58 protein-coding genes (1 of these 58 running past the window's edge) are annotated in these 55981 nt (G+C 54.9%); 28 read left to right on the plus strand and 30 right to left on the minus strand.

The genetic code is table 11. The features are described from left to right. The 8 genes from VPK24_RS05940 to bioB form a co-directional block, all read right to left on the minus strand. Positions 1 to 311 carry the 5' portion of an ABC transporter permease gene (locus VPK24_RS05940; RefSeq protein WP_393011280.1) on the minus strand. It extends 952 nt beyond the left edge of the window, so the window shows 311 of its 1263 coding nt (coding positions 1–311); the start codon lies at positions 309 to 311; its stop codon lies off the left edge, out of view. A 91-nt stretch (positions 312 to 402) separates the two neighbouring features. Next, positions 403 to 1950, minus strand: a complete 1548-nt coding sequence (locus tag VPK24_RS05945) for an efflux RND transporter periplasmic adaptor subunit (protein ID WP_393011282.1) — start codon at positions 1948 to 1950, stop codon at positions 403 to 405. Positions 1951 to 2237: 287 nt separating this feature from the next. Further along, positions 2238 to 2924: a TetR/AcrR family transcriptional regulator gene (locus VPK24_RS05950; protein WP_393011284.1), complete on the minus strand. Its 687-nt coding sequence runs from the start codon at positions 2922 to 2924 to the stop codon at positions 2238 to 2240. A gap of 152 nt (positions 2925 to 3076) precedes the next feature. Next, positions 3077 to 4837, minus strand: a complete 1761-nt coding sequence (locus VPK24_RS05955; RefSeq protein ID WP_393011286.1) for an N-acetylmuramoyl-L-alanine amidase — start codon at positions 4835 to 4837, stop codon at positions 3077 to 3079. Beyond that, complete coding sequence (locus VPK24_RS05960; protein WP_393011288.1) at positions 4838 to 5656, minus strand: DsbA family protein; 819 nt, start codon at positions 5654 to 5656, stop codon at positions 4838 to 4840. It lies immediately after the preceding gene. Positions 5657 to 5822: 166 nt separating this feature from the next. Continuing rightward, positions 5823 to 6302 (minus strand): signal peptidase II, encoded by a 480-nt coding sequence (gene lspA / locus VPK24_RS05965; protein ID WP_190353670.1) that lies wholly within the window; start codon positions 6300 to 6302, stop codon positions 5823 to 5825. Between the two features lie 124 nt (positions 6303 to 6426). Continuing rightward, complete coding sequence (locus VPK24_RS05970; RefSeq protein WP_393011290.1) at positions 6427 to 6984, minus strand: biotin transporter BioY; 558 nt, start codon at positions 6982 to 6984, stop codon at positions 6427 to 6429. Positions 6985 to 7112: 128 nt separating this feature from the next. Next, entirely contained in the window at positions 7113 to 8228 is a 1116-nt protein-coding gene (gene bioB, locus VPK24_RS05975) for a biotin synthase BioB (RefSeq protein ID WP_393011292.1), read from the minus strand. Positions 8229 to 8578: 350 nt separating this feature from the next. Between bioB and psb27 the strand changes: the two genes are divergently transcribed. The 5 genes from psb27 to VPK24_RS06000 all read left to right on the plus strand — a co-directional run bounded on the left by psb27 (position 8579) and on the right by VPK24_RS06000 (position 13553). Further along, positions 8579 to 8983 carry a photosystem II protein Psb27 gene (gene psb27, locus VPK24_RS05980; protein ID WP_099532375.1) on the plus strand — a complete coding sequence of 135 codons (405 nt, stop codon included), beginning with the start codon at positions 8579 to 8581 and terminating at the stop codon, positions 8981 to 8983. 318 nt (positions 8984 to 9301) lie between these two features. Continuing rightward, positions 9302 to 10879, plus strand: a complete 1578-nt coding sequence (locus VPK24_RS05985; protein ID WP_393011294.1) for an ATP-dependent DNA helicase — start codon at positions 9302 to 9304, stop codon at positions 10877 to 10879. Between the two features lie 215 nt (positions 10880 to 11094). Then, positions 11095 to 11310, plus strand: a complete 216-nt coding sequence (locus VPK24_RS05990) for a DUF2839 domain-containing protein (RefSeq protein ID WP_099532373.1) — start codon at positions 11095 to 11097, stop codon at positions 11308 to 11310. An 817-nt stretch (positions 11311 to 12127) separates the two neighbouring features. Then, positions 12128 to 12520, plus strand: coding sequence for a DUF1815 family protein (locus VPK24_RS05995; protein ID WP_099532372.1), 393 nt, complete (start codon positions 12128 to 12130; stop codon positions 12518 to 12520). Between the two features lie 289 nt (positions 12521 to 12809). Beyond that, positions 12810 to 13553 carry an FHA domain-containing protein gene (locus tag VPK24_RS06000; protein ID WP_393011296.1) on the plus strand — a complete coding sequence of 248 codons (744 nt, stop codon included), beginning with the start codon at positions 12810 to 12812 and terminating at the stop codon, positions 13551 to 13553. Positions 13554 to 13610: 57 nt separating this feature from the next. Here the strand turns inward: VPK24_RS06000 and VPK24_RS06005 are convergent, their stop codons facing one another. Beyond that, positions 13611 to 15251, minus strand: coding sequence for a Ppx/GppA phosphatase family protein (locus tag VPK24_RS06005; RefSeq protein ID WP_393011390.1), 1641 nt, complete (start codon positions 15249 to 15251; stop codon positions 13611 to 13613). A 156-nt stretch (positions 15252 to 15407) separates the two neighbouring features. Here VPK24_RS06005 and VPK24_RS06010 point away from each other — a divergent pair, with 156 nt between their 5' ends. Continuing rightward, positions 15408 to 16988: an FAD-dependent oxidoreductase gene (locus VPK24_RS06010; protein ID WP_393011298.1), complete on the plus strand. Its 1581-nt coding sequence runs from the start codon at positions 15408 to 15410 to the stop codon at positions 16986 to 16988. Positions 16989 to 17000: 12 nt separating this feature from the next. Here VPK24_RS06010 and VPK24_RS06015 read toward each other — a convergent pair whose 3' ends face one another. From VPK24_RS06015 to VPK24_RS06025, 3 genes are all read right to left on the minus strand, one after another. After that, positions 17001 to 17603, minus strand: a complete 603-nt coding sequence (locus VPK24_RS06015) for an ExbD/TolR family protein (RefSeq protein WP_393011300.1) — start codon at positions 17601 to 17603, stop codon at positions 17001 to 17003. A 96-nt stretch (positions 17604 to 17699) separates the two neighbouring features. Further along, the gene (locus VPK24_RS06020) at positions 17700 to 18110 is read right to left on the minus strand and encodes an ExbD/TolR family protein (RefSeq protein ID WP_393011302.1); all 411 of its coding nucleotides are present in this window, start codon (positions 18108 to 18110) and stop codon (positions 17700 to 17702) included. A gap of 29 nt (positions 18111 to 18139) precedes the next feature. Next, the gene (locus VPK24_RS06025) at positions 18140 to 18886 is read right to left on the minus strand and encodes a MotA/TolQ/ExbB proton channel family protein (RefSeq protein WP_393011304.1); all 747 of its coding nucleotides are present in this window, start codon (positions 18884 to 18886) and stop codon (positions 18140 to 18142) included. 1269 nt (positions 18887 to 20155) lie between these two features. Here VPK24_RS06025 and VPK24_RS06030 point away from each other — a divergent pair. From VPK24_RS06030 to VPK24_RS06050, 5 genes are all read left to right on the plus strand, one after another. After that, positions 20156 to 21133 (plus strand): PstS family phosphate ABC transporter substrate-binding protein, encoded by a 978-nt coding sequence (locus VPK24_RS06030; RefSeq protein ID WP_393011306.1) that lies wholly within the window; start codon positions 20156 to 20158, stop codon positions 21131 to 21133. A 165-nt stretch (positions 21134 to 21298) separates the two neighbouring features. Continuing rightward, entirely contained in the window at positions 21299 to 22225 is a 927-nt protein-coding gene (pstC, locus tag VPK24_RS06035; protein WP_393011308.1) for a phosphate ABC transporter permease subunit PstC, read from the plus strand. Beyond that, a complete protein-coding gene (gene pstA, locus VPK24_RS06040; RefSeq protein WP_393011310.1) occupies positions 22225 to 23166 on the plus strand; it encodes a phosphate ABC transporter permease PstA in 942 nt (313 codons plus the stop codon). Before pstC ends, pstA begins: the two co-directional genes overlap by 1 nt. Positions 23167 to 23183: 17 nt before the next feature. Beyond that, positions 23184 to 23963, plus strand: coding sequence for a phosphate ABC transporter ATP-binding protein PstB (gene pstB, locus VPK24_RS06045; protein WP_393011312.1), 780 nt, complete (start codon positions 23184 to 23186; stop codon positions 23961 to 23963). A 202-nt stretch (positions 23964 to 24165) separates the two neighbouring features. Beyond that, positions 24166 to 25077, plus strand: a complete 912-nt coding sequence (locus VPK24_RS06050; protein WP_393011314.1) for a hypothetical protein — start codon at positions 24166 to 24168, stop codon at positions 25075 to 25077. A 53-nt stretch (positions 25078 to 25130) separates the two neighbouring features. Here VPK24_RS06050 and VPK24_RS06055 read toward each other — a convergent pair whose 3' ends face one another. The 6 genes from VPK24_RS06055 to VPK24_RS06080 all read right to left on the minus strand — a co-directional run bounded on the left by VPK24_RS06055 (position 25131) and on the right by VPK24_RS06080 (position 29107). Then, on the minus strand, positions 25131 to 26078 hold the full coding sequence (locus VPK24_RS06055) for a hypothetical protein (RefSeq protein WP_393011316.1): 948 nt from the start codon (positions 26076 to 26078) through the stop codon (positions 25131 to 25133). A 4-nt stretch (positions 26079 to 26082) separates the two neighbouring features. Further along, positions 26083 to 26718, minus strand: coding sequence for a sigma-70 family RNA polymerase sigma factor (locus VPK24_RS06060; protein ID WP_393011318.1), 636 nt, complete (start codon positions 26716 to 26718; stop codon positions 26083 to 26085). A gap of 323 nt (positions 26719 to 27041) precedes the next feature. Beyond that, on the minus strand, positions 27042 to 27758 hold the full coding sequence (locus VPK24_RS06065; RefSeq protein WP_393011320.1) for a CHRD domain-containing protein: 717 nt from the start codon (positions 27756 to 27758) through the stop codon (positions 27042 to 27044). A 358-nt stretch (positions 27759 to 28116) separates the two neighbouring features. Continuing rightward, on the minus strand, positions 28117 to 28524 hold the full coding sequence (locus VPK24_RS06070; protein WP_393011322.1) for a peptide chain release factor 1: 408 nt from the start codon (positions 28522 to 28524) through the stop codon (positions 28117 to 28119). A 21-nt stretch (positions 28525 to 28545) separates the two neighbouring features. Beyond that, positions 28546 to 28959, minus strand: coding sequence for a preQ(1) synthase (queF, locus tag VPK24_RS06075; protein WP_393011324.1), 414 nt, complete (start codon positions 28957 to 28959; stop codon positions 28546 to 28548). Continuing rightward, positions 28940 to 29107, minus strand: a complete 168-nt coding sequence (locus VPK24_RS06080; protein ID WP_393011326.1) for a hypothetical protein — start codon at positions 29105 to 29107, stop codon at positions 28940 to 28942. Before VPK24_RS06080 ends, queF begins: the two co-directional genes overlap by 20 nt. Before the next feature lie 88 nt (positions 29108 to 29195). Between VPK24_RS06080 and VPK24_RS06085 the strand changes: the two genes are divergently transcribed. Continuing rightward, the gene (locus VPK24_RS06085; RefSeq protein WP_393011328.1) at positions 29196 to 29891 is read left to right on the plus strand and encodes an FtsB family cell division protein; all 696 of its coding nucleotides are present in this window, start codon (positions 29196 to 29198) and stop codon (positions 29889 to 29891) included. A gap of 26 nt (positions 29892 to 29917) precedes the next feature. Here the strand turns inward: VPK24_RS06085 and ispF are convergent, their stop codons facing one another. Together ispF and VPK24_RS06095 are read right to left on the minus strand one after the other, a co-directional pair. Next, complete coding sequence (gene ispF, locus VPK24_RS06090; protein ID WP_190353495.1) at positions 29918 to 30400, minus strand: 2-C-methyl-D-erythritol 2,4-cyclodiphosphate synthase; 483 nt, start codon at positions 30398 to 30400, stop codon at positions 29918 to 29920. A gap of 94 nt (positions 30401 to 30494) precedes the next feature. Next, complete coding sequence (locus tag VPK24_RS06095; protein WP_393011330.1) at positions 30495 to 32153, minus strand: DUF2079 domain-containing protein; 1659 nt, start codon at positions 32151 to 32153, stop codon at positions 30495 to 30497. A 343-nt stretch (positions 32154 to 32496) separates the two neighbouring features. Here VPK24_RS06095 and psaK point away from each other — a divergent pair, with 343 nt between their 5' ends. After that, entirely contained in the window at positions 32497 to 32763 is a 267-nt protein-coding gene (gene psaK / locus VPK24_RS06100) for a photosystem I reaction center subunit PsaK (RefSeq protein ID WP_099534849.1), read from the plus strand. A 490-nt stretch (positions 32764 to 33253) separates the two neighbouring features. On the opposite strand, the gene VPK24_RS06105 is transcribed toward psaK, so the two are convergent. Beyond that, positions 33254 to 35065 carry a hypothetical protein gene (locus VPK24_RS06105; protein ID WP_393011332.1) on the minus strand — a complete coding sequence of 604 codons (1812 nt, stop codon included), beginning with the start codon at positions 35063 to 35065 and terminating at the stop codon, positions 33254 to 33256. Between the two features lie 442 nt (positions 35066 to 35507). On the opposite strand from VPK24_RS06105, the gene VPK24_RS06110 reads away from it, so the two are divergent. Then, entirely contained in the window at positions 35508 to 38084 is a 2577-nt protein-coding gene (locus VPK24_RS06110; protein WP_393011334.1) for an ATP-binding cassette domain-containing protein, read from the plus strand. Positions 38085 to 38167: 83 nt separating this feature from the next. Here the strand turns inward: VPK24_RS06110 and VPK24_RS06115 are convergent, their stop codons facing one another. From VPK24_RS06115 to VPK24_RS06125, 3 genes are all read right to left on the minus strand, one after another. After that, the gene (locus tag VPK24_RS06115; protein ID WP_393011336.1) at positions 38168 to 39124 is read right to left on the minus strand and encodes a glycosyltransferase family 2 protein; all 957 of its coding nucleotides are present in this window, start codon (positions 39122 to 39124) and stop codon (positions 38168 to 38170) included. A gap of 65 nt (positions 39125 to 39189) precedes the next feature. Further along, positions 39190 to 39651: a DUF29 domain-containing protein gene (locus VPK24_RS06120; protein WP_190526555.1), complete on the minus strand. Its 462-nt coding sequence runs from the start codon at positions 39649 to 39651 to the stop codon at positions 39190 to 39192. Between the two features lie 198 nt (positions 39652 to 39849). Further along, a complete protein-coding gene (locus VPK24_RS06125) occupies positions 39850 to 40035 on the minus strand; it encodes a hypothetical protein (RefSeq protein ID WP_143473161.1) in 186 nt (61 codons plus the stop codon). Positions 40036 to 40182: 147 nt separating this feature from the next. Between VPK24_RS06125 and ureE the strand changes: the two genes are divergently transcribed. The 5 genes from ureE to VPK24_RS06150 all read left to right on the plus strand — a co-directional run bounded on the left by ureE (position 40183) and on the right by VPK24_RS06150 (position 42915). After that, positions 40183 to 40779 (plus strand): urease accessory protein UreE, encoded by a 597-nt coding sequence (gene ureE / locus VPK24_RS06130; protein ID WP_393011339.1) that lies wholly within the window; start codon positions 40183 to 40185, stop codon positions 40777 to 40779. Next, a complete protein-coding gene (locus tag VPK24_RS06135; RefSeq protein ID WP_393011341.1) occupies positions 40706 to 41464 on the plus strand; it encodes an urease accessory protein UreF in 759 nt (252 codons plus the stop codon). The genes ureE and VPK24_RS06135 overlap by 74 nt, the downstream gene beginning before the upstream one ends. Positions 41465 to 41540: 76 nt before the next feature. Then, entirely contained in the window at positions 41541 to 42113 is a 573-nt protein-coding gene (locus tag VPK24_RS06140; RefSeq protein WP_393011343.1) for a Uma2 family endonuclease, read from the plus strand. A 105-nt stretch (positions 42114 to 42218) separates the two neighbouring features. Next, positions 42219 to 42578: a nucleotidyltransferase domain-containing protein gene (locus VPK24_RS06145; protein ID WP_393011345.1), complete on the plus strand. Its 360-nt coding sequence runs from the start codon at positions 42219 to 42221 to the stop codon at positions 42576 to 42578. Further along, positions 42541 to 42915: a HEPN domain-containing protein gene (locus tag VPK24_RS06150; protein ID WP_393011347.1), complete on the plus strand. Its 375-nt coding sequence runs from the start codon at positions 42541 to 42543 to the stop codon at positions 42913 to 42915. Before VPK24_RS06145 ends, VPK24_RS06150 begins: the two co-directional genes overlap by 38 nt. A gap of 102 nt (positions 42916 to 43017) precedes the next feature. On the opposite strand, the gene VPK24_RS06155 is transcribed toward VPK24_RS06150, so the two are convergent. Further along, complete coding sequence (locus tag VPK24_RS06155; RefSeq protein ID WP_393011349.1) at positions 43018 to 43212, minus strand: hypothetical protein; 195 nt, start codon at positions 43210 to 43212, stop codon at positions 43018 to 43020. A gap of 396 nt (positions 43213 to 43608) precedes the next feature. On the opposite strand from VPK24_RS06155, the gene VPK24_RS06160 reads away from it, so the two are divergent. Next, on the plus strand, positions 43609 to 44028 hold the full coding sequence (locus VPK24_RS06160) for a type II toxin-antitoxin system VapC family toxin (RefSeq protein WP_393011351.1): 420 nt from the start codon (positions 43609 to 43611) through the stop codon (positions 44026 to 44028). Positions 44029 to 44079: 51 nt separating this feature from the next. Here VPK24_RS06160 and VPK24_RS06165 read toward each other — a convergent pair whose 3' ends face one another. Next, a complete protein-coding gene (locus VPK24_RS06165; protein WP_393011353.1) occupies positions 44080 to 44259 on the minus strand; it encodes a hypothetical protein in 180 nt (59 codons plus the stop codon). Between VPK24_RS06165 and VPK24_RS06170 the strand changes: the two genes are divergently transcribed. Continuing rightward, the gene (locus VPK24_RS06170) at positions 44258 to 44674 is read left to right on the plus strand and encodes a hypothetical protein (protein WP_393011355.1); all 417 of its coding nucleotides are present in this window, start codon (positions 44258 to 44260) and stop codon (positions 44672 to 44674) included. The genes VPK24_RS06165 and VPK24_RS06170 overlap by 2 nt on opposite strands. Before the next feature lie 89 nt (positions 44675 to 44763). Here VPK24_RS06170 and VPK24_RS06175 read toward each other — a convergent pair whose 3' ends face one another. Both VPK24_RS06175 and VPK24_RS06180 read right to left on the minus strand, forming a co-directional pair. Continuing rightward, positions 44764 to 45177: a hypothetical protein gene (locus VPK24_RS06175; RefSeq protein ID WP_393011357.1), complete on the minus strand. Its 414-nt coding sequence runs from the start codon at positions 45175 to 45177 to the stop codon at positions 44764 to 44766. Between the two features lie 231 nt (positions 45178 to 45408). Continuing rightward, on the minus strand, positions 45409 to 46704 hold the full coding sequence (locus VPK24_RS06180) for a vWA domain-containing protein (protein ID WP_393011359.1): 1296 nt from the start codon (positions 46702 to 46704) through the stop codon (positions 45409 to 45411). A gap of 315 nt (positions 46705 to 47019) precedes the next feature. Here VPK24_RS06180 and VPK24_RS06185 point away from each other — a divergent pair, with 315 nt between their 5' ends. The 4 genes from VPK24_RS06185 to VPK24_RS06200 all read left to right on the plus strand — a co-directional run bounded on the left by VPK24_RS06185 (position 47020) and on the right by VPK24_RS06200 (position 51579). Beyond that, positions 47020 to 47568 (plus strand): hypothetical protein, encoded by a 549-nt coding sequence (locus VPK24_RS06185; protein WP_393011361.1) that lies wholly within the window; start codon positions 47020 to 47022, stop codon positions 47566 to 47568. A 225-nt stretch (positions 47569 to 47793) separates the two neighbouring features. After that, positions 47794 to 48627: a hypothetical protein gene (locus VPK24_RS06190; RefSeq protein WP_393011363.1), complete on the plus strand. Its 834-nt coding sequence runs from the start codon at positions 47794 to 47796 to the stop codon at positions 48625 to 48627. Between the two features lie 698 nt (positions 48628 to 49325). Beyond that, positions 49326 to 50492: an FIST signal transduction protein gene (locus VPK24_RS06195; RefSeq protein ID WP_393011365.1), complete on the plus strand. Its 1167-nt coding sequence runs from the start codon at positions 49326 to 49328 to the stop codon at positions 50490 to 50492. Positions 50493 to 50499: 7 nt separating this feature from the next. Continuing rightward, positions 50500 to 51579: a sensor histidine kinase gene (locus VPK24_RS06200; RefSeq protein WP_393011367.1), complete on the plus strand. Its 1080-nt coding sequence runs from the start codon at positions 50500 to 50502 to the stop codon at positions 51577 to 51579. 175 nt (positions 51580 to 51754) lie between these two features. Here the strand turns inward: VPK24_RS06200 and VPK24_RS06205 are convergent, their stop codons facing one another. Both VPK24_RS06205 and VPK24_RS06210 read right to left on the minus strand, forming a co-directional pair. Then, positions 51755 to 52735, minus strand: coding sequence for an arsenic resistance protein (locus tag VPK24_RS06205; RefSeq protein ID WP_190532960.1), 981 nt, complete (start codon positions 52733 to 52735; stop codon positions 51755 to 51757). Positions 52736 to 53007: 272 nt separating this feature from the next. After that, a complete protein-coding gene (locus VPK24_RS06210; RefSeq protein ID WP_393011369.1) occupies positions 53008 to 53448 on the minus strand; it encodes a DUF302 domain-containing protein in 441 nt (146 codons plus the stop codon). A 160-nt stretch (positions 53449 to 53608) separates the two neighbouring features. Here VPK24_RS06210 and VPK24_RS06215 point away from each other — a divergent pair, with 160 nt between their 5' ends. Genes VPK24_RS06215 through VPK24_RS06225 form a run of 3 tightly spaced genes read left to right on the plus strand, consistent with a single transcriptional unit; the run spans position 53609 to position 55879 of the window. Continuing rightward, entirely contained in the window at positions 53609 to 54931 is a 1323-nt protein-coding gene (locus VPK24_RS06215; RefSeq protein WP_393011371.1) for an NAD(P)/FAD-dependent oxidoreductase, read from the plus strand. Positions 54932 to 54956: 25 nt separating this feature from the next. Then, entirely contained in the window at positions 54957 to 55286 is a 330-nt protein-coding gene (locus VPK24_RS06220; RefSeq protein ID WP_393011373.1) for an ArsR/SmtB family transcription factor, read from the plus strand. Next, entirely contained in the window at positions 55271 to 55879 is a 609-nt protein-coding gene (locus VPK24_RS06225; protein ID WP_393011375.1) for a Tll0287-like domain-containing protein, read from the plus strand. Before VPK24_RS06220 ends, VPK24_RS06225 begins: the two co-directional genes overlap by 16 nt. Positions 55880 to 55981 lie beyond the last annotated feature (102 nt).

A 55981-nucleotide genomic window follows, 5' to 3' on the forward strand; every position in this document is an offset into this window, starting at 1 on the left:
TGTTTGGCGATCGCCTTGGCATCTTCCCAAGTGAGGGTGCTCACCGATCCCATGGCTTGCACCACGCCGCCACTTTTCGCCGAACCAGACATCACTTGCAACACATCGGTGCCGAGGCTGCGAATGCTGTCTTCCGTGGACTTTTGTACACCTTGCCCGATCGAGGTAATCGAAATCACTGATGAAATCCCAATAATCACCCCCAACATCGTCAAGGCGCTGCGGAGCTTGTTATTCCAGAGGGATTCGATCGCCATTTCCATAATGTCGATCGCCGAAATTGTTACGCGATTAGGCGTTGCTTGGGTCATGGCAACATTCACCCGCAATTGGATAGGATCAGTCGCTATCGGTTGGTTCAGACTGGCCGAATTTCAGCAGCCAAAATTACAGCCAAAGATCCTAGGGAGGCGGTGGCGCTTTGGGCAGAATACTGAAGCCTTTTGAGCCAGAATCTAAATTGCTGGGCGGGCTGACTAAAACTTGCTCATTGCCCTGTAACCCGGTCTTCACTTCAGTGGAGCCTTCGACCGTCAAACCCGTTTCAATCTTGCGAAAAACCGGATTACGATCGGCTCCTAAAATATAGACACCTTCACCCTCTGCGCGGCGCACCACAGCCGCATTGGGCACGAGCAACGCACTGGCAAGTTGCCCAATTTCAAACTCCGCTTCGACATTCATGCCTGCTTTTAACTGGTTCGATCGGGCATCATCGATCGCAATGTAAACTTCAAAGCTCGTCACATTTTGCGAAACCGTTGCCTTTGGTGCAATTCGGGCAACACGACCCCGAAATTGCCGATCGGGAAAGGCATCTACTCGAATGCTCACGGGCTGATTGAGGCGAATATTCCGAATTTGCGCCTCCGCTAAATTCACCACCACTTCTTGGCGATCGCTCGCCAAAATCAAAATTGAAGAAGAAGATGCCGATTCACTACCGCCCGCGACCGATGGGCTAACGAATGAACCCACATCGGCATATTTCTTAATCACAATTCCATCAAACGGAGCAGTGATTTTGGTGTCTTGCAGTTGGGTTTGAATCGATCGCAAATCGCCGCGCGCCGACTGCACTTGGGCCTTGGCTTGGGCAACATCCTCCACACGACTACCCGCTTTCAAAAGGGCCAGCGCTTCTTGCTGTTGACGCACACGGGCGATCGCCTGGGCGATATCCTCTTGGCGATTGCCGGCCTGCTGGAGCGCCAAGGCTTGGGCCGCCTCGATCGCCTGTCGTTGTGCCACCTCATAGTCGGTGCGTTTTTGGTCGAGGGTCTGAGCCGAAATTGCCCCGTCCTGAAAGAGTTCCTGATAGCGCTGGTAGTCCGACTCGCGTTGCTTGAGAGTGGCTTGGGCTTGCTGCGATCGCGCCACCGCCTGGGCAATTTCCTGGGGGCGATTCCCCGATCGCAACATTTGCAACTGAGCCTGGCGCTCTGCCAGTTGGGCCTCCGCTTGGGCAATGTCTTGGGGGCGATTGCCCGCCATCAACCGCGCCAAGTTCGCCTGCTGCTGGGCGAGCTGGCCCTGGCGCTGCATGAGCTGGCCTTGTAGATCTGCATCGTCCATGAAGGCGATCACTTGGCCCTGGCGCACCCGATCGCCCTCCTTCACGAGCAGCGCTTTGACAATGCCCGCCGTTTTGGGGCCGAGGTTAATCGATCGCTCCGCCGCGATCGTCCCATTGGCGGCGATCGTCACGGTCACGGTTTGTCGGCGCACCGGCTGCGTCAACATCACCGTGGTTGAGCGCGCACCCCCCGTCAGTTGAGCCGCCACATTCCCCCCACTAAACAGCAGCAGCGGCACGATCGGCAGCCCCCACTTGAGCCAGCGCCCGCGATCGGAGGGCCGAGGCGTGGCAGTGGACCGGTTGCCAAGGAGGTTGGCAGCGCCGGATAGCCGAGAAAGTCTAGAACGGAGATTGGATAAAACGTTTGACACAATCGGGTTCTCCAGATAAACGCTGGGGGACTGTCTGAGGGGCGGCCTCAATCACGGCCTTGAATTGTCAAAAAGTGGACGGAGCGATCGTGGCGGGATCCTTGAGCGATCGCCTTGCGATTAAGCGCGATCGCAAAGCGTTTTGAGCGGTTGGTCGGGGAATGAATTTCATCAAAAGTTAGTACTTACTTATTAATTGAGCAAAAAAAATTGCCTTGAAAATGCTCAATCCATTGCCCAAGGTTGGGTGACGATCGGGGGCTGCAAGTGCGATCGCTGTTCTGGGTTTAGTCCGCTGGTGGGTTCTCCGGTGCGATGCCCGCCCAAAGGATACTGATTAGACTGGCCACAAACTGCGATGGTTCAATCCAGCTTTCTGGTTTCACCTCGGGCTGTTGGGACTCGGGTTGGATCGCTTCGGGCCGTTGCGTGAACGGTGGCATCTGGGGCATCGACTGAGCCATCGGGGGTAGTTCATGGGCAATCACGTAATTGATGATGCTGCCCACGAGCAGGTGAGCCAGCGCCATCGAGTCGATCGCCCGCAACCAGCCCCCCGCCACAGCCCGTTCCAGAAACAGGGCCAACAAACGGCTATCGCGCACCGGAGGCGGCGGCAAGTGGGGGGAGTGCGGCGGATGGGACATTTTTTTTTGCGCCATCATCATGAACACCCGTGGCAACCCTTCTTGATAGAACGCCAACATTTCGCCACAGATGTCCGTCAACTCGGCTTTGATGTTGGCGGTGGGCTGGCGATCGTGCAGGCGCTTCACCCAGTCGGGCGTTTCCGTCACCCCCATGGCGGCTAAAAACAGGGCTTGCTTGGTAGGAAACCGCTTAAACACCGAGGCTTCCGAAATGCCAGCACGCCGGGCAATTTCCACCGTTGAAGCCTTGAGACCTTGCTCCAAAAACACCTGACGAGCGGCGGTCAAGATAGCTTCGTTGGTGATTTTCGGTGGACGGGGCATAAAAAGTAAGCACTTACTTACTCAACAGCTTGAACAATTCCCCAACCATCGTCAAGACCCCAAGGATGATCGCACCCGCCTAGCCTGTGGAGATAGATGACGGTGCGATCGCCCTGGACGATGGGCGGATGGATGACGAGTTGGTTGTTCGCTCAGTTCGGTGCGAGGCGATCGAACCAGGTTTCTAAGCTTGCGGCGATCGCCTCCGCCCACCGATCCTGCTCGGCCGGATTGGTGATCCACTCAGATTCGGTGGGGTGGCTCATAAAGCCCAACTCCATCAGGACGGAGGGGGCGATCGTGGGGCGAGCCAGGGCCAAGTTGCCCCAAAACACGCCATAGGACGGGCGATCGAGCCGTCGAGTCAGCTCGTCATGCAAAAACTGCGCCAGGTCTTGAGATTGGGCGTGATACCAAAACATGCCGATTCCCTGGGTGGTTTCAGCGTTGCCATCGTCGGGCAAGGCGTTGTAATGCACCGAGAGGGCGATCGTCGGTTCCAATTCGGCAATCTGGGCCAGGCGATCGGGAATGGGCAAGTCTTGATCGGTCGATCGGGTCAGCACCACCCGCGCCCCACGCCGCTCCAGGGCTGCTTGCAGTTTCAGGCTGGTTTGCAGGTTGGGGGTCTTTTCAGGAATGCCTGCTGCGTTGACGGCTCCTGGTTCCGCGCCGCCATGGCCCGGATCGAGCAGTACCGTCACGCCGGACAGGGGCAAGGGGCCCGATCGCACGGGCGGATGCTTAATTCGCCAATGGAGCACATTGCCTTCGTAGCGGAGAGTCCAGCCCCAGGCCTGGGCAGTGGCGAGCCGGGCCCGATATTCCAGCCGATTTCCCGGCAACACCTGCCAGGTGAGCTGACGGATCGCTGGATTACGCTGCAAAAAGACGGTATCGGTTTGGGCGATCGCCTGATGCAGCGTCAGCACCAAGTCCTGATTCTCTTGGCGCACTTCCACGGGCACCGGCTCGCTGAGGGGAAACTGCACTTCCACGGCCGTTCCCTGATTTTGGGCCCGAATCCCTTGCACCACCGCTTGCAGGGGGGTGGAGCTGGGTTCGATCGCCACTTCGCTGGCCTGGATCCAAGCCTCATAGCCAAGGCGCAACCAATCGCCCTGGCGGCCGGTGATGGTGGCTTGGCTGCCTTGGGGCAAGGGGGTGAGGCGGCTGTGGTTGGTGCTCGGGCCCGTGCGCGCCACCCCCCAAGGAACCGTCACCCGGGCCCGATCGCGTCGATCGCGCGGCCAAACGGTGATCCGACCGCGAGGGGTCATGGGCATTTCGCCGTCGATGTAAAACCGCACCTGACCCCAATCATCAGGGCGATCGGGCGTGAAGCAGCCCTCATAGGTGGTCAACGATGGCGGCGGGGGATCGCTACCCGTCAAGACGGAGGCGTTGGGCAAGGGCGATCCACCCGATCGGGGCAACATCGGAAACGTCCGTTCCGCCACCCGCGCATCAATGGTCAAGTTGGGCCGCCCCGTCACACGCAGGCAAATTGGCTCCCCGATCGGCCAGCCCCAATCGGCCGTCGGCTCCAGGGTGGCCAGGGGTGTGCTCAACAACGACTGATTGGAAATGCGGGTGATTGTGCGAATTTCCGTGCGATCGCCCCAGCGGATTTCAAACCGGTTGGGGCCCAGTTGCAGCGGAAAACTGGGGGCAAAATGCCCAAAGGCACTGCGATTCACCCCTTGGCCATTGATCGTGACCGAGCCAGAAGGCGGCGCAGTGCCTAGGAAAAAAATTCGATCACTCGCGGTTTGATGACCCTCCGGCGGATAAACCAACCGTAATTCCGAGGAACTAGGGGCCGGCTGGGCGATCGCCACCCCCGCCCACAGCAACGGCGCGATCGCCCCCACCATCAGCCGGGAAGCGCCCCCCAGTTCCCACGGCCTCATTTACTTGCTGGCCCGCTCAAAGGCGGCCTTGAACGCCTCAGGACTGGGCGCACCCTGCACCGGTTCACCGGCCATCAAAAAGGTGGGAGTACCTTCCAAACCCAAGCTTTCTGCCAACTCAGCATCGGCGGTCACGGCTTTTTTGGCCGCCTCGCTGTTGCGATCGCGCTCAAATCGGTTCAAATCCAATCCCAACTTCTTAGCCAATTCCCCATACAAGCCATCGGCCAAACGCGATTGGTTGGCAAACAGTTCATCGTGATATTCCCAGAACTTGCCCTGTTGCTGGGCAGCCCAAGCGGCCTGGGCGGCGGGAACCGCCTGGGGATGGATGCTGGTGAGGGGGAAATGCTTAAAGGTCAGAATCACCCGATCTTGATAGTCCTCCATGAACTGCTTCAGGGGAGCCAAGGCCCGACCGCAGTAGGGACATTGAAAATCGGAAAACTCCACTAACAGCACTCGTCCCTTGCCAAGGGTGGGAGAGTTACCAATCACCTTTTTCGGATCGGATTTGGCATCGCGGGCGAAGTTTTGCCGCAATTCCCGCTGCTTTTGGGACTGCTGTTGATTATAGTCCGCCACGGATTCCAAAATCACTTTCGGATTTTTGCGGATCACGTCCAGCACTTTGGCTTCAAAGTCCGCATCCACATTGCCCCCAGCGGACAGGGCGATCGGCTGGCAAGCCACCAAGAAGACGGTGGTGGACAGGGCTAAGGCTCCGACTCCGGCCCAAAAGCGCAGGGAGGATGCTCGAAACAACCAATGGGACAGGGTTTGAAAAAGGGTTTGGAGGGTCTGGAATGCCTTGAGCATGGGCCTGAGCCTAAATGAAAGATCCTGAGAGCGATTAAAAAACAGACCGAGGAACGGTCAGCGGCGCGGCGACGGGGCACGGTGACCCAATCAGCGGCCCAAGCGCCGCCCTGGGGCCATGATCTGTCCCCGCAAAGACTGATAGGGGAGGCCATTGGCCAGTTCCTTAGTCGGCGGTGTTGGGGCGATCGGGTCGTTGCAACATGGCAATCAACAGACAAATGATGCCCACATTGATCGACACATCCGCCAGGTTAAACACCGGGAACCGAATCAGCCGGAAATCCAGAAAATCAATCACATGGCCCAGGGCAAAGCGATCGATCCCGTTGCCCAACGCACCCCCCAGTACGAACCCATAGCCCCACTGTTCCCAGCGGTTCATGCGCGGGCTACCCAGGGCCAGGGCCATTAGGGCCGCACTGACCGCCAACGAGAGCCACCGCAGCCAGCCGCTGCCCTGGAACAGGCTGAAGGCCGCGCCGGAGTTGACCACGTAGGTGAAGTGAAACCAACCGGGGATCAGCGGGATGGTCTGGGGCGGAATCGTGAGGGCGAAGGTGCTGGCGACCCAGGCTTTGGTGATGCGATCGACCCCGACGCTGGCAACGGCCACCACCCAAAACCAGCCATTCTTGGAGACCAGGCGGCCACAGGATTTGGCCCAGGCGGGAATCGGTTTGGATCGAGACTCTGGCACCGGACTATCCACAAAATTCAACGGTGGCGGTTCTCTGGGGGTGATGGGATTCCCGCAGGATCGCCAACTTTCAGTAGAACACGAGATGTCGAAAAACTGAAGCGATCGTGGCGGCGGCGCAGGCGGCCACCAGTTGCCCCGGCAAGGCCGCTTGGGAGTAGGTGGTGGCGATCGCCTCAAATTCGTTGGCTCGCAAGGCCATGGCATACACCAGCCCCACCCCATGGAGCACCACCAACCCGATCGCACAGCCGATCGCCAACTGCTCCACCTTGGGCGGCCCCAAAAAGGCCCAGCGCCCGCAGAGCCAGCCGGCCGGCACAAAGCCCAAGAGATAGCCAAAGCTGGGTTCTTGGATATATTGCCAACCGCCGCCCCCTTCAAAGATGGGCAACCCCGCCAACCCCAACAGCAGGTAGGCAATTTGCGAGAGGGCCGCCGCCGTCCCTCCGCCCAAGCAGGCCACCAACAACAATGCCGCCACTTGGTAGCGCGTGCCCAAAGACACCACCCGCACCCCCTCTTGGAGCCAATCCCAAGGGGCCGTGGGCACAAAGACTTCCACAAAGGAGGCGGCGATCGAGAGTAAGACCCCGATGGCCGCCCACAGCAAGGTTTCTAGGCGCATGACGATCGCCCCATTAACGCCCCATTAACGCCCTATGAATGCCCCATGCATGCCCAAGGGAGCGCAACCACCGGGGTCACCATCCGGGCGATCGCACTCCCGATCGTTCACTTAACCCGATCGTTCATTTAAATTGTTGCGGCCGTTGCGCCAACGACGGGCGCTTCGCCACCCACCAGGCCCAATTCCGCCAACATTTCATGATCCTTCTCGGGGGGTTGGCCCATGGTGGTCAGGTAATGGCCAATCAACATGGCGTTTAACCCGGCTTTCAGACCCAGGGCTTGCAGCTCACCCATCACCACTTCTCGGCCACCCGCATAGCGCAGGATTCGATCGGGCAAAATCATCCGGAAAATGGCGATCGCCTTGGCCGCTTCGTAGGGATCCAGCTTGGGGCGATCGCCCATGGGCGTGCCAGCTCGGGGGTTCAACAGGTTTAGCGGAATCGATTCCACCTCCAAATCCCGCAGCGCCAGGGCCAAATCCACCCGGTCTGCCCAGGTTTCGCCCATGCCCAAAATGCCCCCGGTGCAGGCTTGGATGCCCGCCGCCTTCAGGGTTTTGATGGTGGCAACGCGGTCTTGCCAGCTATGGGTGGTGGCCACGTTCGGGAAAAAGGCCTCCGACGCTTCCAGGTTGTGGTTGTAGCGCGTCACGCCCGCTTCCTTGAGGGCTTGGGCCTGATCCGCATTCACTTCGCCCAAGGCGCAGCAGGGCTTGATGTTGGTTTCAGCAATAATTTGCCGCACCGTTTCCAAAATTTGTTCAAATTCGCTTTCTTGGCGACCGCCATACTTGGGGCCGCGCCCTTGGCTCACCAGACAAAAGCGCTTGGCTCCGGCGGCTTCGGCGGCCTTGGCTTGGGCCAAAATTTCCTCGGGAGTCCGCAAACCATAGATCGGGGAATCCTGACCGGGGTGGTGAGCCGACTGGGCACAGAAGGAGCAATTTTCCGAGCAGGAGCCGGATTTCACGTTGCCGATGCTGCACAGGTCAACCACGTTGCCGCAACGGGCTTGGCGCACGCGATCGGCGGCGGCACAAAGGGCCAAAATATCTGCCTGATCATCAAGTTGGGTCAGGATCAGGGCCGTGGCTCGATCGATCGCCTCGCCTGCGATGACTCGATCGGCCAATTGATCTAACCACTGGCCGAGCACCGCACCCGTGAGACCCTCAGACACAGCAGACGGCTGCCAAGGGGTGGCCGATCGAACCGAAGACGGAAGCGCTTGAACCACGGCTGACTCCTCCAACAAAGAAACCCAAAGAACCCCCAACAGCCCCATCCACCACCAGATCCATTGCGCCAGATCCATATTCGGAGTTGGTCATCAGCCCAGGACAGCCGATGTCCTTCCCGAGTGGCGGAAAACAGGCCACGGGTGACTCCAAATTGTACACGGTTGATTCGCTGCCCACCCTTGGCCCTCCGGGGCGATCACCTCGATGGGGCGATCGGGCTGGCCATCCAGCACGGTAGGATAGGGCTTAGTTTGTCAAGCGCTCGGTCTGTGGCAATGGCTACCATCGATTCAGCCCGTGGCTCAAAGTCTTGGCATTAAAAGCACTAGCAGGTTTTTAACGTTTTATGAAGCGATTTCTCTCTGGGCTACTGGCGCTGGTGATGGTGGTGTCAATCGGCCTGACGGGCTGTGCGGCGGGTGACTCGGCCAACGGCATCAGCGGCAACTACCAAGCTGATACCCTCGCCTTGGTCGGCAGCCTGCGGAATGCCATCACCATGGCCGATAGCGATCCCGCAAAACGAGCAGCCCAAGCCGATGCTCGCGCCAAAATCAATTCCTATGCCTCCCACTACCGCCGGGATACCCGCGTGGCTGGGCTAAATTCCTACACCACCATGCGCACGGCTTTGAATTCGCTGGCGGCCCACTATTCGGCCTATCCCAACCGCCCCGTGCCTGAAAAGTTACAAAAGCGTTTGGAAACTGAGTTCCGGCAAGTGGAAGCGGCCCTGAATCGAGGCGCTTAGGAAAGTTTCGATACACTCAATACACTGAGCATGGGGCGGTTCGATCGCCCCATTTTTGTCGCCTTCGTTGGCCTAGTAGCGTGACAGGTTTAATCGATTGGGTCAAAGTCGCGAAGTCAGTCGTAGTAACAAGGGGCTTAAGCCCCTTGCTGCCTAACAAGCTGGTGACGGCAACAGTCATTTGATTTGACCTATCAAAATAAGCTTGACGCACTACTAGCTCAATCAAAGGCCTAGCTCAATCAAATTCTGTGGATTACCCCCCTAGTTGCATCCTAGGGGGGTGAAGATGCCCGCCCTTGGTCGTGGGAGCTGAGAATGCTGGAAGTTGAAGTCCACCAACAGTTACGCGCGTTTTTGCGGGCCTGTGGCGATCGCCCCTGGCTTCATCACCTAACCCTGGCGCGGTTGGTGGCGCGGGTCTTGCGATCGGGCCGCAGTTCCCTGATCCAAGGGGGCACGGCCGTGGCCGCCGGCCGCCATCGCCTCAGCTATCTGGCTCCGGCCCTGCTCTGCGAGCAGGCGGTGGTGTTGGTGGTTCCCCCGGCGGTGCAACAGCGGCTTTTAGAAGTGGACTTGGCTCGGTTGCGGTTGTGGCTGGCCCAGAGCGATCGCCCCTTGCCTCCGGTGCATTGCCTGGTGGATCAACCCCCAGAAGCCGCGCAGGCCCTGGCAGCCGCCTTGCGGGCCGATCAACCGGGTCTCTGGATTTTGTCCCCCAGCCAATGGCTGACCGATCGCCTGGAACTGTCGGGCCAGCGATCGCGCTTGGCCGGTCTGCCCACCCTGATTGATGGGGCCGATGATCTGGAGCGCTGGACGCAAGAAACCCTGCGACTGGACATTAGCCCGGCCGATTGGCATCGGTGGCGTTTGGCCTGCCCCGATCGCGCCCAGGTCATCCATGACCTGGAAGTGGCGATCGCCCATGGACTGCTACAACATCCCCCCAATCCCTACGGCGCTTGGCTGTTGGATGAACCGGAAGCGGCGGCCTTGCTGCAAACGTTGCGATTATTGGCGGCCCAACTGCCGCCCCTGTGGCGAACGCTGCTGCACCGGGCCGGCGACCAGCAATGGCCGATCCTGGCTCAGCCCGATCGCCAAACGGGACAGTTTCGCCTGCAATGCCAACCGATCGATGTGGCCGAAATCTTGCGCCCCCTCTGGCAAGCTCAGCCGATCGCCCTGATTGGCAGCTTCCTGGATTTGGAAGTGGAAGCTCCCTTATATCAAGCGCGGTTGGGGCTGGACAACGGCGATGAGCAGCGGCTGACCTGCTTGAAATTCACGCCCGATCGACATCAAGAGGCGATCGGCTTCTATTTGCCCGAGCAGTTGCCCCTCCCCAACACCCCGCAATTTCAGGCCGCCCTCATTCAGCAGCTCTATGCCCTGTTGGCTTGGCAAGGGCCCACCGGCTTCACCGTGGTGTTGGTGGGAGACGTGCCCCTCAAGGGCCGGCTGGCGGCTCAACTGGCGGCGGAATTTGGCTCCCGCGTCCAACTGGAACGCACCGCCCCCGATGACAACGGCATTTTGGTCACCGGGTGGGACTTTTGGCGCAACCACAGCGATCGGCTGCCCGCTCCCCACCTGCTGGTGATTGCGGCCTTGCCCATTCCCTCCCTCGAAGATCCCCTGGTGGCCGCCCGGGTCAGCGCCTACAAGCGCCAGCGTCGGGACTGGTTTCGCTGGTATCTGTTGCCCTCGGCCCTTAGTGATCTGCAACGGTCGATCGCGCCGTTACGGGAGCGATCGACCCCTGATCCCAATGCGCCCCCGCTGTTAGCCCTGCTGGACACCCGGGTGGTGCGCCGCAGCTATGGCTCCCAGGTGTTGGCGGCCTTGGATCCCGTGGAGCGGATGAACGACCTCGAACCCCGTTGGCTTTAAATTTCCAGGGCAGCCCTGACGGGCTAGAAATCTGAATCCAAAGTTGAAGAATTCTTGCGAAATGTTCGTCTAAGCTCATTTCCCTCGGGGGCGATCGGGCGAATTTTTGATCGCTCTGCTCCCCAATCGAACTACCAGCCCAACCATTTCGCGATCGTTTCAGGGTTAATTAACAGATATCCTTTATCTACAAAAAAACTGGGTGGAGATGAACAATGGGTGAATCCAAACGCCGCAAATCCCTCCTTGGGGACGACTACGGCAAAGCTCAAGAAACGATTTTGCCCAACGTGCCAATTACCAAACAGCAAGCCGATCGGTTCGTGAAGATCACCAGTCGCGGGGCTTGGATTGGGATCGGTACGCTGTTGGCCGCTTGGCTCACCATTCGATTCGTGGGGCCGGCCTTTGGCTGGTGGCAGGTTAACTAAAATCAGTGGGGGCGATCGCCCAAGAATCGCGCCATCATCGCGCCATAATTGATACCCTTGGGAAGTCTTTGGAAAACGTCTGCTCCGCTCAATTGGGCAGCCGGCCCCCTGTGACCTGTTGCGATCGAATCCTAAGAATTCTCAACGGTTGTTCCTATCTCCCCGGATCCGAATCAAACCATGGGAAGATCGCAATAGTCCCCATCATGTCGGACTTTGAGCGCTTCCTTGGCTCAAAACATCCGTGCCAAGATCCGCGCCAATCCGTTGCGAAGGAACCCCCCATTAGTCCCGCATCAACCGCTATTCACCCCCTGACCTGCCATCCCCATAATCCATTTCCCGGGGACGGTCAATGTAACAATCCGAACAGCATAGACAAGAGTTTGGATCAGGGTTTTCAGGGGCACTTCCTAAGGGCCCAAGTTCCGGAATCCTCTGGAATTGATGAGCGTTTCTTCAGCAATTCTTCAGGAAAATCTGCTCAATGCTGGCCAAAGTTTGATCCCGAAACCGCTCGAAGCACTGTGTTCTTTCATACGGACTGGTGACACAGATTAGTGGGATCTTGCCAGCAGTTTACGGGTCACCGATGCTGCCCTTGCACTAGGGATAACCATCCCAAACCCAGCATTGGGCAGATTAGGGCCTTTGTCGCCTGCCATTGTTAAGGGGCAGCTCCGAGCGATCGCCCCAAGCACCACATCAATCGAATCAGCGAAACCAATCAATCCGTTGATTGCTTGCTGAAATTCTTAAGAGACTATAAAAATCGTAATCAGCCTCTACAATGAAACCAGAAGATCGAGGGTAAGCCGTGTTTCTCAGACTTGCCGAGCAGCATCGCCAGTTTGTCAGGGATCTCGTCATGAGCCTGCAAGCGTTGGCCAATGTTTTAGAACGCCGGGGCTATTTGGCCTCGTGCTATACCTGTGGCGATCGCATGAACAGCGCATCGTTTATGGTTAGTCTCGGCGATAATCACCTGATCCGGTTCCTGGTGTCCGACTATGGAATTACCTGGACGGAGATGCGAGATGATCGCGAACTCATGAAAATTGAAGGTGCCGAGGCGATCGGGCAGCTCCAGGAATTAGCCAAGCTGCTGAAGGTTTCTGAAAATTCCCCATTGGCCGATCGTTCCGTTCCCCAATCCCCCGTCATGGGCACAACGGCTCCAAACGCTTCAACCCAGATGTTGGTGGGCTAAGGTGAAACCGCAAACCGCGCTTGGTGGCCCGTGCGCTGGGACGTTGCAAAAGTTGCACAATGGATTAGTGAGTCCAATTTCCCTCAGCGCGCCATCAAGACCGGTGGCCAACCTGTGCGATCACTCAGTAATTACTCGGTAATTACTCGGTCGCTCAAGGTGCAGGTGGCAACTCAGGGGTGGTTGTGTGTATCGTTGGAATCCTCATGCCCCTAAGCTGAGGAGGGTGTCAAGTGTCTACCTCAACCTCTGCTCTTCGCGGTTGATTGCGTTTTAACATCCTGCCCCTATGAACCCCCGCGCTGTCGATCCTCGCACTCCCGATCGCCCCCCGATCGATGCTGACGAGCATCGAGAGCAAGCCTATGAGCTGTTTCTAAAGCTTTACAACAACCATCGCGACTTTTTTGATGAGCTGCTGGATGCGGATCAGCAACAGGTGGGTGAACATCTCCGCAGTAGCCGTTATGTCCAGGGCATTGTGCGCGGTCAGCAGGCCTATCTGATTTCCAACCTAATTAACGGCAAAAGCCAATCCCTGCTGCAATATCAAATGATTTGGATGATGGGGCGCGATCCCCAAGCGGCATTGCCGATTCCCGATCAGCGCCTCTCCCGTCGTCACGCAGTGATTCAATACATTCCGCGCCGGGGTTTTTATTTGGTGGATCTGGGCAGCACCAACGGCTCTTTTATTAACGGTCGGCTGGTGCGGGGCCGCCACCGGTTGCGGGATGGTGATCGACTGCGGTTGGGGGGCTTTTCGTTTGATTTCTTTATCTGCTACAGCTCCCAAACAGTGAATTCAGCCCCGGCCGATTTGATCGCCCAGCTCCAAGCCATGCCGATTCCAGAGGAAACGGATTCCAGCTTGCGCTACAAGGATGCGTTATCCGTGCCGTTGGCGGAGAAGTTGGCGGCGGAGGAAACGATGCTGGCCAGTGGCGAGGGGGCCGGCGAGAATAATGCCCCGGTGGATGGTGAGGATGATTTGGGGCCGCCGTTGCCGGATCCCGAGGGATTTGCGTTTTAGGGTTTGATTGTTGGTTTTTGCGGTTGGTCGGTTAGATGGCTTTCCGCGGCCCCAAGGCTAGCAACCGCTGGGTTCCATGATCGTCACCAGATCCACGCTGAATTGGGTCTCGAAAATGGGACATTCACAGTCCAGACTCCACCGCTCGATCGCGCAGTCATCGTGGCGATCAGCCGGTTCCAACAACAATCGAAATTCGCGACTGGGGGGCCGAAACTGGCATTGCACCCGCCGCACCGCTTGAATTTGACGGCGATCGAGGGCTGCGGCCAGGCGCAAAATGGCGCTCAGCTCGTCCACCATTTGCCGATAGCGCTTGCCAGCCAGGGCCTGATAGCCCTCGTGTCGTTTTTTGGGAGCGCTCTTGCGGTGGTAGCGGGCCAGGTTGGCAATCACTTCAATTTCCGTTTCCGTGTAGCCCAGCAGTTGTCCGTGGCGGATCAGGTAATAGGCGTGTTTGTGGTGAGCATCATGGCCCACGTGATGGCCACATTGGTGCAGGATGGCGGCGGCCCACAGCAGCTCGCGGCTATTGTCATCCCAGTTGTGCAATAGGCCTTGGGTTTGGTCAAACAGGGTGAGGGCCATGGCGGCCACATGCTCGGCGGAAGGCAGGTTCACCTGATATTTTTTGGCCAACGCCAGAACGCTGCGTTCTCTCACGGAGCTTTGGAACCGCAGGCGATCGTCAATCAGTTGGTGCTGCAACATCCAGTCAACGATTACGCCTTCCCGGAGCGATCGCTCGCACACCACCAGTCGATCGACTCCCAACAGATCCATGGCTTCTTGCAACACCACGGCTCCGGCCAGGATAATTTCCGCCCGCCGATCGCTCATTGCCGGCAGGGTCGATCGCTCCTCAATGTCCATGCGGCGCAGTCGATCAACCCATTCTCGCAGGGCCGCCAACGGTAACTCACAGCCCTGCAACGGGGAGGGAACATAGCCCGTGGTGTCCGCCGCATGGATGGCCGCCAAGCATTCCGCCGTGCCCGACGTGCCCACCAGGGTCAGTTGAGCCGCGAGGGGATGTTTGACCAGTTCCCCATGCAATTCTTCCACCGCCCGTTCCAACATGCCCCGGGCATAGGCCCGCAGCGCCTCGTAATCCGTGTCTGTGATCGGGTCGGTGCGGACAAATTCCGTGGTGAGCCGCACAGCCCCCACCTTGGTGCTGCTGAGGTAAAGGGGTTCACGCCCATCCCCCAAAATCAACTCCGTGGAGCCACCGCCAATGTCGATGATGGCGTGGGGCTTGCCATCCAACTCCATGGCTGACAACACCCCCAGATAAATGCGGCGGGCTTCTTCGGGCCCGGCGATCGCATTCACCTTCATGCCCACATCCCGTGCCACCCGTCGCAAAAAGTCCCGGCCGTTGGGAGCTTCCCGCACGGCACTGGTGGCCACGGCAATCACTTCATCCACTTGCAGGCTCAGGGCCAGGTCATAGCACCGTTGCAGGGCGGCGATCGCCCGGCTCATGGCTGCCTCTGTCAAATCACCGGTTTTGGGATCTCGCTCACCCAACCGCACCGTACTTTTCTCGCGGGAAATGATGTCGAAGGCGGGCAAACTGGGATCCACCCGCACAATCGCCATGTGAATGGAGTTTGTGCCGATGTCGATGGCGGCCACAACGGGACGGCTCGATCGAAAAGCGAGCGGGGCAGGCGAAGGAGACAGGGTTTGCATGGTTTGCATGGCGGGTCTAGGCCGATTTTAATACCGCAGTTGATCAGATGCGCATTCCGGTTGGTGGATTGGCTGAACAGCAGAGAAACTCCGGATTGGGCACTTGATTTTGCGAAGTGTATTGCAACGCTGCTTTACACCCTGCGAGTGCGTCCGATGCTGTTGTCTACTCTTCGATCGATTACAGCCCATAGCCAATTGTGGATGAATCCGGTGATGGATCAGGCGGCGGCCACCCACTCGCAGCCCGATCGCGCCATTGTCCTCGGAGGAAGTTTGGCGGGTCTGTTGGCCGCCCGAGTTTTGGCCGATCGCTTCCAAACCGTCTTGGTTTTGGAACGAGATCCCCTGCCCACCCCCTGGGAGCGACCCGAAACCCCGGACGAAACCTGGTGCAATCGCCGTCCCGGCACGCCCCAGGCTGATCATGTGCATGTGCTGTTGGCTCGGGGACAGCAGATTTTGGAATCGCTCTTTCCTGGATTCGCCAATGATTTGGCCACGTCCGGAGCAGTGGAGGTTAACTGGACAGCAGACTGCGCCATGATGGGTCTCGGCAGTTGGAATCCACGGGTTTCATCGGATTTGGTGACCCGCACCAGCAGCCGATCGCTCCTGGAAAACCTGGTGCGGCGACGGTTACAGGCCATTCCCAACGTGATCTTTATGTCGGGGGTTGCGGTTCAAGGGCTAGTGGTGGCGGGCGATCGGGTCACGGGAGTGCGCCTGGAAGGGAACTCTGCCCAAAACCTGGTGAGCAGCCTGGCCACGGAAACCCTCTTGGGGGCCCAATTGGTGGTGGATGCCATGGGGCGCAATTCCCAAATGCCCCGCTGGTTGCAACAGTTGGGCTACGGCTCCGTTCCGGAAGTGACGATTGATGCCAAGTTGGGTTATGCCAGCCGTTGGTATCAAATGCCCGCCGATTACTTAGCCCAGATGGCTCAGGATCCGGAAAACACCTGGAAATCGATTTTGCTGTGGGCCAAGCCGCCCCACCAACCCCGCGCCGGGGTGCTCTATCCGGTGGAGGGTAACCGCTGGGTGGTGACGGTTTCGGGAACCAATGGCGACTATCCCCCGGCCGACGAGGAAGGGTTTCTGGCCTTTGTCCGCAGCTTGCGGGATCCGGCCATTGCGCGGGCGATCGCCTCGGCGCAACCGATTTCAGACATCAAGCTCTATCGGGGCACGGCCAATCGCTGGCGACATTACGAACAGTTGGCCACGTTCCCGATCGGGCTGGCCCTGTTGGGGGATGCGGTTTGCACCTTCAACCCAATCTATGGCCAGGGGATGACCGGGGCCGCACTCGGCGCGGTGACCTTGGGCGATTGTCTCGATCGAGCACAATCGGAACTGGGCCTAAATTGGGGGCAATTTACCCACCTGTTTCGGCAAGAGTTGGCCCGAGTGATTCAGTTGCCTTGGTTGATGGCCACGGGGGAAGATCTGCGTTGGCCCGCCACCGAAGGGCCGCGACCCGATCGCCCCACACGCTTGATGCAAGCTTACCTGGAGCGAGTTTTGCATCTCACCGATGCCCACAAGGACATCCATGAGATCGTCTGGAAAATCCAGCACATGATCCTCTCTCCCCAAGCCCTGTTTCATCCCTCGATCGTGATGCGGGTGGGGGGCGCTTGGCTCTATCAACGGCTGCTGGCCAATTGGTTTCCCACCTGGGGGCCCGAAAACCTGAACCTCACGCCCTCGTTCTTGGGGGCCCGGCGTTAGGGGCCGATTCCCCTAATCGTTCGTTACGTCCGGCACATCCGAGAGCACTCGGCCGGGGATCGGAGCCGCTGGGGCTGTTTCTGCCTCGGCGGCTTCGTTGTTGGTGGCATCGTTGGTGGCATCTTCCGCCGGGGCGGCCGCTTCCGCATTCGATGCGGCCTCGCTCTCCGGGGCATTCTCCGCAGGAGTCGCCCACTCTTCCCCGATCGCCAGGGTGACCCGATCGGGGCCGGCGGCCCGCAGCTCACTGACCAACTGCAACACCTTTTCGTAGGGCAAGTTGCGATCGGGCTGAATCAACACCACACCCTTGGGATTCTTGAGGTAGTTCTGAATATCTGCCTTGAGTTGATCCTTGGGGATGGCGCGATCGAGCACCACCGTTTGCCCCTGGCGATCCAGCTTAATCAACAAGGGCGGTGGCGGTGGCCCCTGGTCGGGTTCCGCAGGCGCATCCTCACCGCTGGCGGGCAGGTTCACCTCCAGGCTGTTTTGGCTGCCCAACACCATGGACAAAATGATGAAAAAGGTGAGCACCGTCATCAACACGTCCAGCATCGGCACAAGGTTGACTTCCGGGGGCTTGTGGTGAGTCTGTCGATTGCGCGATCGCATGGTTGAGGATCCACTCCGGTTGAGGGGGGCATGAGCGCCAAAGGGACGGGGCAGCGGCAGGCAACGGCCGAAAAAACCAACCGGACTAACCGTTGATTAACCCTGCTCGAAGGAAAGACCGACCCGATCGCCTCCCACGGCTTTCAGGAGCGTTAAGACCTCTTCAATTGATCGAAACGGCAAGGTGCGATCGGCCTTCAACACCACCATCCCATCTGGCTGTTTGGCAAAATAGTCCGCCACGGCTTGGTCCAGTTCCGCCGGGGTCACCGGTTTGTCATTCAGCAAAATCTGTTTTTTTTGGTCTAGCCCCACCAGCAGCGGATCCTTAGGAACCGTCGCCGCCGCTGAGGTTTTGGCCTTGGGCAACTGCACGTTGGGCATCTGCGCCCCCGTCAGGGTCATCGACACCAAAATAAAGAAAGTGAGCACCGTCATCAACACGTCCATCATCGGCACGAGGTTGATTTCCGGAAGCTGATTGGCCGATCGGGTCTTGGGTCGCATGGGGCCTGGTCTCCTGTCCTAATCCACTCCTAATCCACCAACGACGGCGGGCGATCGGCATAGGGCAAGGGGTCGAACCCATGGGTTGGGCGTTCTCCACCGGGCGATCGACCGCCACCGCTGGGCAAGTCCGGCGTGGGGAACAGGGGTTCATACCAAACCTGGCGATAGATCAACTCCAAACGACTGCCCACCTCGGTGAAATAGTCAATTTGCTGAGATTGCAGCACCACCAACACCCGAAACACCACCAAAGCCATAATCGCCACAATCATGCCAAAGGCCGTGGTCAACAGGGCTTCACCGATCCCCGCAGCGGCGGCCGTGGCGGCCTTGGTGTCGCCGCCGCCACCAATATTCAAGTTATTGAAGGTGGCAATTAGCCCCGTCACCGTTCCCAGCAATCCCAGCAGGGGAGCAACGGCCACAATCGTCTCCAGCAATTTATCGCCCCGTCGCATTTTCACGAACTCTCGTTCGGCGGCCGTTTCCAGCGCCAAATTAAACGTTTCTGGGGTGGGTTGTTTCAACATTAAGGGAGCCAACAAAAATCGCCCGATCGGGAGAGTTTGGGCCTCGCGAGCCGTGATCGCCGCATCCTGCAGGCTATACTTTGCTGCCGCCAATACGTCATGAACAATGCGATCTTCCTGGGCCATTAACCGCACCCAAAACACCGCCCGTTCCAGGGTCACGGCCACCGTCGCGATCGACATTCCCAGCAGGGGCCACATGACCGGTCCCCCTTTCACCAGCAAATCAAAAACCTGAGACATGGCCGCCCTAAAACCCAAAAGCGTTGTGATACCTAGCGTTGCCGATTCCCATTGATCCCGCTCGATCGCCCCCACCAGCCCCAAGAATCCCATTGGTCAGTCGATCAATGTCCTAACCGATCCCTGGGTAGCTGCAAGGTTCGATCGCACCCTTAACTCAAAACCATCGCCTGATCGGTTCAGTACAATGGCAGAGTCCGTAATCAATCACAAAATATCAGAAAATATCAATCATTCATCAGTTCATTCGGTCGTTGATTCACAGATCAATCAATTCACTGATGAACTCATAAATTAATGGAAGAAAACAGAACAAGAAAAATCAGAAAATAAAAAATCAAGAAATCAGAAAATAAAAATAATCAGAGTTGATCCCAATTTCACAAATGCGGTTATATTGATTCGTTAAATTCGCTGACAATTTCTCTGAAAATTCTTAGAAAGAGTTTTCTGTTTTTTCTAAAATATTTCTTTTAGAAAAACTAGAATATGTTCTAACGTGCTTGCTAAGAACTAAATAGAAACTTTAGCAGCACTCGACTTTTTTAGAAAAACCCTGAAAAAACCTTAAATCCGCTTTGTCCTAAATCTGCGTCGATAGTCGCCTGTGAATTGCTGCTACCTTAGGCGGTTCTATCTTTCCGTGTAGAGTTTTAGCCTTGAATGCGAATATTGAGGGCTAATTGAGCACCTCTGTCAATCCATTTAAGCGTCCAAAGCTGTTTTTGATTGCTCCTGCCTAAAGTCAATCTTGTTTGAATTAAGAAAAGTTTAAGTATAATTAAATCTTTGAATAAGACGCAAAATGCGCGATTCTTGATCACTTTGTTAGGGGTTCATAGTGAATCAGAATAATTTTAATTTTTCTTTAACTCATTCTTAATTCAATAGCAGACTTCCAATAACCGATTTCCGAAATAATGAGGCTGCTAAGCCGGAATTTTTTAACAACTCCTTGAAGTTTGCTTGTCTCTGATCACCCACTTCAGACAGACAAATGTTTAGTCGGTGATTCAATTGCCAGCAAATTTTCAATGAATCGCAAGCCAATCCAAGGCAATGTAGATGCTTTGTTGGCATCACACGAATAATGCATCGATTCCGCACTGATTGAGTGCGGCCAAGGCCCTAGCCAGTAGCCTCAATAGCCAATGGCTTTAAGGTTCCGCTATTGGGCGAGAGCTTGAACATTGACTGACGGCTGCGGGCTGGGTCTCGGGATGGGTTGCTGGTGTTCGTAATCAATCTTTGTGCTGGAGTGAAGTGTTTATGATCTCTACGAAGTTGCGTCGTCGGAGCGCGATTTTGGCCGGAGCAGTGGCAGCGCTGGCAATTGTTACGAACTGGGGTACCCAAGCCGCTCAGTCCCAGAACAACACGATCGCCATTGATGGGTCGAGCACGGTGTTCCCCATTACGGAAGCGGTGGCCGAAGAGTTCCAAGCTTCCAAGCGGGGAGCTGTGCGGGTGACGGTTGGGATTTCGGGAACCGGCGGCGGGTTCAAGAAGTTCTGCAACGGTGAATTGGATATCAGCAACGCATCGCGGCCGATTAAGGAAAGCGAGCAACAGGCTTGCGCCGCCAAGGGAATTGAGTACGTGGAGTTGCCAGTTGCCTACGATGCGCTGACAGTGGTGGTGAACCCCCGCAACACTTGGGCCGCCAGCATGACCACCGCAGAATTGAAGGCCATGTGGGAAGGGGCTGCTGAAGGCAAAATTACGAAGTGGAGCCAAATTCGTCCTGGCTGGCCGGATGTGAAGTTCACGCTGTTTGGCCCCGGGGCAGATTCGGGCACGTTTGACTATTTCAATGAAGTGATTTTGGGCAAGGACACCAAGAGCCGCACGGACTACACGCCCAGCGAAGATGACAACGTGCTGGTGCAAGGTGTTTCGCGCGATCAAAATGCCTTGGGCTATTTCGGCTTTGCCTACTATGACCTGAACAAGAGCCGCGTGAAGGCGGTGGCCATTGACTCGGGCAAGGGCGCTGTGATGCCGACGGTGGGGGCGGTGAATGATGGAACCTATACGCCGCTGTCGCGCCCAATCTACATCTACGTGAAGAAGTCGGCTCTCGATCGCCCCGAGGTGCGGGAGTTTTCGGAGTTTTACCTGAAGAATGCGACTCGTCTGGTGCGGGAAGTGGACTACGTGCCGCTGCCGGATGCGGATTACCGGGCGGCAACCCAGCGCTTGAGCCAACGGGAAGTGGGCCGCAAGCCGCTGCGGGCGGGCCTGTAGTCCATACAGCAGGCGGCGCGGGGCAACGGTGGATCGATCGAGACCCCCTTGGGATTATTGCTTGATCGCGACGGTGGCCCGGCGCTTGAGCCAATCAAACTGAGTGAACTGGGGCAAGCGGTCTGCCAATGGGGTCGATCGCTTGCTCGTTTGATATCAAGACCTATGGCTTTGCGAGATTCAACTCCCCTCAACCCTTGGCGGCGATCGCGCGATCGACAGCGCTGGACTGAACGGGCGATCGAACTGTTGCTGTTGCTGGCGGCCCTCTCTTCGATCGCCACCCTCATCGGCATTCTTTACGTTTTGGTGGGTGAATCCCTACAGTTTTTTCAGCAAGTTTCCCTTTGGGAATTCATTACTGGAACCCGCTGGACTCCCCTTTTTGGCGATCCCAAATATGGCATTTGGCCGCTGTTGTCCGGAACCTTAACGACCACCTTTGTGGCCTTGCTCATTGCCATTCCCTTTGGCACTGCGATCGCCATTTATTCCAGTGAATTTGCACCCGCCACGGTGCGCGAAATCCTAAAACCGCTGCTGGAATTATTAGCCGGTGTGCCTAGCGTTGTTTATGGCTACTTTGCTCTATTGGTGGTCACGCCCCTATTGCAACAGGTGCTTCCTTGGCTCCCCGGTTTCAACATGATCAGCGCAGGCGCAGTCATGGGGCTAGCCATTATTCCGCTGGTTAGTTCCATCAGCGAAGATGCCATGCAAGCCGTGCCCAATACCCTGCGCGAGGGATCCTATGCCATGGGGGCAACCAAGCTACAAACGGCGTTGAAAGTGGTGTTTCCGTCGGCCATTTCTGGGATTATGTCCGCTTATATTTTGGGCACATCCCGCGCGTTGGGGGAAACCATGATCGTGACGATCGCGGCTGGGTTACAACCCACCCTCACCTTCAATCCCTTTGAGCAGGCTGCCACCATCACGGCCTACATTGTGCAGGTCAGCATGGGCGATTTGCCCCATGGCACTTTGCAATATCAAACCATTTTTGCCGCAGGATTAACGCTGGTTCTTTTAACCCTCATCCTGAACATTATTGGTCACTTACTGACAAAACGTTATCGCGAGCGTTACTGATGTTAGCTGCCAAGTTTTCAGACCTAATTACACCACAACTGGGTCATCAACTCCATCAACGCAAGCTGCTGAACCTGGGCTTTATGGTGATGGGTTTGGTGGCAATCTTGGTGGCACTGTTCACCCTGGCAGCCTTGATTATTCATATGGGCATGAGTGGCTGGCCAAGGCTCAGTACCTGGGAGTTTTTCACGGCTTTTGCCAGCCGCCGGCCAGAACGCGCCGGTATTTTAGCCGCCTGGGTTGGCAGTTTGTTGGTGATTTCAGTTACTGCCATTGTGGCAGTGCCGATCGGGGTGGCAGCGGGCATTTATTTGGAAGAATATGCTCGCAAAAATTGGCTTTCAGAACTGATTGAGGTGAACGTTACCAATTTGGCTGGAGTTCCCTCCATTATTTACGGACTTTTGGCCTTGGGCGTGTTTGTCTATGAGTTCAAGTTTGGGCGTAGCGTTTTAACGGCTGGTTGCACATTGGCGCTGTTGATTTTGCCGATCGTAATTGTGACCACGCGAGAGTCCTTGCGATCAATTCCGCAAATGATTCGCGAGGCGGCCTATGCGGTGGGAGCCACCCAATGGCAAGTGATTTGGCACCATGTTTTGCCCTACTCGATCGGGGGCATCTTGACGGGAACCATCATTGGTTTATCGCGAGCGATTGGTGAAACCTCCAGCTTGATTACGATTGGTGCTTTAACCTTTATTGCCTTTTTGCCTGAGTCTCCTTTTCAAGGCAAACCACCTTTTGTGTCCTGGGAATGGTTGAATTCTCCCTTCACCGTGATGCCGATCCAAATGTTCAACTGGGTTTCTCGGCCCAATCCTGAATTTCAGGTCAACGCGGCAGCGGCAGGCACAGTGCTAATGACCATGACTTTGCTGATGAATGGCTTTGCAATTTATCTACGCTATCGTCTGCGTCAAGGAATCAAATGGTAACCAGTGACTCACGAAATATGCATCGATTTGATAGCCAATTCCCCATTAAGGCCGAAGTACGATCGCTGGATTTCTACTACGGCCAGTCCCAGGTGCTAAAAGATATCAACCTTGCGATTCCCGATCGGCAAATTACGGCCCTCATGGGGCCTTCGGGGTGCGGTAAAACAACCTTGCTGCGGTGTTTTAACCGAATGCATGACCTATATCCTAACAATCGCTATCGGGGCGAAATTCTCTTAGATCAGCGACACAATATTCTCAGTCCCGCTATTGACCCGATCGAAGTGCGAATGCGAATTGGGATGGTTTTTCAAAAACCAAATCCTTTTCCAAAATCGGTTTATGAAAATGTAGCCTATGGCTTACGGGTTCAGGGGCGCACTCAGCGATCGGACTTGGATGAAAAGGTGGAAGCTGCTCTCAAATCAGCCGCCCTCTGGCATGAGGTGAAAGATCGCTTAAAGGAACCAGCTTTTAATCTTTCCGGTGGTCAACAACAGCGGCTTTGCATTGCTCGTGCCCTTGTAACAAACCCCGATTTAGTATTATTTGATGAGCCAACTTCTGCGTTAGATCCAATGTCCACGGCCCATATTGAAGAATTAATGCGGCAACTGAAAGCTCAAGTCACGATTTTAATTGTGACCCATAGCTTGCAGCAGGCGGCACGATTTTCAGACTATGCCGCTTTTATGTATTTGGGAAAACTCGTAGAGTTTCAAAGAACCACAAAGCTCTTTGCTGAACCACAAGATCCACTTACCCAATCCTATTTGTCAGGTAGCGTTGGCTAAGAAATTTCAAAATTTGAACCATTTATAGACCAGTTGCTGACTTTAATTGTTGTGAATTTTGATTGTTGTGAATTTTGATTGTTGCGAATTTTGATTGTTGTCGCTTTTGCTTTTACTTTTGCTTTTGACCTTGACTTTGATTGCGATTTAAACCTGTTGCCATTACTCGCTTGGACGATCGCCTCCCATGGGTTCTTCACCAATGCTGAACTTTAAACTTGACTCCTTACCCTGGGCTGCCAACCAGTGGAAACAGATTCAGCGATCGATTCCTTATCTGCTGAACCTTTGCAATCGGCCATTGCTGTTTGTGGCGATCGGGCTGCATGTGGTGGTTTTGATGTTGCCCACACCCGATCGCACTGAAACCGAAAAACAGCCCCCCAAGGAAGTGATTAAGGTTTCCCAATTGAGCGCCGCCCCCCCAAAACCGAAGCCTCAAAAACCCAAAAACGCCAAGCCCAAACCCCCAAAACCCAAACCCCAAAAGCCTAAAGCCGCGCCCCCCAGGCGATCGCCCGCGTTGGTAGCCACGCCGCCAAAACCCAAACCCAAGCCCACGGAACCAGCCAAACCCACCCCCACCGAAAAGCCCGAACCCACCCCCAAACCCGATCCCCAAGGCGAAGATCCCTTAGCCAATACGCCACCGGTCAACACGCCCCCTGCGAATCAGGCGGATGGCGACAGCACCGGCAGCGGCAAGGGATTGGTGGATGAATTAAGCAAAGAAATCCTGGCTAAATTGCTGGAAAGTGGCACCAATGATGAGACCACGCTTCAGGAATTTATGGCCAGTATTCCTGAAACTATTCCTGAGGGAATTTATGGGGATTTTGTGGGAGCCGATGGCCAAATTTTGGTCGATCGCGGGGCCTTTGCCTCGTTGGCGATTCCTCAAATGTCTGCCAGTGCTGCTTATTTGGATTACATTGAGCCAACCCTATCGCAAAAACTGGGATTTGAAGTCACGGAAATGGATCCCAACTACGGCGGATCCAAATTGTTCATGGCTAAAAATACCGGTGGGATTACTTTCTTTTTCAGCCTGGTGAAGCTGACCAATAGCAGTGGCGCTTTTATGGTGCTTTGGAAAACGGATCCGAGAACCTAGGAAAATCTGGGCTGAAGTTTCAGATCACTGAAGGCTAGATCAGCGGCACTTGATTAAAGACGTTCAATCAAAATGGGCGGTGATTGGTGGCGTTGGGGCGCTTTGGCATCTTCAACTGAAATGGCCAACGCCTTGACATATTCAAGATCTAAAAAAGCCTTTGGTAACACTAGATTTTGAACCCGATCGCTCGGTTGATTCACCGAAAACACATGGGTCAAGATGGCGTTTTTATGATCCGTCGTGAACGGAGCCTGGGGATCCACCACCGTCCAGAGCACATAGACCTTGCCCGGTGCGAGGGGCGGCAATTGATCCACTCGCAAACGACCGACCATCCGGGACGGATCAACCTCGATCGCCACCGCTGCGCTGGTTCGGCCAGGGGGCGATTCCTGATTAGCGGTGCGCAACACCACCACGATCGGGCGGCCGGGCGCTTGGGCCTGTTGGGTTTGCAACGATCGCCACAACCACCAATTACTCGCCGTCAAGGCCGCAATGATCACCACCGCTGCCCAACCGGCCCGTTGGGCCCAACGAGGCAGTTGCTGGACTTCTGCCCACCAGGTCGATCGGGTCGATCGGGTAAAGGGAGGCGATGGTAAAGCCGACTCCGATGTTGTGGATAATGCCAATGGCTCCGGTGGTGCAGAGTCCAGCGATCGAGCCGCTGGGTCAGCTTCCGCCAAAATGCGCGATCGCAAGGCAGCAGCAGGCTGCACGGGCGCAGGCAAGTTCACCAAGTCCCAACTGGTTTGCAGTTCTTGCAAGGTTTGTTGAATCGCCGCTTCATCCCACCGTTGGGCCAGGGCGGCCGCCTCATCCGGATCCAAATCATTCAACACATAGCCCGCCAACAACCAATCCACCTCGGTCGGCGCAATCGGCTCCAAGGCGCGATCAGCTGCGTCGGTATTGACCAACGGCTCAACGGTGGGGGCTGGCTCAGGCGCGGGGGTGAAACCATCAGAATTGGGGGGAAGGATGGGAGAACTCATGGGGCTAGGCATCCTCCACAGCGGGCTGCAAGGTTTGGCGCAGCTTCAGCAATCCCCGTCGGGCCCAAGCTTTGACCGTTCCGAGGGGAAGACCAAGGCGCTCGGCAATGGCCGACTGGCTCAGGCCGTCGCTGTAGGCTAACTGCAAAACTTGGCGCTGATTTTCAGACAGTTGGGCCAGAGCCGCACGCACCTGGGCCGCCGTCTCGGCTTGATCCAGTGACTCCGCCAACAGATCCGGCGGTTGAGCAATGGCCTGTTGTTGTTCCGTTTGCCAAGTTTCCAGGGAAGCCCGCGCCCGGCGTTGGGCCCGCAGCCGATCGAGGCCGCGCGATCGCGTCAAAATTGCCAAAAATGTGCGCAAGGATCCCCGATCGGGGTCATAGGCACTGCGCCCAAGTTGCAAAAAGATTTCCTGAGTTAAATCTTCCGCATCTTGCACATTACCCAACAATCGCAGGGCGATCGCATAGACCACCCCCACATGGCGATCGTAGAGCTGCCCCAAGGCGGCCCGCTCCCCCCGTCGCAGAGCCTGCCACAGAACCGCATCACTCGGCTCGGGCGGGTCCACAACTCGACTTTTTTCCTCCGCTGCCCAATCTGGGCCGGAGCCAAGCTCAGGGGATTGGGCATCCATAGGCAATGGCGGTGGATCTGGCTGTCTCGATACCGGCAATCCTGAGCCTCTGAGGACTGGGGTCACGGGCGACGCATCGGTCTGCTAATGCTGTTGGCACTCTCCCCGCCACAGGCAGCTCGAGAATTGCAAACCCACAGACTGAAGCCAAGAACCTCGCGGCCAATTGCAGCCTAGCACGCTCCAAAAGCACGGAGTTTCAGACCCTAACTTTCTGCAATTTCCCGATGCATTCTAGCCGGCGGCCGGCTCCCCGTCGATTGATCACGGGGAGTCCGTCAACCCCAAAGCTGAGCGCCTTCGTGCTTCAGCCAAGGGAGAAGCTAAAGCGGCTTCAACACGGCCCGCAGCTCGCCACCACGGTTTTTAGTGGTGTGCAAATCCACATAGAGCATCCCCTTGCTCAACGCATCCAACTGTTCCACCGTGAGCATGTAGTCACCCATGGCGCTGCCCAGCAAGCCACTGTCATCGGTCATCACTTGCAGGGCGTATTGGAAAGGGCCATTTTCGGTGGCCATACCTCGGTGAATGTGAAAGGCGGAGGTGATGTTCGGGTTCGGGGGGCTAACGGGATCCGTAACGTAGTTGCGCAGGGGGCTGGATAGCTCCCGAAAACTGCCCCGCACCACCAGGCGGTTACCCGACAGGACGGCTCCCACGGTTCCCCAAGCGCCGCTGTTGGCTCGCATGGGCACTGTTTCGGCGGTGCTCATTTTGGCCACAAAGGTTTTTAGCTCGCTGGCTTTGGCTCCGCTGGCCAACAGGGTTGCCTTGGCCGCTTGCAGATTTTGATGCACGGCGCGATCGAGCCAATTTGCTGGCTGCATCGGGCCAAACTGGCTCGCTTCCACGAGCATAGGGCGATCGCCCGCCCAGGCCGCCCCTTGGCCACCCACTGGAGCCAGGGCAAAACCGTGAAATACAACGGTTAACAAACCACTGAGCACAAACAACAGGGCCGATCGCACCCACAATCGCCAGCGAACGGCAGAAACAGCATCTTGGGCAATAGGACGGGGCAATGGATTATGGCGCATGAAAGATCATCCTGAAATCAAAATCGGGTTTGAGACCTCGGGGCGATCGCGCAGAAGCAAGGCCGGTTGCACTAAAGGCCGGTTGTACTAACGGCCGGTTGTACTGAAAGTTGCACAAAAATATTGCGCGCCTATTGCACAACAGGCCCATTGGCCAACAGGCTGCACTGAGATCAGCCACCCTGCGCGATCGCTCGATCGGAGTACGTCACCCGATTGCGTTTTGGATGCAGTCTTTTAGAAATTTAGAAATTTGGATTCTAGAAACCTAGAAATTTAGATTTTGGAAATTTAGATTTTAGAAATTTAGATTTTAGAAATTTAGATTCTAGAAATCTTGGAAAGCTGGCGATCTGGATCAACGCCAGTGGGCCCGGCCCCGCCAAAACACACCGACCAAAATCGCCATCACCATCAGCTCGCTGAAGGAAATCAGCAACACCGGCAACGGCAACAAACTCAAAAGACCCAGCTCGCCTCCCACACAAGCCACCAACGTCCACAGGCTGCCCCCATTGAGTCGCACTTGCGGAAACAGCCGCTCAGCACAATGCACCGCTAAGGCTCCCACACCCAGCCCGATCGCCAGGATTAAAAAAATAGACCAGGATCCCAACCCCATCAGCCCCGCCGCGAGGGGCGGCCAGGCTTCGGCCAAGATAATTACGCCTTGGTCGATCGCCATGGCCAGGGCAAGGCTGAGGGCCGCCGCACCGGCCATGGATCCCCAGGGTTGCTGGGTAATTTGTCGCCAAGGTTGGCTCACGCGATCGACTCCGAAATTGGGCTAGGCTTGGGCGGGTTTTTGGTGGCGCACTTCCACCACGGTGTGGACATTGCCACGGGGGTTAAAATCACCGACGATCGTCGCTTCCAACGGATCAGCGGCTGCCACAAAGTCGTCCAAAATTTGGTTAATGGATTCTTCGTGGGAAATGTAGCGATCGCGGTAGCTGTTGATATAGAGCTTGATGGCCTTCAGTTCCACAACTTTTTGATCGGGCACATAGTCGATCGAGATTTTGGCAAAGTCGGGGTAGCCGGAAAAGGGGCATTTGCAAGTAAATTCCGGCAAGCTAATTTGCACATGATAGATCCGACCCGGCCGCGGATTGGGGAAGGTGATCAATTGCCCTTCTTCAATGTGGCGCTCACCGTATTTCACGGGTTCGTGGGCGGTGTCAGCGGTGGCTTGGCTCATGACTGTGGCTCTGTGAGGTTGCGAGACTGGAGAACAGTTTACAAAACTTGATGGACTGACTCCAGCCAACCAGCCCCATTTCGGCCACGGGCGATCGGCCGCGCGATCGACCCAGCCCGATCGGGAAATCCACATCGCACCAGTCCACAACCCAGATTGGGCAGTCGATCCTGAGGGCGATCGTTGATAATGGCCGGGAGTCTTTGCCGTTATTCAACGTTGGGTTGAGTTGAGCTATGGATAGCAACGTTTCGCCGAAGTCCCTTGTGTCGTCCGGGCCAAGCGGTTCCCAAGGCACAATTCCCGTGGCGGTTTATCGCCAATTGGCTTCGGAGCTGCAAGCTACCCGCGCCATGTTGGAAGCGGTGCAAAAGCACAATGCCCAACTGACCCAACAGCGCGATCGCCTGCGATCGGACTTGGATGCCTTGGCGGAAGCCGTGGCCACCCTGCGGGCCAACGCCACGCCCCAGGATGCCCCGCGCCCCTTAGATCCCAATCCCTTGAGTGTTGCGCCCAGCGCCCCGATCGCCCCGCCACCGCCAATGGCCGCCAGGCCGCCCCAGCCCGCCTTGGCTCCCAACGCCCCGATCGCGGGAGATCCGTTCCAGCAAGCGGCCGTGAGCGATTGGAACGCCTTGCCGGACTTGGAACCCATGGCAGAGTTCTATGGAGCCGCCAACGAACCGCAATCGACCCGGCTGGGAGGCTTGGGCAACTTTGGGCGATCGACCCCCAACGGCGGCTCCGGCGAGTCCAGCTCTGGCATTTGGCCCATTTTGGCGATCGCCCTGATTGCCATGACGGCCTTTGGCATTAGCTTCGCCCTGGTGCGGCCGATCATGGACAGCAAGCAAAAACCCTTCCAGCCAGCCCAACCCCAAATTCAGCCCAACACCAGCCCCAACGCAGCGCCCGCCAACCCTCGCTAGTCGTCACAACCGGCCTCAGACATCCCCTAAGCAACGGTTTCCAAGAGCGCCACGGCATAGGCACAGATGCCCTCCTCGCGTCCCGTGGGGCCCAACTTTTCGTTGGTGGTGGCCTTCACGCCAACGCGATCGGGTTCAATGCCCAAAACTTCCGCAAGGCGCGATCGGATGGCGTTGATGTGCGGTTTCAGTTTGGGTCGTTCCGCCACCACCACCGAGTCAATGTTGCTGACCTGCCAACCCCGATCGCGCAAAAGCTGGTTCACCTGAGCCAAAAGTTTCAGGCTGTCTGCCCCTTTCCACTGGGGATCCGTGGGCGGAAAGTAGTGACCAATATCGCCCAAACTGAGGGCCCCCAACATCGCATCCATAATTGCGTGGGTCAGCACGTCCGCATCGCTGTGGCCTTCTAATCCCAACTCGTGATCGATTTTGATGCCGCCCAAGATCAAGTCCCGATCGGGCCCCAGGCGATGAATGTCATAGCCATTGCCAATCCGAATTGCCATCGATTTTCCTCCTGTATTTGCATCCCCAATTCAGCCACTGTTGAGCATGTCTGAACAGCCCAAATTGATCTGCTTAATCCTGCTTAATCCACCTCTAGGATTGGGTAGGTTGGATCAACGGTAATAGCTCCGATCGCCGTTGATTCCAAGCAGCCAAAGCCGCCGGATCCGAAGGGGTATTGAGCTTCAGCAAAACCACCCCATCTTCTACCATTTGCACCCCGTATTGACCTTGGGCCAACGTGCGATCGACTAAGGGAACAAACTCCCGCAACTCCCCTCGTTCCTTGCTGAAAGCCACCTGATAGCGGGCTAAATGCCAAGTATCCGCCACCAAATAATCAGCGGAATAAACCTGTTGATCATCACGGCGAATTTCCGTCCAAGGAAGGCGAATAATCGCTCGGCGGCTGGAAAGGGGCGGAACCAAATAGGTCGTGGCCGCAATGCTCGCATCCTCAGGAATTTGGGCCAAAACCTTGCGCACATGGCCCACATGGCTCCACTGTTCCGGCAGCGACACATAAACCCAAGGCTGCACCGAATCGGGAATCAGAAAATATAAAGCCCGATGGGGATTGGACGTGAAGGAAAACAGCAGCGAGAGGGCAATACAAGCGGCCCAAAACTGCCGAAATTTCGGTTGTTTGAATCGATCGCCATGGGACTTCCACCACAAAATTGCCCCATAGAACATCCCCGGCACGATCGTGATCGCGTAGCGAATATTAATGGATAGGGCCGATTCCCCTTGCTGCAAGAAAATTTTCAGCAACCCGAACCCAGAAATAATCCAACTGGCGGGAGACAAGGCCGGCACAAAGGCCAAAGGCAACCAATGACCCGCCAAATATTTCAATGTTTCAAAGGGCGGATTCACCAGCTCCCAAACCAACAGCCAAGGCTGGGTCAACATGGCTTTCAAAATGTCGATCGAGGAAGCCTCCTCTTCTCCCACATATTGACCAAAGCGCTCGATCATGAATCGTTTGGAAATATCTGGCGAAAAGAAGGGCATGAATACATTGGTACAGGTCACCACATACAGAAAAGACAGGGTGCAAAGCCCCAATCCTTGAGATGGAAACCGGCGACTCAAGACCATGTAAGCCCCAATGCCAAATAACCCAATCCCTTGATCTTCACGCACCAATAAACTGAGACCTGCCACCAGCCAAAACAGCCACCAAATCCGCTTTTCCATGGCCAACAAAATGGTGAAGAAAAAGAGCGGAATTTGGCACAGATCGTGAAAGTTGGAAAAGGTGGGGCCAATGACGGCGTTGGCCGCATAGTAGCCCGTGACAATCCAAGCGGAAACGGGGCCACTGAGGTGTTGCCGGGCCAGGGCATAAAGCACAAAGCCAGCGGCGGTAATTAGCCCCACTTGCAAAAACACCAGGGTGACTGCTTGGGAATGGAGGGCATAAATCGGCAGCCACAGGAGCAAGGCGGGGGTGAAGTGTTGCCCCAGACGGCGATAGAACACCTCGGCGGCTTGCCCGTCTTGTTTGACGGCACTGGAGAGGGAGGAGGAGAGGGAACTCTCAAACCAGCGCCCGTGCAGGTTATTCCAAAAAACTTGGTTAAAGATGCCCTGATCGTAGGAGGCGTAGAGGGTGAAGTAGCGGTGCAAACCCAGGATGAGGGTCACTGCACCGAACAGGGCGGCCACGATGCAAACATGGCGCAGATTGGGGCGATCGCGCAGGGTATTGCGCCCGAGGGTGAACCATTGGTTAACGACTTGCATGGTCGATCGCGCCTTGAGCCGGTTGATGGGGAACTGAAGCGAATGGGGAATCCGGGGGCTATTGTGCCACGCGGGGTCGTCCTTCGTGGGAATCCGAGGTCCAAACCGGTCTGGGGCGCGGTTGGGGGCGGGCGATCAGGCGATCGCGGGCGATCGGTTGGGTCTGGGGGATCAGAATAGGGGATCGGAAGATTCGCAATCTTTCGCAGGGCCGCTTAAGAGATTGCTGGAACTCTTCAAAGAAACGTTAAATCTTGCAAACAAACTCCACCGTTCCCCAAGGTTTCGGTTCAAGATAGCCTCAAATTTGCTGTGTTTCGGGCGTTTCACCCCTTCAGAATCTATGCTGAACGTTTCCTTGTCCTTGCTGGCGGCTGTACCCACGACTCTCGAATGGAGTCCGAAGGTGGGTGCGGTGATGATTGCTTGCAATGTGCTGGCGATCGCCATCGGCAAATACTCGATTAAGTATCCCAGCGCGGCTCCGGCCCTGCCCTCGCCCGCTTTGTTTGGGGGGATGGGTTTCCCGGCCCTGCTGGCCACCACGAGCTTTGGCCACATTCTCGGGTTGGGGACGATCCTGGGCTTGTCCTATCTGGGTGCGCTGTAAGGGGCGATCGCCCGATCTTGAAACTACCTGGTCATTCAGGGTGCATCGAACTCACCCAGGTTTTGGCAGGGCGCGTGTCCAAAGGAGACCTGCAATTTCGCAAGACTCGGGCCGCAATGTGCTAAAAATTGGTGTGCCAAAAATAGTTTCCACTCCTCGCACCGCCATCGTCTAGCAATCGTTTGTGTGCCGATCGGGTAGGGTTGCGTTTTGAACGCCAAAGCGACTCCTCTAATCCAGAGCTTCTTCAGAACTGATTGATAACGAATGGTTGACGCGCCAAACTTCGGGACAGCATCCCCTGGGTTTGGCGCATTTTTTTTTGGCTGGCCAGGGCGATCGACCAAGCATTTGCCAAGCATCCGCTGCGAGAGCCTCAGGGGCCACAGGATCCTCAGGGGCAAGGGGTTTAAACCCCTTGTCTGGTGGGTGGGTGCTCTGGTGGGTGGGTGCTCTGGTGCTGGGGTGCTCGGGGCAGAAGGGCGAAGGATTAGTGGGTGAGGCGATCGATCACGGCCGGCAGCCATTGGCCGGGAATGCTGGAGAGGGCGCGGCTTTGGCCCTCAATGCCCAGGTGTTGATAGATGGCGCGAATGGTGGCGATCGCCCCGCTGAGGGCCCGATCGCGCAGGGGAGGCTGATCCCCATGGGCGGTCAGAATTTGCACGTAGGTCGCGAGGGCCCGATCGAGCTGGACTGCCCGATCGCTCACCGCCAGGGGCAAGTAAGAATCAACGCCCAACTGTAAGTAAATCCAGGCCAACTGGCTGGCGGCGGCGGCGCGATCGAACCCAACGGGAATGGTGGGGTCAATGGTCAGGGCTTGGGCATAGGCCTGGGTGGCTCGCTGCCAGCAGTCTCGCCGCCGTTGGGGATCCAACGGTTGCAGTTGCCGCCCCAGTTGCCAATAGGTTGTGCCCAGGTTGTTTTGGGTGGCCGCATAGGCGGCGGGGCGATCGGCCGGGCTGCGATAGGGCAAGGCCGCTTCAAAGGCGCTGGCGGCCAGCAGCAGCCATTTTTCTTGGGCATCCACTTGGGCCAGGTTTAGGTAGGCGGTTCCCAAATTCGCCTGCACCGTGCCATAGAGCAAGTCGGGTTGCAGGCGCTCATCACCAGGATGCGATCGCCCGGTGGCCGGTTCAGTCCCCGGTTGTTCTGCATAGTCCGCCAAAGCCGCTCGGTAACTGTCGATCGCCCCTTGCAACCGGGTCACCGAGTCGCCATAGCGGGCCCAACTCCAAAGGGCCGTGCCCAAATTATTTCGCGCCGCCACTCGCCAAGCCCGATCGCCACCGGAGCCATCCCCGATCGCCGCTCGGTAGGCCAGCACCGCCCGCTCCCAAGCCCAGGCCGGATCGCCCCAGCGCACCCAATCGCCATAAACTCCGCCCAGATCGTAGTAAAGCGATCGCAGGGCGGCCAGCTCCCCGTGAGTTTTCACCCAGTCGATCGCCCGTTGATAGCATTGGGCCGCCGTTTCCAAGCTGGCCCGGGCCACCTCCGCCGCCACTCCCTTGGCCGCAGCCGTGGCCCGGGCCGCCGTGGCTTCCATCACCCACCGCTCCCAAGCCGTCGGCGCGGGCGGACAGGGCGGCACAATCGGCTTGGCTCCTTCATTGGGTCGGGGCAACACCGTCAGGGTCGGCCGTCCCTGATCGCGCCCACCAATCCAAGATCCGGCCCGATCGGCTCCCGACAAGGGATTCAGCAACACCGCTGGCTGGCCTTCAAACTCAAACGTGCCCGTGCAACAGGCCCAAAACTGCGGAGCCGATTCCCGAATCGTGTATAGCCAAGGTCGGGGAACCCACAACAGCAGACTCAAATTCCCATGAGCCCAATTGCTGGCCAAAGCTTCCAATTCCGCTAAAAATTGCCGTTGCAGCCGGGCCGCTTGCCGGGTCAGTTGTTCCACCCCCACCAGTTGCACCGTGGTTTCGGAAAGGGATTCGATCGCCCCCGCCAGAGTGGGCTGATGAGGTTCCAGGCGCAAAGTGGTTAACTGCGGCGCAGGCAACTCCTGGGCCAACCGTCCCGCCAATCGATCGCGCAGGGGCAAATCATCACAAACCACCAAAAACACCTGCCGCCGCAACCCCAACCCCAAGGACAGCCGCAACCGTTGATATAGCTCTTGGTTCCAACTGCCGGCTGCGGCGGAACGGGCGATCGAGCGGCTGGCCCGAGGGCGATCGGTCAAACTCTGGCTCGATCGACGGGCAGACCGAGCAACCCCCGGCACTTCCAGCAAGGACGAACCGGAACCGGCAAAACTTGACAGGATAGGCAGCAAAGTGGGCATGGCCAGCGTCCAGAAGCACGAGCGTAATCTCCTCTTCAAGACGGGGTGCGCCGCTTCGGGATTTCCAAGGGCGATCGCCTGCCGATCACCATTCAATGGTCATTCAATAGAAAATATTGGCGAAAATTGGTAAAAATTGGCGAAAACATATTGATGCTTTGACCGCAGCCCCTGAACGTTTCGCGATACTTTGATCGCAGGACTCGATCACAGGACTCGATCGCCCCGCTTTCCTGTTCCGCTGCCCCAAGCAGTCCATGCAGAAACGCCGGCCTTCAATGGGGCCTCCCGAATTCTGCATTTTCTGTCACGATTTCAACAGAGCACCCCGAGGAAACCGCCAGGAAGCCGCAACAAAGTAATCACCGTATTGATCACTGTCTAACCCCTATCCAATTCCTGTTCAACTCCTGTTCAATCGCTGTTGATTGGCCCCCTTGGCATGAAACTTTCGCCCAGCAACCGTTTACTGTTTGCCATTGCCCTTCGCAATTGGCTTTGGATTCTTGGGACGGTGATTCTGAGTTTCTGGAGCGGCATCTTTAACGGTGTCAGCATTGCCCTCCTGGTTCCGGGCATCCTGGCTTTTTTGGGTCGCAAAATTGACCTTGGCGCTGATGCCCCAGAACTGGTGCGTAACCTTCTTTCCACCTTTGATGCCTTGCCCGAAGATCAACGGGGCGCTGCTATGGTGGCCACCATCGTGGGAGCCATTCTGATTAAAAATATCCTGGCTTTTTTGAGCACCGCCGTTGGAGGGCACTTGTCCCGGGCCCTGGTGAATGACGGCACATTTCAAGGAATTCGGATGCTCCTAGGGGTGGGCTTGGATTTTTATAGCCGCACCAAAGCTGGCGATTTAATTCAACGCCTTGGCTCGGAAATGAGCGGAGCCGTGGGCACAATCAACACCGTGGTGCAAATTGTGGCCACCATGGTCACCTTGCTCACCTTCATTGGTTTATTGGTGGCCATTTCCTGGCAACTCACGATTATTTCCAGTATTTTTGCCCTGTTAGTGGTGCTCAGTAACCAACGATTTGCCAAAAAACTCAAGGAATATGGCAAGCGAGGGGTGCAGCTCAGTCGGCTTTACACCAGTCAGCTTTTGGAGGCGATCGGGGGGATTCGGTTAATCAAGGCCACCAGCAGCGAAGATTTGGAATATAACCGCTTAACGGGCACATTGCTGAAGCGGCAACGGGTGGATTTACATTCCCAAACCTTCAGCTCTTTTGTGGCTTCGGTCAATGAATTTTTGGTGGTGGCTTCGTTGCTCTCGATCGTCTGGATTGGGCGATTTGTGTTTCCCGGATCCCTCGAAGCCTATGCGGCCATTCTATTAACTTACCTGTTCTTAATTTCGCGGGTTTTTGCCTTTGTTACTACCCTCGGAAAGGCTCTCAATAACTTAGCCCTTTGCTCGGCGGCGGTGGATGCCATGGTGCGTTTTTTAAGCCGCCAAGGCAAACATTTTGTGCCCGATGGAGCAGTGCCCTTTCCTGGTCTGCGGCAAGAAATTCGGTTTGAAAATGTGTCCTTTGCTTACCCTAGCCGCGACAAAAGCCGGGTGCTCGATCGGGTCAGTTTGCGCATTCCTCGGGGGACAACCCTGGCCCTGGTTGGCTCCTCAGGGGCCGGCAAGTCTACCCTGGCGGATTTGATGATTCGGTTTTATGACCCCACGAGCGGCCGGATCACGATCGATGGTCAAGATTTGCGCACGTTTTCCCTTCGCAGTTTGCACCAGTCCATGGGCATCGTTAGCCAAGACACCTTTTTGTTTAACGACACGGTGCGAGCCAATATTGCCTATGGCTGCGAGGATGTGACGGAGGGCGCAGTGATGGAGGCGGCCAGGCGGGCCAACGCCTATGACTTCATTATGGATTTGCCGGAGCAGTTTGAAACCATGCTGGGCGATCGGGGGGTGCGCCTGTCTGGGGGCCAACAGCAGCGAATTGCGATCGCTCGGGCCCTGTTGCGCAACCCCGATATTTTGATTTTGGATGAGGCCACCAGTGCCTTGGATACGGTCTCGGAGCGCCAGGTGCAACAGGCCATTAACGAATTAAGCCGCGATCGCACCACGATCGTGATTGCTCACCGCCTGTCCACGGTGCAAAATGCCGACCAAATCGCCGTGCTCGATAAGGGGCAGGTGGTGGAAGTGGGAACCCATGCGGAGTTGCTGAGCAAGCGAGGTTACTATGCTCGCCTTTACGCGGTGCAGTTTTCCGAAAGCGCCACGAAAACCCCCGTGCGCTGCGAAAACGCCATGGAAAAACTGGTGATGGAGGAAACCATTTCCCAGTTAGGGGCACTGGAAGCGGAGGGGGTGAAGATTGCCTTCGATCCGGGCAGTGTGATGGCTTGGGCCCTGAACCGGCTACCATCGCTCTATGCGGCCACCCAAGAGGGGGCTGCGTTTCAGCGCTATGTGGCGGAAGATGTGTGGCGATCGACGGTCAGCGATCGGGTGGCGGAGGCGATCGAGCAAGTCCAGCAATCCCATTGGGAAGATGAGCGGCATCCACTGATTGAACAAATTCGGATGCGATCGGTGGTGTTGGTGGAGCGGTTGTCCTACGAGGGACGGTTGCGGTTGAATGCGGTGATTGGCACGTTGGCGCTGTTGGCGGATGGGTTGGTGGAGTCGCCCCAGGAGGAATATGAGTCCCTGAAGGAGGCCTACCGAGCCACTATGCAATTGCTGGCCACGCTGGAGTTGTTGGAGGATGCCACCGGGGGGCTGGAGTTCAAACCCCGATCGGGCAAAAAGGGCGATCGCGATGAGGCGCAAACTTCCATTTCCCGCGCGGTTTATCCGCAGGTGAAACAGTTGGCGGAAATGCTGGAAATTTTGGCCAGCGAGTTGATTGATGAATTACTGCCCGATCAGTCCATTTCCCAACAGGCCAACCGTCAAAATGACTATCGCGCGGCCTACGATGTGTCGATTTCGCTGCTCGATCGACTGGCGGCCATTGAAACCCGCGCCACACCCTTAACTGCTTAGGCGCAGAAAGTTGTTGAGTATTACGAGTTGGGTATCACGAGTTGGGTATCACGGATTTTGATCAGTTTTTGATCAGCTTCTGATCAGCCGAATTTGGACGCACCCGATCGCGACCACAGGCGATCGAACCGCTGCGGCCCCAACAGGATTGTGAGGCCAATCTTGCCGCTGAGGATTGCCAAAAACCGCCATTCTCGCCACAGGTGCGGCCCAAACCACAGGGCCAACAACAGCAACCGAGCCGATCGCCACCCACGCCCCCGATCGCGCGGCCCCGCCGTCAGCGCTTTGCAGGCTAATCCTTTATAAAACCGCGATCGCGCCGATCGCCCCAAAGCCGAAGACCTTGGCCCCGCCTTGGCCAAATGGCGCTCTAACACCGCATTACAGGCCCGCTCCAACCGCCGCAAATTGGCCGAGGACGATCGATCCGAAACCCGGTAGCGCACTTGGGCCTCGGGAATCAGCACAAATTCACCCAATCCAGCCAAGTGCAACCACAAGTCCCAGTCTTCCGCCGGAATGAGTTCTGTTTGGAAGCCCCCCACCTGCTCCAGGGCCGATCGACGAATCAGGGGATTGGAGCCATTTTCAATGAAATTATTCAGCAACAGGGCAGTGAACACCTGGCCCTGATGGCGATCGCGAAAGCCCGGGTGACGCAGTTGGTTGTCATCATCCACATAGTCCGTCCAACTGTAGGCCAACACAGCGGCCGGGTTCTCCTCCAAGGCAGCCACCCGATCGGCCAAGGCCGTTGCCGTCCACCAATCATCCGCATCCAAAAAGGCAATCAGGGATCCCCGAGCCGCCACCAAGCCACAATTTCGGGCGATCGCCTGACCTCCATTGGGTTGGCGCAACACCCGAATTCGCGGATCGGCCGTTTGCAGGGCAATCTCCCCCGTCTGATCCGTGGAGCCATCATCTACCACGATCGCTTCCCAATCTGCCCAAGTCTGCGATCGCAAGGCGGCGAGGGTTTCGGGCAAGGTGGCCGCCGCGTTATAGGCCGGAATGATGACTGAAACCTTAGGCATGATCTACCCACACCAGGCAGCGACTCAGAAATTTCTGAAATTCCAGAGATTAACGTTATGGGCAATTATGGGCGATCGCTCCATTCCGCAAAATCTATAGTCATAGCCTGTTCAAAGTTCAAGACTGGGGCGGTTGGGAACTGGTCGATCGGCAGATCAGTTTCGGCTTCTGCCTGCCTGCGAGCCTTAGCATAGGCTTTATCGACGAACTCCGATAGCCGCGCTTTTAGGCTGGGATTATCGGTTAGCAGGTCTTCAATCTCAATCCGTGCATTTTTGATCGAAATTGACCATGAGCGCGATCGCCTGTGAGCTTGATAGTGCCACTTCAGGAGATGCAAGTAGAGGCGTGCAAGCTGGTTAACGAGTGCGTCTCGTTTCGATGCCCCCAAGCTCTCGATCTCCTCAATCAAATTTTCTAGATCAATATCTGCCAAACGACCGGATTTCAGCAACTCCACTTGCTGCTGAATCCAGCCGTGGTAATCCGTTTCGTAGGTATTGGCGGCAATGGTTTTGGCAGTCATGGGCGATCGCTCCTAAACCCGCTTCCAGACAGGTTCAACGAGATTGTTGACGGCGTTATTGATGGCGGCCCACCGTTGATCATGCCGGGGCCGTGGTCAGTACTCCACAGTGCAGACCACGATCGCACGGTCAGGGCCGTCATCATCAGCGCTGTCTTGACATCCTCTCCAGCTTAAGCGGTGTCAAAGTTTCCAACCCTAATTGCCGCAATTCGTGCAGGTACAGTTCGCACCGCAGGTACAGGAACCAGAACCACCGCAACCGCAGCCTGAGGCATAGGCAGCGGTCGGCGCGATCACGGTCAAAGCAGCAGCCACAGCACCCACAATCTTGATCGTGCGGCGACCTTTAGACGATTGCGATGTCGAAGTCTGTTGAGTCATGGGTTCGTTCTCCTGCTTGCACAAGGGCAAGTTTGACTAACAATTCAACTCTATTCTCTCCAGTGAGCTATAGAGTCAAGAGGCGACGTGATCGGGTAGGACAATTTATCGGGTAATGATCAAATGAGTTGCGATGGAGTAGCCCTCGTGATCCCGGGAAATTCGACCCAACAACCCAATAACTCAACTGAGTCCACAGTTCCGCCTCACTGGGTGTTCATTCAGGTCGATCGCCCGGAACTGCCCAAGACCCAGGCCCAGGATTCTGCCGCCTTCGATCCCGCCGCTGCCGATCATGGCCTGCGTCAGTTGGCCTTGGTTGCCGAAGATCGGGTGAAGGTGCGCCGACAGGTCACCCTTGATGATGGGACGGTGGCTTGGTTGCAACTGGCCCGGGGCACAGTGCTGCGGCCGGGCGATCGACTGCGCACCGCCCAAGGAGACTGTTGCTGGGTGGTGGCGCAACCGGAACCGGTGCTGACGGTGCGATCGCCCGATCGACTATCCCTGTTGCAAGCGGCTTATCATTTGGGCAACCGCCATGCGCCCCTGGAAATCACGATCGACTATTTGCGGCTTGCGCCGGATCCCACCTTGAAGGATTTGCTGGAACGGCGTGGCCTCCAGGTGATTGAGGAAATCGCTCCCTTTGTGCCGGATTCGGGAGCCTATGCAACGGTCGATCGCGCCCACCATACCCACAACCATCACCACAACCACGCCCATTCCCACCACCATGAGTGAGCCACTGTCCCGATCGCTTGCCCTGTTGCAATTGGCTAGCCCGGCCTTGCCCGTGGGAGCCTTCAGCTATTCTGAGGCGATCGAAACCTTGGTGGACAAGGGCCGGGTGCGATCGGCTGCCGATTTGACCGACTGGTTGCGGCAGGAGTTACGGGTGGGCAGCATTCGCCTGGAAGCGGCGGCCCTGTTGAAGGCCCGACAGGCGATCGACCAGGGCGATCGGGACTCCATTCACCACTGGAATCAATGGATTTCGGCCCTGCGAGAAACGGAAGAATTGCGGTTACAAAGTTGGCAAATGGGGCGATCGTTGGTCACCTTAGCCAAAGATCTCAACCCAACCGATGCCACCTTAATGGCACTGAACTTGCAACCGGTAAACTATGCGATCGCCTTTGCTAGTTTGGCTGCCCATTGGCAACTGAGCCACGCAGAAATGTTGACCGCCTATTTACAATCTTGGGCTAGTAATTTGGTGAGCGCCGGGGTTCGCTCTATCCCGATCGGTCAAACCCAAGGTCAGCAAACATTACTCAATTTATGGCCCGATTTAACCGCCGCCATCGCTGAAATTCAGCAACTCGCCACTGCTGACACCGATGATGATTGGTTTGCTTGTGGTTGGGGTCTCTCGATCTCCAGCATGATCCACGAAACCCAATATAGCCGCCTCTTCAGAAGCTAGTTAGACGCTTGGCTGATGTTCTTCTCGTTGACCTGAAGCACAATAGAATTAGCCCAAAAATACCAGGAGAAAAACAATGGTTGCCGCAAGAGAGAATCAGCCCCATTTCACACCGGAAGCCTATTTTGAGTGGGAAGCCCAACAGCTCGAACGGCATGAGCTAATCGATGGTCATGTCTACGCTATGAGCGGCGGTACACAAAATCACGGTGAGATCGCAATTAACATTCTTACGTTGATTCGTCCTAATGTACGAGGTGGTCAATGTCGAGTTTTGAATTCTGATGTGAAGATCAACATTCTTAATACGTTTAATTATATTTATCCTGATCTGAGCGTGACTTGCGATCCACGCGATCGGGAACATCCACTTTACATTACCTATCCCTGCTTGATTGTTGAAGTTCTCTCCCCCAGCACGGAAGCTTATGATCGCGGCAAGAAGTTTGAAAAATATCGCCGCAATCCAAATCTGATTGACTACGTGTTAGTTAGCTCCGAAGAGGTGGCGGTTGATATCTACCACAGGAATAGCGCTGGAGATTGGTTGATTTTGAGCTATCGATCGGGCGATCGGGTCGAACTGCAAAGTATTGGGCTAACCGTGGCGATCGAGGAATTCTATGAAGGAATTATATTTGAGGAATAGTCCAAATCTACCGATATGAGATCATGAGGGTAAGGGGCTTAAGTTTCTTGCAATAAAGCCTGAGAGCAAGACAATCAATCACTCTATTTCTGTCAGGAGTGTTGAATGATGAATTCATCGATTCGTCTGATTACCGATCAACAGATTTCAGAAATTTGTCAGGCTATTGTTGAGCAGTTTCAACCTGAAAAAATCATCTTGTTTGGTTCCTATGCTTATGGTCAACCTCACGAATGGAGCGATCTCGATTTGTTGGTAGTCATGGATTTTGAGGGACGGGCAATCGATTTATCTGTGGAGCTTTGGCGAGCAACGAAGCCAGAATTTTCAGTGGATTTTATTGTCAAGACCTCTTATGAAATTCAATGGCGGTATCAACAGTTTGATCCGCTAGTGCGAGTAGCGATTGATCAAGGCAAGGTTCTTTATGACGCAAGTTATTCAAGAGTGGCTAAAGCGATCTGAAGAGGATTGGCAAATTGCAAACCTTCTCATTCAGTCAAATTTAGATAGCTATGGATCAATTTGCTTTCATGCACAACAGTGTATTGCAAAGTTGATGAAAGCACTCTTAATCCAAGCTGAAGTTGTGCCACCCTACAGCCATGACTTGTTGATACTCGATCGAATGCTCAGTTCCAATTATCCAAACTGGCAAGTTAATACCCAGGACTTAGCCTTTTTGACTCAATATGCCGTTGCGGCGCGATATCCAGGGCTGGATGTTGATCGCAAAGATGCTCTGGATTGCATCAGTAAGTGTGCCAAGTTACGATCAACAACTTTAACCTTCTTGCAATAATTTTAATGATTGTGAGCGCTGCTCGCAGATTGCTGCACAGATACAGCCCTACTAACTTTGATTCACCAATATTTGACGATTGTTCCAGCAATCTCTTCAACCTCAGTTGTCAAAATACTCCGCTAGCTCGATCGCGCGGAATTTGTGGGGAGTGGGTTCCCTGAGGGCGGCCAGTTCATAAACAGGAAGTGCCTCCACGATCGGGTGGAGCGCGGGCCGCATACTGGATTTATTCGCGATCCGGCGTTCTGCCAAGTTTTGGAGGCCCGGCTGCTCACCATCAGGAGATGCTGCCATGAAAACCAACTGATTTTTCTCGATTTTGACCGCCAGCCTGGCGATCGTCACGATCGTGCCTTGGGCAGCGCCGGCCCGGGCCGAAAGGAATAGTATTTGAAGTGTAAGATATTATTTGCTCAGAACCCCAAATAACATTAACTGGAAAAACACAAGCATGACTTTATTGGAACTTCGTGAAGCAACCTTAGCCTTGTCATGGCGAGATCGGTGGTTACTGCTTTGGACTGTCATTCGATCGCTCTTCATATTCAAACCACAGGAAATGCCACCGACGATCCTTGAGCGCATGGGTGGATTACCAGAGCATTGGCTTCATGATGGTGATTTGGCTGATCGAGATTTAAGGCGAGTAGCCTTGGCCGATCGACTCCATCAATCCACTACAGATCAATCATGAAGTCAGCAAAAGTGCTAGTGGACTCAGGCGTTTTAATTGCTTTTTACAATGCTGAGGATCAATACCACAGTCGAGTTGTTGATTTCTTTAGAACTTGTCGAAGTGACCTGATTACAACTTTAGCTTGTGTCACGGAAGTACTTTGGTTATTGAATAAAAGCTGGCAAGTTCAAAATATTTTCCTGAACCATTTAGCACAAAATATTTATCGCTGTGAGTCATTAAATTGTCATGATTTTCAAAGAATTGTAGAACTCAATGAACAATACTCAGATTTGCCTGGAGACTTTGCAGATTTAGCATTGGTAGCTATTTCAGAACGATTACGAATTGCAGAAATTGCAACTTTAGATCAGGATTTCGATGTTTATCGTCGCTACCGCAAAGAGCCTTTTATTCGGGTCTTTCGCCCCTAACTTGATCAAACTCAGGTTACGCATTGCCCACTATCTACTCGCTAGTGAAGCCTAGCGGCATGAGATCGCGCGGAATTTGTGGGAAGTGGGTTCCCTGAGGGCGGCCAGTTCATAAACAGGAAGTGCCTCCACGATCGGGTGGAGCGCGGGCCGCATACTGGATTTATTCGCGATCCGGCGTTCTGCCAAGTTTTGGAGGCCCGGCTGCTCACCATCAGGAGATGCTGCCATGAAAACCAACCGATTTTTCTCGATTTTGACCGCCAGCCTGGCGATCGTCACGATCGTGCCTTGGGCAGCGCCGGCCCGGGCCGATTTGATTGCCCTGGGGCCGGGCATGAGTGAACCGATTCTTCGATCGGGCACGGCCGGCGGCAGCACCAGCACCAGTTGTGGCTTTGTGGCCGGTGCGCCCAACCATCGCTTGGCGGTGGGTCAGGATTTTGGCTCCCTGCGGGTGAAGGTGCAGGGGGGTGATGGTTTAACGCTGTTGGTGGTGGGGCCGAGCGGTCAATTTTGCATTCCAGCGGCCAACGGGGTGGCAGAAATGCCGGGCTATTGGGATGCGGGCAACTATGACATCTTCGTGGGCGATCGCAACCCCAGCGGCCGCCAACCCTATCAACTCTCGATTTCCACTAATTAATTCCCGCTAATTAATTTCCGTTAATTAGTGCTCAAGATGAGTGCTCAAGATGAGTGCTCAAGATGAGTATTCGAGAACTGCAAGAGCGTTCAATAGCGTTGGTCGGGTGGGGTGGCATCTCTTAGCTCTCGTTTGCCTACCTCCACCGCTTGCACATCGATCGTGCCGGGAGCCGATTGGCGCTGCACCGTTTGCCCCAAACCGCTGAGGGGAGTGCCGCAGTTCGGGCAGTTGCTGCTGAAGCCGCGCAGGGTGGTGACGGGATAGCCACAGGCGGGGCAGGGGCCGGCCACCAAGTTGCGCCGCAGCCACCATAAACCAACCACACTGAGCACGATCGGGGCCAAAATCACCAGCAACAGCAACCAACCAATCGCCTGCACCACCACCCCTAAACCGATCGCATTCAGCAGCCCGATCGCCCCTAAAATCAGCAACCAGGGCCCCAGGGCCGCGATCAGAATGGGCCAAGCTTGGGTTGATTTCCAATTAAAACGGTTCACGATCGGGTCAGCCTCTCAGCGAAACAATGGGGGCGATTGGGGTTCCTCAGAATTGGTTATTTAACCTCATTAAATAACCCCAAAAATAATCCCAAGTGCAGCAATGCCATGTTCAGCGCTGAGCTGTCTGGAATGCGGAAAATACCCCATTTCCAGTATGGGCCGCAGGGGTGGCCAACCCAAGCCGATCGGGGGTGGGGTTGCCCGGCGCGATCGGGCGGGATCGCCCCCCTAGCGAAGGGTGGTTTTTGAGGCAATGCGGGTCTTTTTGCGATCGGCCTCCGACAGGTCATCGCCCGCCTGGAGTTTGGTGGCCTGGGTTTGCAGCACCGTCGCCGCGTTGCGATCGCCCATTTGCAAAGCCGTTTGGGCCGCCGCTTGCAGCATGGTCACCGCACCTTGGCGATCGCCCGTTTGCAGCTTGGTTTCGGCAATTTGGGTTTGGCGATATTTGGCCAATGCGCCGATGTGAGCCTGTACCGGGGCATTGGGAGCCGGGTGAAAGAGTTCCAGCGATCGCCCAATCACCGAGATCGGCTCCGACAGCAGATCCACCTGGCCCGTCGCCGGATCGTCATAACAAACCTGTACCTGAACCAACCGATGATCCCCCGGCGGCAACTGGGCCACATAGGCATTCACCAACACCACCCGCGGCCCATCCACCATCAAATCGCCCAACCGCACTTCCAGCCGACCATCGGGCAACTCCTGCGCCGTCAGTTCCACCGTTTCCGGGGCCACCTGGGCGATCGGCTTCAGCTCCGCCAAGCGCACAGGTGACTCCAACGCCAACAACAACCGCGCATTGGTTAACTGCACCGACTGCACCCGGGCCAAGAGCGTTTCAAAGGCGGCGGGCGCATCTTCCGGCTGTTCGATGTAGCAAAGGGCCCCGGCTCCCGCGTCGGCAATCTGTTCCAGGGTGTCTTGGTTCCAATGGCTGCCGAACCCGAGGCAATGGACTGAAATGCCGTAGCTCGCGGCCAATTCCGCCATCTTTAAGCAGCGGGGATCGTTGCCATGCTCATTTTCCCCATCGGTGAGCAGGAAAATTTGCGACACCGAGGGTGCAGTGGGCAAAATTCCGCTGTGATCGGCGTTGACGTTGCCCAAAAGGCCCGATTCCTTACGCGATCGCGCCAGTTCTTCAATGCCCAGCTTCAGACCCTCATCAATGCAAGTGCCGCCACCGGCCGTTAAGCCCTCGATCGCCTGCAAAATTGACAGCGGCTCCGGGGCCACTTCCTGACAAGGCAAAATCACTTGGGCCTCGTGGTCAAAGGCCACCAACGACAGGCGATCGCCCAGGGCCAACTGACCCACCAACTGACGCGCTGCCGCTTTCACCATCTCCATCGGTCGGCCGCGCATGGAACCGCTGCGATCGAGAATTAAACACAGGTTCGATCGCACCCGCCCATGGCCGGCCTGGGCCGCCACCGAAATCGCCAGTTGCCGCTGGTTGCGGGCCAACTTGGCATCCAAATTGGCATCACTGAGGGCACATTGCACAAGGGCTGGCATGAATTGCACCTCCTGCCGGAGAAAAAACGCATGGAACGCTGGCGGGCCTCAACCATCGCCATCAAAACGATAGCAAGGAACCCAACGCTGAAACCTGCAACCGCACTGAAGACCACTCATCGCCCCGGCAACCAACGCACCGGCAGCCCCAGGAATCGCCACCCACCGCAAACCACCACGGCAAACCACCCACAGCAAACATTGATTGAGAACCATTGAGCAGTCACGAGCGATGGCTTTTTTCTAGGCTATGACTGAAGCGCGACCGGAATCTATTCTGAATCGTCCCGCTTTCTCCGGTTCTAACAAAATTCTATGCAGAAGATTCACCCGAATCTGCGGCGATGGTTGCTTGGCTTCGTGAGTCCCGTGGTGATGATCGGGGCGATCGGGTTACCGGCCCAAGCGGAGACCGTTGCGCCCAGCTTTTTCCAAGGATCGACTCCCCTCAGCCTCACGCTTCAGGAATTGGACGATCGGTGGCGTGTGTTCAGTGTCACGGGGCAAATTGAAACCAGCAATATGCTGTCTCTGACGGCGGCGGTTTTTGGCGCATCTCCCAGCGACTATTACACGAAGGGCGAAATTGCGGAGGTGGGCGGCGAGCGCTTTTTGGTTGCCTACCGTGTCATGCCCGGCAGCATTACGGAACCGACCGCCGTCAATGGCAGCACGCCGATTCATGTGTCGCTGATTCATCTCGATCAGGTGGCTTCTTTGAATGATTTCCGGCCCTTCAGCCTGGTGACGGAGATCGATCGCCTCAAGGCCCTCATCCAAAGCCGCGCCGCTTCGCCGTTCAACATGTTCAACAGCGGCGGCCCGCCGCGCTCTTTGCCGCCACTTCCCCGATCGACTCCCTAAAACCTTTTCCAGAAACTTTGCGGGGCGATCGGTTTGTATCGCCCGCCCGATCGTGTCGCAAATTTCAAGCCGGCCAGATTCTGACGCTGACTCAAGGATGACTCACCTTCTCAAGTTGCTATCCCGTACTCGCGGTCTAATATACAGTCTGACCGTCCGATTCTGGAGAAATAGGCTACCTTGAATATGTATTTAAGCTAAGTAATTTACAGTCAGAGTTCTCCCATGCAGAAAGTCAAAATGGTAATGGCTCGATCAGGAATCATTGATCACGTGCTTATTACACCTGAAGTAATTGTAGAATCTGCAAAACAATACAATCAAGAGTATATTCCACTGACGAGCGAGCACGATATTCGTACTCCCCCTATCGGAAGGGTAGTTTCTGCTGAGGTGGTCGTGCTTGATGACGGAACCCATGTATTACAAGGCGAGGCAGAAATTTTTGAAGAATCTGATTATCTTGATTCAATGCCTCAAGACGGTAAATTTATAAAAATTCGCCCTGAAGAAGCAAATAAATTTCTGGCTTTTGGCAATCAAAGTTTTGAAAAAGATGAAGATATTACTGACTTATATCGAGAATTGCGAGAGCTTGGAGATCACGACCTCAACCGAGTATATCGCGAATACTCTGTAGAACCCCTTTCTTTATTAATTATTGGATTTGGTATATTTGCTCTCCAAGGAATATCCAATGGCTTTTTCTCAAAACTGGGCGAAGATTTATATGAGCAGCTAAAACTGAAGCTAAAAAATATTTTTGAGAAAAAGTCCTTAAAAAAGACAGAAAATTTGCTTCAATTCAATTTTTTTGTTAACAGCTATTCTGGCAGAACAGTTGAGATCAATGTGATCATCACAAATCCAACTCAAGATGATATAGACGGTTTTTTTAAGTATGTTCCAAAAATGTTAGATGTAATGCTGCCAAGTTTACCAATAGATGATTTAGATGTTTGTCGCGTAGTTCTCAGCTATGAATTTACGCAGCTCAAGTTACTCTACTTACTAAGACTAGATGGTGTTCCACTTACTTCATATTATCTAAACAAATAAGATATTTGGTTTGTTTTAAATTCGTAAGATTTTAAATAATTAAACGGGAGTCTATAGAGTGGGGTATGCCCACCCATAATTTATGCTGAAGCAATTTAATTATGCTTCGGGAACGAGTGATTATTGCTTTGAAAAGTAAGTGTTACTTTGGTTGGATAGTGGTGAGCGATGCCTGTCCTACAAGCCTTATTGTTAAATGCATGTTAATCAAAGCAGCCCAGCCGCTACAGACCTTCCATAACAGCTTCATCCAGCTTATGCAGCGAAACAGCCACAACCCGCGATCGCGCCGAGCCAGAGGGTAAATCAACCCGCCTCAGCCAAAGCCACCATCACAAGCGCCACCCATCAGCCAGGCGATCGCATCGGGTCAGTTATTTCAAAATCGCAACCCACGGAGGGAAATCGTCCCGCACTTGCGGTTTAATGCATAGTTGTAATGCCTGAATAGCTGGTAATTATTTATACATTCGCCATGCAATTATTGATCAGACCATAATGATGACGCAGAGCGCCAAGCCAAATGTGCTCTCCATTACAGATTAAGCAGCGCATTTATTATTTTTCGCTCATGAAACTTAACTTGATCGTCAGTGTCGGTCAGGTAATAATTCCTGTTGAAAGATGACTGACATCGTAAAGCTTTCAGGACACTCAAGCCAATCACATTGATCAGTCCCCTTGCAGAGGAAAGACACATGCTCAAAACAGTTCTTGGTCATAGTGATGATCCTGACTCCCAAGATGCTATTGAAGAAGTGCTAGAACAATGTACCCGTGAATTGGCAGGAATGCTCCCCAAGGCAGGACTGTTATTTGCGGCTATTGATTTTGATCATGCCTTAATTTTACAAAAAATCAATCAGGTTTTCCCGGGTTTGCAACTCATTGGTTGCACCACCGATGGAGAAATATCTTCAATTTTAGGGTTTCAACAAGACTCGCTGACCCTAACGCTATTTTGCTCAGACACCGTGGAAATTTATGCGGGTGTGGGTCGCCAAACCGAACAGGACGCGATCGCTGCTGCTCACCAGGCCGTGCAGCAAGCCACCGAAAAAAGCCTGACCCCCGCCAAGCTTTGCATTACAGTTCCAGCCAGTTATACGGCTGATGGTTCAACAACCAGCGGCGAGCAAATTTTGAAAGGATTGGAGCTAGCTTTAGGAAAAAATGTCCCCGTTGTGGGCGGAACCGCAGGCGATCAATTTCGATTTCAAAAAACCTATCAATTTTTTGGAACAGAAGTCTTCACCGATGCTCTGCCGGTTCTGATTTTTGCTGGAGATTTGCGCTTTTCCCATGGCACTGGCTGCGGTTGGCAGCCCATTGGCTCCAAGAGCACGGTCACTAAGTCTCACAAAACAGTTTTGTATGAAATCGATGGTCAATCGGCGCTGAACTTTTACCAAAAATATTTGGGCGATCGCTCTCCTACCGCAGAGCATCCTCTCTATGTTTATGAAGAAGATAGCGATCGTTGCTATCTACGAGTTCCCAACACCTGCGACTTAGAAACAGGCAGCATTAATTTCTTGGGAAATATTCCCCAAGGCGCAACTGTGCAACTGGCTGAAATTAGCCGAGATCAAGTGATTGCTGCCTCTGAAACTTCCTTCAAGATGGCGCTAAACAATTATCCTGGAACCGAACCAGAAGCAGTGCTGATCTTTTCTTGTTGCTGTCGTCGTTGGTTGTTGGGAACAAGAGCCAAGGAAGAGTATGATTTGGTCAAAAAGGCGCTACCTAAAATTATGCCGATCGCGGGCTTTTATACCTACGGTGAGTTTGCACCGCTTCAACAACAGGGTTCTAATTACTATCACCAAGAAACTTTTGTTACTCTGCTTTTAGGCACAGCATAAAAGTCCTATGGAAGCCAATGCTGATCAGCAAAAGCTACGAGAGCTAGAGAAGAAAGTACGAGTTCTCACGAAAAAATTAGAGCGTTCAGAGGCCGATCGACAACAACTGGAAGATGCGAGCGAAGAAAGAGAACGTATCCTTAAAGTTGTTATTCGAGATTTTGAACTATCCCAAGCCAATCTGGAGCATCGCACTCGTGAACTAGAAGTGGCGCTGAGGGATCTCAAGCAATTACAAGTCAAACTAATTGAGTCTGAGAAAATGTCAGCCTTGGGTGTGCTGGTGGCTGGCGTTGCCCATGAAATTAACAATCCTATTAATTTCATCCATGGCAATTTAACTTACATCAAAACTTACACTCAGAATCTATTAAAGCTTGTTACGGTCTATCAAAAATATGTTTCTAGTTCCATTCAAGAATTACAAGACTTGAGTGAAGAAATCGATCTTGACTTCTTGCAAGATGACATGATTAACATTCTCAGGTCAATGCAAACTGGGAGTGAGCGAATTCAAAAAATTGTGCTCTCGTTACGTAACTTCTCGCGGCTAGATGAATCCAAATTCAAAGCGGTTGATATTCATGCAGGAATGGATAATACTTTGATGATTTTGCAGCATCGGCTTCAAGCAACCACAACTCGCCCAGCAATTCAAGTTAGAAAACAATATGGAAATTTACCCCTAGTGGAGTGCTATGCCGGATCGCTCAATCAAGTGTTTATGAATTTACTGAATAATGCTATTGATGCGATTGAAGATTCCAATCAAACTCGTACTGATCAAGAGCTACAGCATAATCCTCATGCAATTTGGTTGCGCACGGAAGTTAATAATCAAGATCAAATTAAAATTACGATCGCTGATAATGGTCAGGGAATTCCTGAGGAAGTGCAATCACGTATTTTTGACCCTTTCTTTACAACAAAACCCGTAGGTAAAGGTACAGGTTTAGGACTTTCCATTAGCTATCAAATTATTACTGAGAAACACAAAGGCAAATTCTACTGTCACTCAACAAAGGGGGTGGGCACGGAGTTTATGATTGAAATTCCCGTGCGACAACAGTCATCAACCTCTCGGTAACACAATAGCGCTGTGGCGATCGATCGCACTCCAATATAGCAAGCGATCGCCCTTCAACCGCCGAAGATTGCACCTATGAAAATAGGCACAATCTCCAATTAACTGGTAACTAACCTCGCGAAACACTTGGCGATCGATTTATACCGCCCTCGATCGCCTCAAAACAGCCCAGTCGCTACAGACCTTCCGCTACGGGTTTGCCAAACCAGCGATCGCTTAGTTTCACATACCAAGCTGCCGCTTGCACCTGAATGATGTAGCTCATAGAAATAATCAGAGCAATTTCAGCGCCGGCCTTAGCCCCAAATACTGTCATGGCGATGGCCAGAGCGATCGACAAATTGCGCATCACCGTGCCATAGACTAGGGCGATCGCATCTTCGCGCGAAAACCAAACTTTACCCACCACCGTGCTCAACACAAAGTTGATCAAATAAATCAGCACCAACGGCCCGAAATAGCCCAAAAACACCAGCGGTGAAGCCACAATTGCCTTGGCCTTCAGGGCCATTGCCACAAACACAATTCCCAGCACGCCCAAGGTTGAAAAGACCGGAAACTTTTTCTTCAGGTTCCCCTCATACTTTTGTTTTCCCACCGTTGAAATCAGCACTTTTTTCGTGACCAAACCTAAAATCATGGGCAAAAACACCACGATCGCAATTTGCTTAAAGGTTTCCATCAAAGGAATTTCAATAGCTCGTCCCAGCAAAGCTTGAGCATAGAGCGGAGTGGCTAGAGAACCTAAAATCAAGCCGATCACGGTCATTTGAATTGCGGCTGTTAGGTTTCCCTTTGCAAAGCCTGTCCAAGAAATGGTCATGCCGCTGGTGGGAAGCAATCCCGTTAACAGCAACCCTAGCCAAATTAGTGGTTGATCGCGGAAGAAGAGCCAGCCGATGCCATAGGCTAAAAAGGGCACAACTCCAAAATTAATGAATTGGGCGACCCCTTGCAGCTTCCAGTTTCCCCCGGCCACTAACTTGCCAAATTGCAAGTTAATCATCATCGGGTAAACCATTAAGAAAGTTAGGGGAACAATCAGATCCTTGAGACCGCTGGGGTCTGTTGCTAAGCCAAATAGAATTCCGACAATCATGCTGATTGGAACTGACCAAATCAGTTGATTTTGCAACAGTGATAGTAATGTCCACATATGCATTTTTCTCCGATTTGTTTTTCTCCAAACTCTGAATCTTGGCGTGATCAATCTCCCAGCGGTTGAGTGATGAATTATCAACCCTGAGAGTCATTAATCCTGAGAATCATCAATCCTGAAAATGGTCAAACTTTAGGACTGAATGCTTGGGGCAAATTCTTGAGACAGCCTGAAGCCTTGTTTGGCGGGCCACGCCCTGCCCGATCGCCCAATTGCGATGCAGTCTCATTCAGGTTCAGGCTTGCCCCAAGGGTTTCTGAGGGAGGCGATTAAAGCTGCTCCATCACCTTGTCCATCAGGGTTTTCGCTTCCAGAGCAATCCCCTTTGCGCCGGGGTTTTCGAGGGCCGCAAACATGACTGTGGGGTCGATCGCGGACACTTCCACGGCTCCGCCCTCTTGTTCTTGCACCACCACGTTGCAGGGATAAAAAACGCCAGCTTTGTCTTCCGTTTGCAAGATGCTGTAAGCAATGCGTGGATGGCAGGCTCCCAAGATGGTGTAGCGCCGGAATTCCACATCGAGTTTTTGTTTAAAGGCCGCTTTGGCATCAATTTCCGTCAGCACTCCAAAGCCTTGCTGTTTCAGGGCTTCTTTGGTGTGGGCAATGGCTTCATCAAAGGACAAATTCAAGACTTTGCTGAGGTGATACATCCGAAAAAAAACTCCGCAATGGGGGATGAGGCGGCGAGGGGCGGCTCGGTCAGCCACGGGAACCGACCGGCAACCAGGAACCAATCAACAGGGGGTCAATGTAAGGAGCGATCGAACTGGTCGGTTGAACCTTGGGGGTGCGATCGGGCCTTGCCGCTTTCTGTATAATAAACTATATAACTAAATAAGCAAGTATGAAACAAGGGAGCACCCGGCAATGGCACAGGTAATCGTGATCGGCGCAGGATTAGGCGGCTTGCCCACGGCCTATGAACTGCGACATTGGCTCAAGGGCGGGCATCAAATTACCTTGGTGTCTGACCGTCCCCAGTTCACCTTCATTCCGGGTCTGATTCAGGTGGCCCTGGGCAAAATTCCCCTGGAGCATGTGCAGCTTGATGTGGCTTCCCTCTGCAAGCGCCATGGGTTGGGGTGGGTGGACAGTGCGGTGGTGCGGGTGGATCCCGATCAACAAACGGTGCAACTCGCCAATGATCAGGTGCTCTCCTACGACTACTTAGTGATTGCCAGTGGCCCTTCGTTGGCTTTTGATGAAATCCCCGGTTTGGGGCCCCATGGGGGCTATACCCAGTCTGTTTGCAATCCCGCTCATGCGCTGATTGCCCGGGAGGCCTGGGAAGCTTTTCTGGAAAATCCGACGGATTTGGTGGTGGGAGCCGCGCCCAAAACCGGTTGCCTGGGGCCGGGTTATGAGTTTGCATTGCTGGCCGATGAGGAGTTGCGCAAACGCGGCCTGCGCGATCGGGTAACGATCACCTACATCACGCCGGAACCCTATGCGGGCTATTTGGGCCTGCCGGATCTGTACATGGCTCGCGAGCTAACGGAAGGCGTTTTGGAAGAACAGGGGGTGCAGGTGGTGACCGATGCGGCGATCGCCCGAGTGCTGCCCGATCGGGTGGAACTCAGTGATGGTCGCCAATTTCCCTTTGGTTACGCGATGATTTTGCCCGCCTTCCGAGGCGCGGAATACGTGCAGGCTTCTGGGCTAGGGAACGATCGGGGCTTTATTCCGATCCTGCCCACCCAGCGCCACCGAGACCACGAGCGGATCTATGCCCTGGGGGTGAGTGTGCATCTGGAGCAGCCCTATCACACACCTGTCCCGATCGGGCTGCCCAAAAGCGGTCAAATGACCGAAGCCATGGGCGCAGCGGTGGCTTACAACATCGCCGTGGACTTGGGAGCCTTGCCCAGTCCGCACCAAATTCCCACCCTTGAAGCCCTTTGCTTTGCGGAGTTTGGCCAAACCGGCATTGCTTATATTGCTGCTCCCATCTTGCCCGATCCTGCCAATGGTCAACGACGCTATTCCTACGCCACCCGAGGCGCTTGGGTGAATTGGGCAAAAGCCGCCTTTGAACGCTACTTCCTACTCAAAATGCAATGGGGAATTGGGCTACCCTGGTTTGAACTGTGGGGGCTGAAGCTTTTATTTGGTCTTTCGCTCCTGCGGCCCGTAACCCAATCTGTTCGGCCAAACCTTGGCCCCAATCTTCATGCCCCGCACCACACCTAATTCTGTGTTGAACTTGTCGGCTGAAATGGCTGCTGCTGCTGCCAATCCTGATTTAGATCGGCTAGCTGACCTATTCAAATTGCTGGGTGATCGCAGTCGATTAGGAATTCTTTGGCGCATTTGCCAAGGTGAGTGCAACGTAACTGAAATTAGCGAGTCAACCAACCTGAGCCAAGCCAATGTTTCTAAGCATTTGCAAATGCTGCGAATGGCTCGAGTGGTTGCTTGTCGGAAGGAAGGAAATGCCCGAATTTATTTCCTTTCGGATCCGAAGTATTTAGGACTTTGCGCTCAATCGTTGATTGATCTTGCAACGTTTTCCCCACCGGAGATATCCACATGCGACGAATCCTAATGTTGGGCATCGCTTTCATTTGGGCGATCGGTCTGAATGGCGCGATCGCCCCGACGGCCCAAGCCAATACCAGCCCCGATCAGTTGGCCAAAGCCGTGGAAGCCATTGAAAATCTCGATGCCCTGCGATCGGGACTCGCTTCCACCTTGGAAGGCAAAACTGAACCCCCCACCGCCGAAACCATGAAAGCCGTGTGCAAGCCGGTGGGGATGGAAGCCAAACGGATCGCCCAGACGGAAGGTTGGCAACTGCGCCAAGTTTCCCAGAAGTATCGAAATCCAGAACACCGGCCCCAAAACGCCACAGAATTGGCGGCCTTAGAACAGTTTTCAGCTAATTCCGAACTACAAGGCTTGTGGCAGCGTGGCCAAGTGAATGGTCAGCCCGGAACGCATTATTTTCGCCGCATTAATGTATCTCCCGGTTGCCTAGCTTGTCATGGGCAAAAATCGCGTCGGCCCCAATTCGTAGCCAACAACTATCCCGAGGATTTGGCTTACGATTTCAAGCCCGGTGATTTACGGGGAATGTACGCCACTTTTATTCCCGATCTAACGGCTGCCTTGAATAGACCTCTTGCACGAATAGAATAGCGGTGTAGAAAGTCGCTGTCACCACCCTCGGGAGATGCTCTACGAAAGCCTCGCCTCGCTACCCCCATCACAGTTCCGCCGTGCCTGTGGCTTTAGTCGTTC

The sequence above is a fragment of the Limnothrix redekei LRLZ20PSL1 genome, assembly GCF_043235035.1.
GTDB lineage: Bacteria > Cyanobacteriota > Cyanobacteriia > CACIAM-69d > CACIAM-69d > CACIAM-69d.

Coding starts and splice junctions, on each gene's coding strand:
- VPK24_RS05950 (WP_393011284.1), bottom strand. CDS start 2,924: ATGCCCCGTCCACCGAAAATCACCAACGAAGCTATCTTGACCGCCGCT.
- VPK24_RS05955 (WP_393011286.1), bottom strand. CDS start 4,837: ATGAGGCCGTGGGAACTGGGGGGCGCTTCCCGGCTGATGGTGGGGGCG.
- VPK24_RS05960 (WP_393011288.1), bottom strand. CDS start 5,656: ATGCTCAAGGCATTCCAGACCCTCCAAACCCTTTTTCAAACCCTGTCC.
- VPK24_RS05970 (WP_393011290.1), bottom strand. CDS start 6,984: ATGCGCCTAGAAACCTTGCTGTGGGCGGCCATCGGGGTCTTACTCTCG.
- psb27 (WP_099532375.1), top strand. CDS start 8,579: ATGAAGCGATTTCTCTCTGGGCTACTGGCGCTGGTGATGGTGGTGTCA.
- VPK24_RS05985 (WP_393011294.1), top strand. CDS start 9,302: ATGCTGGAAGTTGAAGTCCACCAACAGTTACGCGCGTTTTTGCGGGCC.
- VPK24_RS05990 (WP_099532373.1), top strand. CDS start 11,095: ATGGGTGAATCCAAACGCCGCAAATCCCTCCTTGGGGACGACTACGGC.
- VPK24_RS06000 (WP_393011296.1), top strand. CDS start 12,810: ATGAACCCCCGCGCTGTCGATCCTCGCACTCCCGATCGCCCCCCGATC.
- VPK24_RS06005 (WP_393011390.1), bottom strand. CDS start 15,251: ATGCAAACCCTGTCTCCTTCGCCTGCCCCGCTCGCTTTTCGATCGAGC.
- VPK24_RS06010 (WP_393011298.1), top strand. CDS start 15,408: ATGCTGTTGTCTACTCTTCGATCGATTACAGCCCATAGCCAATTGTGG.
- VPK24_RS06015 (WP_393011300.1), bottom strand. CDS start 17,603: ATGCGATCGCGCAATCGACAGACTCACCACAAGCCCCCGGAAGTCAAC.
- VPK24_RS06020 (WP_393011302.1), bottom strand. CDS start 18,110: ATGCGACCCAAGACCCGATCGGCCAATCAGCTTCCGGAAATCAACCTC.
- VPK24_RS06025 (WP_393011304.1), bottom strand. CDS start 18,886: ATGTCTCAGGTTTTTGATTTGCTGGTGAAAGGGGGACCGGTCATGTGG.
- VPK24_RS06030 (WP_393011306.1), top strand. CDS start 20,156: ATGATCTCTACGAAGTTGCGTCGTCGGAGCGCGATTTTGGCCGGAGCA.
- pstC (WP_393011308.1), top strand. CDS start 21,299: ATGGCTTTGCGAGATTCAACTCCCCTCAACCCTTGGCGGCGATCGCGC.
- pstA (WP_393011310.1), top strand. CDS start 22,225: ATGTTAGCTGCCAAGTTTTCAGACCTAATTACACCACAACTGGGTCAT.
- pstB (WP_393011312.1), top strand. CDS start 23,184: ATGCATCGATTTGATAGCCAATTCCCCATTAAGGCCGAAGTACGATCG.
- VPK24_RS06050 (WP_393011314.1), top strand. CDS start 24,166: ATGCTGAACTTTAAACTTGACTCCTTACCCTGGGCTGCCAACCAGTGG.
- VPK24_RS06055 (WP_393011316.1), bottom strand. CDS start 26,078: ATGAGTTCTCCCATCCTTCCCCCCAATTCTGATGGTTTCACCCCCGCG.
- VPK24_RS06060 (WP_393011318.1), bottom strand. CDS start 26,718: ATGGATGCCCAATCCCCTGAGCTTGGCTCCGGCCCAGATTGGGCAGCG.
- VPK24_RS06065 (WP_393011320.1), bottom strand. CDS start 27,758: ATGCGCCATAATCCATTGCCCCGTCCTATTGCCCAAGATGCTGTTTCT.
- queF (WP_393011324.1), bottom strand. CDS start 28,959: ATGAGCCAAGCCACCGCTGACACCGCCCACGAACCCGTGAAATACGGT.
- VPK24_RS06085 (WP_393011328.1), top strand. CDS start 29,196: ATGGATAGCAACGTTTCGCCGAAGTCCCTTGTGTCGTCCGGGCCAAGC.
- ispF (WP_190353495.1), bottom strand. CDS start 30,400: ATGGCAATTCGGATTGGCAATGGCTATGACATTCATCGCCTGGGGCCC.
- VPK24_RS06095 (WP_393011330.1), bottom strand. CDS start 32,153: ATGCAAGTCGTTAACCAATGGTTCACCCTCGGGCGCAATACCCTGCGC.
- psaK (WP_099534849.1), top strand. CDS start 32,497: ATGCTGAACGTTTCCTTGTCCTTGCTGGCGGCTGTACCCACGACTCTC.
- VPK24_RS06105 (WP_393011332.1), bottom strand. CDS start 35,065: ATGCCCACTTTGCTGCCTATCCTGTCAAGTTTTGCCGGTTCCGGTTCG.
- VPK24_RS06110 (WP_393011334.1), top strand. CDS start 35,508: ATGAAACTTTCGCCCAGCAACCGTTTACTGTTTGCCATTGCCCTTCGC.
- VPK24_RS06115 (WP_393011336.1), bottom strand. CDS start 39,124: ATGCCTAAGGTTTCAGTCATCATTCCGGCCTATAACGCGGCGGCCACC.
- VPK24_RS06120 (WP_190526555.1), bottom strand. CDS start 39,651: ATGACTGCCAAAACCATTGCCGCCAATACCTACGAAACGGATTACCAC.
- VPK24_RS06125 (WP_143473161.1), bottom strand. CDS start 40,035: ATGACTCAACAGACTTCGACATCGCAATCGTCTAAAGGTCGCCGCACG.
- VPK24_RS06135 (WP_393011341.1), top strand. CDS start 40,706: ATGCAACGGTCGATCGCGCCCACCATACCCACAACCATCACCACAACC.
- VPK24_RS06140 (WP_393011343.1), top strand. CDS start 41,541: ATGGTTGCCGCAAGAGAGAATCAGCCCCATTTCACACCGGAAGCCTAT.
- VPK24_RS06145 (WP_393011345.1), top strand. CDS start 42,219: ATGATGAATTCATCGATTCGTCTGATTACCGATCAACAGATTTCAGAA.
- VPK24_RS06150 (WP_393011347.1), top strand. CDS start 42,541: ATGACGCAAGTTATTCAAGAGTGGCTAAAGCGATCTGAAGAGGATTGG.
- VPK24_RS06155 (WP_393011349.1), bottom strand. CDS start 43,212: ATGGCAGCATCTCCTGATGGTGAGCAGCCGGGCCTCCAAAACTTGGCA.
- VPK24_RS06160 (WP_393011351.1), top strand. CDS start 43,609: ATGAAGTCAGCAAAAGTGCTAGTGGACTCAGGCGTTTTAATTGCTTTT.
- VPK24_RS06170 (WP_393011355.1), top strand. CDS start 44,258: ATGAAAACCAACCGATTTTTCTCGATTTTGACCGCCAGCCTGGCGATC.
- VPK24_RS06165 (WP_393011353.1), bottom strand. CDS start 44,259: ATGGCAGCATCTCCTGATGGTGAGCAGCCGGGCCTCCAAAACTTGGCA.
- VPK24_RS06180 (WP_393011359.1), bottom strand. CDS start 46,704: ATGCCAGCCCTTGTGCAATGTGCCCTCAGTGATGCCAATTTGGATGCC.
- VPK24_RS06185 (WP_393011361.1), top strand. CDS start 47,020: ATGCAGAAGATTCACCCGAATCTGCGGCGATGGTTGCTTGGCTTCGTG.
- VPK24_RS06190 (WP_393011363.1), top strand. CDS start 47,794: ATGCAGAAAGTCAAAATGGTAATGGCTCGATCAGGAATCATTGATCAC.
- VPK24_RS06195 (WP_393011365.1), top strand. CDS start 49,326: ATGCTCAAAACAGTTCTTGGTCATAGTGATGATCCTGACTCCCAAGAT.
- VPK24_RS06200 (WP_393011367.1), top strand. CDS start 50,500: ATGGAAGCCAATGCTGATCAGCAAAAGCTACGAGAGCTAGAGAAGAAA.
- VPK24_RS06205 (WP_190532960.1), bottom strand. CDS start 52,735: ATGTGGACATTACTATCACTGTTGCAAAATCAACTGATTTGGTCAGTT.
- VPK24_RS06215 (WP_393011371.1), top strand. CDS start 53,609: ATGGCACAGGTAATCGTGATCGGCGCAGGATTAGGCGGCTTGCCCACG.
- VPK24_RS06220 (WP_393011373.1), top strand. CDS start 54,957: ATGGCTGCTGCTGCTGCCAATCCTGATTTAGATCGGCTAGCTGACCTA.
- VPK24_RS06225 (WP_393011375.1), top strand. CDS start 55,271: ATGCGACGAATCCTAATGTTGGGCATCGCTTTCATTTGGGCGATCGGT.